The organism is Bacillus sp. 5w2 (assembly GCF_054353775.1).
This window is the reverse complement of sequence record NZ_JBTIWT010000017.1, coordinates 57,672-110,954: the sequence shown is the minus strand read 5'-3', so window position 1 is coordinate 110,954 and position 53,283 is coordinate 57,672. Positions and strand designations below refer to the sequence as shown.

Genomic DNA, 53,283 nt, shown 5'->3' with positions numbered 1-53,283 from the left:
GGTAGTACTGGGCCTTCTGGCACCGCGGGTAGTGCCTCATCAAAAAGTATTGTTTTTCAAGGAACAAATGCTGGTTTTCAACGTATAGCGGGTTCTCCTGGAATTGACTCCAATGTTATTCCATATGTTACTGCTGGATCCGGTAGTATAGTCGGATTTTCTGCGTCTATAAATGTAAATAACTTACCTGCTGCTGTTTATACGATTGATATTAGCAGGAATGTCCCAACAAACCTCAATGCCCCTACCTCTAGTTACATCCTATCCACTATTACCTTAACTACTACTGACAAAATTACTGGAACTATGATATTTTCAATTAAAGCGACAGATACTGGATTGGGACAAATTCAAGTGTTTAATCCTACTCCAGCAGTAGGTCCCGCTACTGTAACTTGGACTAGCATTACAACTGGAAACCTCGTTTCGAGAGGAGATGCTATATCCCTTTATATTACTCCTGGAATTACTGCCAGTGCTGTATATTCTGTTTTTCTAATCACTAATATTTAGTTCCCTCTTAAAAATAATTTATTTAACAAAAAAAGCCCCAATAATTGGGGCCAACAAATAGAAATGCAAATGAATTAAAACAAATAACAGACAAGTCTAGTATATACTAGACTTGTTAATGTATCCATATTTTGGTTTTTAAATTATATATACTGTACAAATAGGGTAAACACTATCGAATTTTTATTCACAAAAAAGGAGATCATTCTCAAATAAGTGATCTCCCTTTTAAAAATATTTTTTCATTACATCGGCAATACAACCTTTACAGTCGTTCCAACCCCAACTTCACTTTCAAAACTCATTTTACCGTTGTGGTCTTTAATAATTTTTTCTGTAACTACTAAACCTAAACCTGTTCCCGTTTCTTTCGTTGTGTAAAAAGCTTCATTTAGCTTCGGAATTTTGTCTTTTGGAATGCCGCAGCCCTCATCCTTAACTTGAACAATGATTGCATCTTCTACAGTCACTTTAATCGTAATCGTTCCGCCAACTGACATTGCTTCGATCGCATTTTTAATTAAATTAAAAAATACTTGTTTTAATCGTTTTTCATCGCATGTAATTGATGGTATGTCTTTACTATATATACCTTGTATGTGCACGCCTTGCTTTAAAGCAGGCTTCCCCATAACTCGAATAACATAAGCGATAATTTCTTCTATATTATGAGTTTCTGATTCTGGTGATTTAGATTTCTCAAATCCACTAAGTTCTGTAGCAATTGTATGAATTCGTTCTACTTCTTGTTTCATAATATCACTATATATTTTATCCTCTGGATATTTATTTGCTTGCTTATTCACAAATTTCTTCAAATTCGCTAGAGGTCTTCTAATTTTGTAGCCAATAACTGTTGCCATTTTCCCAACAGTTGCTAATTTTTCTGTTTGTTGTATTTCTTTATCCATCATCTCAAGCGTACGAACGTAAGACTGAAACCTCAAAAACATAATCCAACATATGATAGTAAATACGCTATATAATGCCATTGGGATTAAGACGAGTGACGATTGAATAATGATTCCTATAAGAGCGTACTTTCCAACAAGTATCCCCGGAACTAACCAAAAATACCTTTTGTTCACAAAGATTGGTGCAAATAAAATGAAAAATCCTTCTACTATATTTCCACCATCAAATTCAGCATCACTACCATAGTAAATCATAAAATTATGAATAAAATCTAATAGATTATATCCAATTAGAATAATATACTTTACTGCAAATGGATTTTTCCATTTCATAAAGTATACTCCAGTACAAAATAAGATCACCATCAGAAAATAAAGCCATAAACCTAAACCATCTTCAAATTCTCCTACGCCGTCTTGCTCTCCTCCTAGGAAAGGTACAATAAATTCGTAGGCAAGATCGTATACAAAAAATATAATAAAAAATAAACTTAAAAATATTTTCAGCGCCTTTATTTCTTCATTTTTAAATATATCGTCTTTATTCATATGGTAACTCCTAGCTTTTCTCCCACTTGAATTTCATTATTTTCACGCTGCTTTGGGAGAATGATATCTATTCTAGTTCCACTATCTCTTTCACTTGAAATATGTAATTCACCTAGGTGCTGCTCGGTAACAAGTCGATTCGCTACCGTAAGTCCCAGGCCAATTTTATCCTGTTTCGTTGTATAAAAGGCCTCTGTAACACGGGCCAAATTTTCCTTCTTAATGCCGTATCCATTATCGATTACACTTAGCATTACATAATCTTGTCCTTTATTTTCTAGTCGTAAATCTAATGTGCCACCTTGCTCCATCGCCTCCAGAGCATTTTTTATGACATATAGCAAGACTCCTCTTATTTTCCGCTCATCACATTCAACTTCTATCGCCTTTTCTTCCACATTAGAAATAAGCTGAACGTTAGATTCATTCATTTTTTCGCGAAGAATTGTTACTGCTTGTAATGCAATTTCTCCTATATTATGTTTCTTATAGATAGAAGGTTTACATGTAGCAACTTCCATCAACTCACTTATCATACTATTCATATTTTCTATTTCAAAAATCATCCGTTTGTAAATAGGGTCCTCTCCATGCTTCTCTCGTTGTAATTGCGTAAACCCTTTTAATGAAGCAAGTGGATTTTTAATTTCATGTCCCACTGTCGCTGCCATTTTTCCGATTACTGCTAATTTTTGTGATTCACTAGCAATCTTAATACTTTCCTTTACAGCTGAAAGGTATTGTATAAATCGATTTAAAATGATGTATACTGCTATTAATACGAGTGTATACATAATGAGGAACATAAACGCTTTTACTTCCCCTAATACAAATAAATAAATTAAATATTTCCCTATAATAGTGACAAGTAAGCACACAAAAAATCTTTTATTTATAAATATAGGTACAAAGAAAATGAATATAATTTCTATTATATTCGTCGCATCAAATGCCACCTTATTATAAAGAATATACGAAAGTATATTCACTATTTCTATCCCTATGTATATAAATATACATGTATATTTAACAAGGTTTGCTTTCTCTTTTTTTACTAAGTATATATTCACGCATAGTATTGCTACTCCACATAAAGCTTGCCACATTCCTTTATGCCAGTTTTCTATTAATGCTTTATTTTCTAATACAATTGCATAAGAAACTTGGTATACACCAACAGTGACATACAACACCCATAAAAAAATTTTCGCATTCCTTTCTTCTTCTTTATATGATAGAAAACTCTCTTTCACTTCAACACCCCTTCAAAATAATATCTCGAAGAATACCATTTATTATAATAAATGATTTTCATAGACAAACAAAGATAAATCGAACAATTGAGGAAAATCATCCCAACATTGCAATCTCCTCAGACTATATGTAAGCATAAAAACTATAAATAATAATACGTATATTATGGGAGGTGCTTTATATGGACGGCAAAAAAAATAAAAAGACAGAACAAATGGAATCCTTCACGCGTGAGAATGAAGGAAAGGAAATGACAACAAATACAGGTGTCAAAATTTCAAATGATGAAAACTCTTTAACCGTCGGCGATCGTGGTCCTACCCTTCTAGAAGATTTTCTTATGCGGGAAAAACTTGCTCATTTTGACCGTGAACGAATTCCTGAAAGAGTCGTTCATGCAAGAGGATACGGCGCACATGGTATTTTCGAGCTATATGAATCTTTAGAAGAGCTAACAATGGCCCACTTTTTACAAGACCCTTCAAAAAAAACACCCCTTTTTGTTCGCTTCTCTGAAGTAGCTGGATCAAAAGGTGCGAATGAAACAAATCGAGATGTACGAGGGTTCGCTGTTAAATTTTATACAGAAGAAGGAAATTTTGATTTAGTAGGAAACAATATTCCCATTTTCTTCATTCAAGATGGTATTAAATTCCCTGATCTTATTCACGCCCTTAAACCTGAGCCGCATAATGAGATTCCACAGGGACAAACAGCACATGATACATTTTGGGACTTCATCGCCAATAACCAAGAATCCGCTGCGATGATGATGTGGATTATGTCTGATCGTGCCATTCCAAGAAGTTTTCGAATGATGCAAGGGTTTGGCGTTCATACATTCCGCTTAGTAAATAAAAACGGAAAGTCGCGATTCGTAAAATTTCACTGGAAGCCAAAGCTCGGCATTCACTCATTAATTTGGGATGAAGCTCAAAAACTAGGGGGTGCCGATCCAGATTACCATCGCCGTGATTTATGGGAAAATATTAATGCTGGAAACTATCCTGAGTACGAACTCGGCATTCAAATTTTAGAAGAAGAGGATGAATTTAAATACGATTTCGATATATTAGATGCGACGAAAATTTGGCCTGAAGAAGATTTCCCCGTTAAAATCATCGGGAAAATGACATTAAATCGCAACGTCGATAATGTATTCGCGGAAACGGAACAAGTCGCACTTCATCCTGGAAGTATCGTCCGTGGTATTGATTTCACCAATGATCCGCTCTTACAAGGGAGGCTCTTTTCTTATACCGACACTCAATTGGCACGCGTCGGTACAAATTATCAAGAATTACCGATTAACCGTCCAATATGCCCATTTCACAACAATCAAAGAGATGGTGCATCTAAATATATAATCGATAAAGGAAAAATTGCTTACCATAATAATTCCTTAGCAAATAACACTCCTTACACTGTCCCCGGTACAAAGGGTGGGTTTGTTACATATCCTTCTACGGTGTCAGGGCATAAAACGAGAGAAACAGCCGCCAGTTTCAAAGACCATTTCTCTCAAGCACGTCTATTTTGGAATAGTATGAGTAACGTCGAAAAGGTTCATATTATGCAAGCCTTCTCCTTTGAATTAGGAAAAGTAAAAAGTACATCCGTCCGCCAACAAGTCGTAAATATGATTGGCCATATTAGTACTGAATTAGCTACGTTAGTCGCTGAAGCGGTCGGAGCAAAAGTCCCAAATATTCAAGAATCCAGCGTTACAAAATCATCGCCAGCACTCAGTATGGCAAATACGACATTTAGTCCTAATACATTACGAGTAGGTGTCATTGTTGCAAATGGATATGACGGACGAAGCGCGCAATATATAATGAATCAATTCAAACAAGTTGGACTACAGCCAGTGATTGTTTCCGAGCGATTAGGTATTGTGCAAGGAACGCAAAATATACGTTGGGACGTGAATGATACTTTCTTAACAGGATCATCACTTCTTTATGACGGTCTACTTCTTATTGGAGGAAATCTTGATGAACAGTTTCTTAATAAAGCGAGTTCATTTGTCGTAGAATCATATAATCACTTTAAGCCAATTGGTGCCTTCCAAAACGGCTCTACTGTTATTCAGTCTTTAAATATCGAAGGAAAGCCTGGTGTCTTAATAGAACAAAACCCTACGCTCCTGGCGAATGAATTTATTAAAGCTATGACGAAACAACGCTTTTGGGATAGAGCTTATGAATAGGATAGGGGGATAATTTATGTTTGTTACCGTCGAAAAAGATGTGCATATTTTTGTGCAAGACGTGAATCCCGGTCCCGGTAGTAAAACTGTGTTCTTCGTCCACGGCTGGCCTTTAAATCATCAAATGTACCAATATCAACTCAATGTGTTACCACAACATGGTTTTCGCTGCATCGCTATGGATATACGCGGAAACGGGCAATCTGATAAACCGTGGACTGGTTACACATACGATCGTTTAGCAGACGATATCGCCATTGTTCTAGAAGCACTTCAAGTAGAAAATGCTACATTAGTCGGTTTTTCAGTAGGTGGCGCTCTTTCTATTCGGTACATGTCTCGCTACAATGGTCATCGCATTTCTAAACTTGTATTAGTCGATGCTGTTTCCCCCTCTTTCGTTAAAAATCAAGAATCTCCCTATGGTGTCCCAAAAGAACAAGCAGATACCCTCATTAATCAAATGTATGCCAATCTGCCTAAATTTTTAAATGATGTATCTTTATCATTTTTTAATAGAAACTTAGGATCTGCTACGTTAGAATGGTTTTCTTATCTCGGTATGCAGTCTGCTTCCTACGCTCTCATCAAAATATTACAAGCAGCTGCAAATGAAGACGTAACGAAAGATTTAAGTAAAATTAACGTCCCAACAAAAATATTCCACGGTATTCACGATCAACTTATCCCTTACAAAAGCGCTGAACTCACACAAAAGCGGATTAAAAACTCTCAGTTACATCCTCTTACAAATAGTGGTCACGGTTCTCCAATCGATCAAGCGGATGAATTAAATGAAGAACTTATAAAATTTTTACGTTCATAAAAGATAGACTGCAAGTTTTTACAAAAAAATTCACATATTTCTCACAAATCAATTAATAAAACGATTACATTTTTATTTATACTAAATGTACAGGTAATACTCCCTAAACCCAGCTTGTCTGGTTACCCCGTTAAATACTATAAAAAAAGAACTTGTATCGTTATACAAGTTCTTTTTGTTTTTCTATTTAAAAAGTATATCTTTACTATACTGCTTTCCAGCAAGTAAATCATATTGGAGCATTTTATATTGCTCTAACATTTCTTTTTGTTCTTTTGTTAAATCTGTTATCTCTTCCCCATCTTTATTAACCTTTAACTCATCTCTCAGAACCGGTATTTCTTTATGCATTTCCGATAGAAATTGATAAAATGGTGATTGATTTAATCCTGCATAATCAAAAACAAGACTAGAAAAATAAATTGGACTTACTAAACCTAAATTGTCATTTGGCAAATCGAAATTCGCATACATTAACAATGGTGTTTCTGACATAATTAATCTTTCTCTTACCGTCTCTTCATTTTCTATATATCCTGCTTCTTTATAAATAGATTTATTAGTACCTAACATAGGTAAATGATCTCCAAAGAAGACTAATAAAGTAGGTCTGTCTAACTCATCAAGCTGCTCGATTAAATATTGTAGCGCTTCATCCGACAGTCTTACCCCTTCTGTATATGCTTCTAATTCCGCTTTCGATTCCTCTTCTGTTAATCCACTAATTTCTATTTTATTTTCACCAAACATATTTGGTGTATATGGAAAATGATTTTGCATCGTCACCGCATGAATAAATGTAGGTTGTTTTCTCTTTTTTAATTCATCTATTATTTCTTTACTCATAGATAAATCACCAATATTATCTCCAACTACTTCTGTATTTTTCATCGTGTCTTCTGCATTAAAATTATCGAATCCTAATGTTTTATATACATCTTCTCGTTTATAAAACGATCGATTAAAGGCATGAATTGCACTTGCATAATACCCTTGCTTTTTCAATTCACTTGCAATAGATGGAACTTCTTTCTGACTTGGAATAGCTTGTTGATACGGTATAGAACCTGGCATTAAGAGACTCATCGAGTAACTCGTTAATGCTTCAAATTCTGTATTCGCTGTATTCCCTCCAAATGTAGGAGCTATCGTTTGTCCACCTGGGAAATTCTCTGTATAACGATGTAAATTCGGCACTGGATCTTCGCTAAATGAAAGATTCGTTAATTTTGTCGGATCCCACAATGCTTCACTCATAATATATATAATGTTCGGCTTCTCTGCCTTTTTTTGCGCTTTTACTTTACCGCCATATTGCTTTTCTATATCCTTTGCAATTTGCTGCATCTTTTCTTTTGAATATTCCTCTGGCTCTTTTATGACTGTCGTATCTAAATTACTTAAAAATCCTATAACAAAACCATTCCCCTTATAATTTGCCGCTTGATTCCATGCACGGATGTCTACCCCAGCTTTTGTAAATATATTATTCATAAAGGTAGTAGGGTAGTTACTATATGCATACAACATAAACGCAGAACCACATATTAAAATTATCCTCATAATAATATGTGATTTTATAACTGGAATGTATTTTCTTATATACATAACTATAAATATAAGTAAAACAATACTAACTATCATCAGAAACATATTCCAAAAACTGAAATAATCCATAACCATCGGTATAACGGAATTCATATGGCCAATCTGTGTAAAATCAGACGGGTAGAATGGCTCTCCTCTAAAAATGAGCTTAAAATGGTTCACCAGCACAAAAATAATCAAAACTAAGCTAGTTATCGTTGTACTTAAGAAAACTTTTCCAATCAAATTATATGCAAAAACGTATACCATATAAATAAATAATAGGCTTAATATATACTGTCCATATTGTAAATACACCCATGTATTTACTACTATAAGATTCATATCCTCCTGCACTATGATATACATCCAATTCATTGTATGAGCAATTAAAAATAATACGACATAAACTCGAATAGCTGGCCTAAGCTTATGACTGATACCCTTATTTAAATGAATGATGTATAGTAGTACACTCCACAAAACAATAATGAGTATACTTAGCTGGATTTTCCCATTAAAAAATTCTTTAGTTTTCTCGAATTCGAAAGACCTTAACATAACAAAAAACAGCGTTTCTAAACAAATCGCCCACATTCCACTAAGAATGATAGAAATTAGTAGGTTCTTCCTCGGCTCCTGAGGAGAAAAACTAAGATAAAATTCATCTCTTCTTCGTTGTTGTGTTAAAACATTAAAAAGCAATTTATTCCCTCTTTCCTTTACCCCTTCGTCTCGCATCAAAAAACATATTGTCTTATACAAAATAACATATTTGTATGCAGCTAGTCTCCCTATACGCTTGTAATATACACATGTATCCTTAATTTCCCCTTAAAAATACAGTGAAACTTTAATCGGCCCGAACCTTTCAGGATTGAACGGGATAAAACTTCTTCTCTATATTCTAGAAACATAAATGAACTATGCTTCATAAAATGATTACCATAAGAAAAGAACCTATCAACACTGACAGGTTCTCCTTCATTTTAATAGAAATGGGCATATGTATTATATAAGAGAATACATCCATACTTTCCATATAATACATACAAGTACGATAACTACAAAATCAAAAAGATCTAATCTCGGGCCTTTTTTCATATGCATGTCTAACCATATATGAACCCATTTTATGTTTGTATATTTTTGAATGTTTTTCTTTGCAAATTGGTAAATGAGCACTTCCATAATAAAAAATCCAACTACGAAAATAAACAATAGAATGAGAAAATCAACCACTACATTCCTCCCTATTTTTGCAGCGATTTTTCTACTATCTGATTTCTCAAAACCCACTCTTCAAATTGTGCACTTCCAAATTCCCAGCTAAGATCACGAGCATGTACAGAAAAAACGTAATGACCAGCATATTCGTCCATAAATCTACCTGTCTCGATCTCATCTTTCTGAAGACCATACGCTCCAAAATTAAAATACACATCCCACACGTCTTCATTCTTCCGCTTATAAGCGATCGATTCCATATCACATTCTGTTCCGAAATAATCAAGATGTAAATGTACGCTATCATCATATTCGCACTTCATTTTATCACCCCTTATATTTGTACTTCTTTATCACCCAAAAAATTCCTGCTATCTACACTCACATATGGGCACTTACCTACATATCATGCTTGTAGAGTGACTTCTAGGAGGTGTTATATAGTGAAAAAATTAATAACTGTTTTTTGCATCATGTTACTAGCTGTTTTCATATTTGCTGCTTGCAGTAGTAAAAAAGAAGGTACGAAAGAACAAACTCAAAACATTCGCGTCGGCGAAGTTACCCATTCTCTCTTCTACGCCCCGTTATATGTCGGGATTGAAAAAGGATTTTTTAAAGATGAAGGATTAAATATTGACCTCCAAACAACAGCTGGCGGAGATAAAACGATGACCACCCTGTTATCTGGCGGAATTGATATTGCTCTCGTCGGTTCTGAAACGTCTATTTACGTTCATCAACAAGGCGCAAAAGACCCTGTCATTAACTTCGCACAGCTTACACAAACAGATGGAACATTTTTAGTTTCACGTAAAAAATTAGACTCTTTTAATTGGAATGATGTAAAAGGTGTTACGTTTTTAGGACAGCGTAAAGGCGGCATGCCGCAAATGGTTGGAGAATACGTTTTAAAGAAAAACGGCATTGATCCTCACAAAGATACAAACTTAATTCAAAACATCGAGTTTGCTAATATTGCAAATGCCTACGCATCTGGTACGGGAGAATTTGTACAGCTCTTTGAACCGACTGCAAGTATATTCGAAAAAGAAGGTAAAGGTTATATCGTCGCTTCATTCGGAAATGAATCTGGTACTGTTCCTTATACATCGTTCATGGCAAAGGAAAGTTTCTTAAAAAAGGATAAAGCTGCTGCTGAAAAGTTCACACGTGCTCTCTATAAAGCGCAGCAATGGGTTGATACCCATAGTCCAGAAGAGATCGCTGATGCCGTTTCTCCGTTATTTAAAGACACTTCAAAGGACATTACAGTAAAAGTAATTGAACGGTATAAAAAGCAACACTCTTATGCGACAAATCCGCTATTAGATGCTGAAGAATGGAAACAACTCCAAACGATTATGAAAGAAGCTGGCGAATTACAAAAAGAAGTTCCACATGAAGCGCTCGTCAATACAAAAATTGCCGAAAGCGTTATTAAGAAATAGAGGCGAAGTGTATGAGTTTTTTACAAATACGTAACGTTTCTCACTGCTTTTTCGCAAAAGAGAATGCCAAATTGATTCTCGAAGATATGAGCTTACAAGTGGAAGAAGGCGAATTTATTTCTATACTCGGTCCAAGTGGTTGCGGCAAAACGACACTCCTCTCCATTATTGCCGGGTTACTTGATCCTATTGAAGGTATCGTCTTTTTAGATGGTGAGCCTATTACAACGAAAACTGCATCTATGGGATATATGTTACAGCAAGATTACTTGTTTCCTTGGAAAACAATCGAAGAAAACATCATGCTTGGGCTTCATACCCGAAAGATTTACGATGAACAGACGAAAGAACACACTTTAAAGCTTTTAAAACAAGTCGGTCTGCATGATGTAGAAGAACAATACCCTCGTGAACTATCCGGCGGTATGCGTCAACGTGCCGCTCTCGTTCGAACATTAGCGACCGATCCGAAAATTTTATTGCTAGATGAACCATTTTCCGCTCTCGATTATCAAACGAAGTTGAAACTAGAAGATCTCGTCTTCACATTATTACGTAACTATAAAAAAACATCACTACTCGTGACACATGATATTGAAGAAGCCATTGCAATGAGTGATCGTATTTATTTACTACAAGCGAACCCTGGAAAAATCGCAAAAATATTTATCGTCCCAGAAAGCATCCGTTCCTTATCACCGTTAGAATCACGCCACCACCATGACTTCCCATCCCTCTTCCAAGAAATATGGAAGGAGCTGGAACGCCTTGGATAATATAAAGCAACTACATGAACAGTTTCGGAAGAAAGAACGCAGGCGCGCATGGTTAGCCAGGTCTTTACAGCTTTTACTGCTCATTCTTTTCTTTGCACTATGGGAAATAGCTAGCAAAAAAGAGTGGATTGACCCTTTACTCTTTAGCTCTCCTTCAAGCATTTGGGATCTTTTCCTTAGTAAATGGCTTGACGGTTCGCTTTGGGTCCACATATGGACGACATTACTTGAAACGGGAGTAGGTTTCATTCTTGGAACAGTACTCGGCGCTATTATCGCTACTTTCCTTTGGTGGATCCCCCTTCTCGCCCGCGTACTTGATCCATATCTTGTCGTCCTAAACGCCATGCCAAAAGTGGCACTTGGTCCTATCATCATTGTAATCTTCGGTCCAAATGTTTCTTCGTCGATTGCAATGGGAGTAATCATTTCCATCATCATTACCATTCTCGTTATTTACAGTGCATTTCAAGAAGTTGATTCTAACTATATAAAAGTGATGGACACATTTGGCGCAAATAAATGGCAATGTTATAAGCAAGTAGTTCTCCCTGCATCCTTCCCAGCCATTATTTCAACGTTAAAAGTGAACGTTGGTTTATCATGGGTCGGTGTTATCTTCGGCGAACTTCTCGTCTCTAAACAAGGTCTTGGCTACTTAATTAGCTATGGATTCCAAGTTTTCAACTTCACGCTCGTCTTACTAAGTGTACTACTCACCTGTGTCCTCGCCACACTTATGTATGTGTTTGTTGAGGCATTTGAAAAACTTCTAATTGGAAAACGAAAAAAAAGCTGACTTAGGACGATAAACTATAGTCAGCTTCTTTCTTTTACTTTTTATCACACATCTTTGTTTCATTTTTAACGTTTCCATCCGCAACTGTAACTGTATGGAAACAATCTTTCACACGTACTGTAACGACATTATCTTTTCGATCTATTACATGATAGTCATTAAACTTTTTATCCAATGCACTACGAATTTGCTCCCCTTCAAAAATCGGAAAACCGTGAGACATTACCCAAATGAGACCAGCAACAGCAAGAATCGTTTTCATACGTTTCATTACCTCCTCGAGAGTAAACTTATAGCCCCTAAAACACGCGCATTATAATTGTGTCTAAATTGTGACATTTTTATACTAATTCTATTTTATAGCGCTAGTTCCTTCTTCTTTTTAAGAAAAAGACAGAATTTTCAATTTTATAAACAAAAAAAACGCAAAGAACTAAAATTCTTTACGTTTTCTTAGTTAAATGATATAACTCGCATTAGTGTCCACTTTGCTGTTCTATCGTTTTCGAAACATCATATAATCCCGCCAACACTTCTGCTCTCATTTTTACAAGCTCAGGGAACTGATAGAAGAACGCAATTTTTTTATACTTTAACTCCGATCCTTCTTTCACCTTTTTTGAATCTTGCAAAATAAACGCTGTAAACGTATCAGCAATATCTTCTGCTACATTTGTCGTTCCATACTGTGATACAAACTCATCATGCTTTTCTTTAAAAAATTCAATTTGAGTTTCTTCACTTTCTTCTACTTTCTTTTCTGTCCACTCCTGCTCAATAGGCTTCCAGAAAGAGTTATAAAATTGATTAATATAAGATTTTTCCTTCGCACATCCCTCTTGTAAGAAAAGATTTCCACATTTATTTCGGTACGTTGAAATATCTTTATCTTCTTCAAAAGCCTTTACATAGTTTTCATCTACTGGTATTTGCTTATGCCCGAGCGTCAACACGTGAGCCGTCTCATGAATTAATGTTTTCATCACTTCATCGATATTTACCGCAGAATCAAGCGTATCTAAGCTAAGAGTCCAGTCTTTTGGATTCTCCATACTAGGCATAACGTGGGCAACAACACCGTCATAACCATCCGTTATTAAATCAAATTCTGTTATATTCCCGCGATATTTAGCTGGAATGAGTGTACGATACATATCCCATAAATCTTCATGATAACCTCTATCTTGACGTTGTTGCAGCACCTCTTCTTTCGCTTCTTTATCTTCAGCGAATACTTTATTTAAACGTTTCCGTTCTATTTTTTCAAAATAAGGATCTACAATTTCATCACCATCAATATAATAAGAAGCTAAAAAGAAATAATTTTCATCCTCTTCTTTTTTCTTCTCTGCTTTTTTCATATCCGCACTTTCATGCTCTTCTATATCATAATCTTCTACTGCTTCAAGCTCAGATAATCCATCTATTTTTTCATATACTTTTTGAAGTTTCTTATCTCCTATTTCCACGCATTCTTCTTCTGTTTTACAAACTTCTTTTTCCTTCACACTCTTCATAGAACTATCGCATCCTGCTAGTAAACCCATTGCGACGATAACCCCTACTAACTTGCCATACAGTCTCTTCATACAATCCTCCATTATTCCATTCTACAAAAATATCATAATCATTTTTTAACGAATATGCGATAATTAATTATACGAACTGTAAGGAGGTTTCTCATGATTCGAGCAGTCTTATTCGACTTAGATGGAACACTATTAGATCGGCGCCAATCTCTAGAACAATTTATTCATGATCAATATAATCGCTTTGCCTCTCACTTAATGAACATAGAAAAATCAGAGTATTGTTCTCGATTTCTTGAGCTCGATAATAATGGCTATACGTGGAAAGATAAAGTATATGCTACTCTCCTTTGCGAATACAACATTACCACTTTAGCACCAGAGCAACTACTGCACGACTACATTACAAACTTTCAACATTATTGTATTCCTTTCCAAAACATGCATGAATTACTTCAACGTTTAACACAACAAAATATTAAAATTGGCATTATTACAAACGGCTTTACTGACTTTCAAATGAACAATCTTCGTGCACTAAACATACATACGTATACAAATACAATTCTCGTTTCAGAAGCGGAAGGGATTAAAAAACCACATCCTGAGATTTTCGAACGAGCTTTACAAAAGCTACATGTGAAGGCAGAAGAATGCATGTACGTTGGAGATCATCCAGAAAACGATGTATTTGGTTCTGAACAAGTAGGGATTCTTGGTGTTTGGAAAAGAGATTTATTTTGGGGTGACTTTAAGCATTCCCATGTGGTGGACGATTTGTTGGAGGTGCTTTCGTTTTTAGAAATAGAAATGAAAACAAAGTAATAGTAAATAAATTACATCGGCAATTATTTTAACATATCAATTTTGCAATAGTAATAGCAGGCTAATAGCGAAAGAATACTGTTTAAAACAGCCTTCTTTCGTTATTTATAAATCAACTATATTTTTCCGAATTGGATTTATTTAACTTTTTATATTAAAATGTTTAAGTAAAAAGTTATAAAGATATCCTCATATACAACAGGAGTGATTTTATGGTTAAAATCGGAAATAGAATAGAAAAAACAAATCCTTCCTCACCTAAAGAAATTATTCAAAAACCAAGTGCATCATTTACTACTGAAAAGCCTAAATATTCTTTCGATGACATTATACTTAATGAAGAAACAAAAGAGGAACTTTTGAATGTATTATCTTATCAAAAGAATAGCGAAGTTGTTTTTGAAGAATGGGGACTTAATAATACCCATAAATTCTCAAAAAAAATCGGGATTAATTTATATGGTGATCCTGGCACAGGAAAAACTATGGCTGCTCACGCAATTGCACATAAGCTTCAACGTGACTTAATGGTAGTAAACTATGCTGATATTGAATCAAAGTATGTTGGAGAAACTGCAAAAAACTTAGTACATATTTTTCAAGTTGCTAAGGAAACAAATAGCATTTTATTTTTCGACGAAGCTGATGCAATGCTAAGTAGACGTGTTACCAATATGTCTAACTCTACTGATGTAAGTGTAAACCAAACTCGTTCTGTTTTACTCATGTTACTAAACGATCATCAAGATATTATTTTATTTGCAACAAACTTTATCTCTAATTTTGACCCTGCATTTATGAGAAGAATTTTAGCCCATATACACTTTTCATTACCTGATGCAGAACAAAGAGAAAATCTATGGCGAAAATTAATCCCTCGCGAACTTCCGCAAAGTCTCGATTTAACTGAAATGGCAACTGAATATCCAGGAGTCACTGGAAGTGATATATCTAACGCTATTTTAAATGCAGCATTTGCTGCAGCTAGAAAAAATGAATCTCATGTCTCTGATAAATACTTTAAAGACTCTATATCAAACATATTAAAAAGTAAAAGGCATAATCATCAACAAAATATTAAAACTACCGATCGGATTGTTGATGAAAAATATGTAAAAACACAATTACAAAAATAACAGGAGGATTTAATATGATTTTAACTTCACTCATAGTCGGCGCCGGAATTTTAATAGGTGGTAGTTTATTAGCTAGATATTGGAATAGTGTAGTTGATTGGTTAAAACGCGCTGTTTCTAAAGTACAAGAAATGATGCAAACGGTCATTTACGGTACAAAAGTTTTCATCAAAAAAATGTATGAAGCTATGCAAGAAATTTCAAAACACTACACTCGTGACCAACAAGGGCAATGGCATGAAACTGTTGTAACTCGTGAAGTATCAGAATACGATGTGCCACCCGAAATTTTAGCAAAAGCTAATAAAACCTCTCAAGAAACTGATATAACTCATGAATTAGAATTACAATTAAATTAACATAATTGAGGAAGGAAAATAAAAATCATGAAAAAAATAGGAGATTTTAAAAAATTCATATCATTTTTAGAAGATACGGAAGAGTTCATAAAAGTATTTAAACAGTTTCTTCCATCGCCAAAAATGCAATATAACTTAAATGAAATCGCTGAACTATACTCAAAAAGTACAGAAGAAATTATAAAAAAAATAGAAGTAAAAGACGAATTAACATTTGCAGGTGGAATTTTCAAAATAACTTACACATCTTCTAAAGAATTTAAAGTATCAATGGAAGGTTACTTTCAAGATTCGGCCAAAAAATGGGTAAAGAAAGAGACAAATAATTTACTTCCAACATCAAATTTAACAGAAAGCGCCTTAAAAGAATTACAAGATGCTAAAGAAGTATCCTATGAAATCTCTAATTCAGCTGAATAAGGGGGGATTACATATGGTCATTATATTATATATATTAGGCGCTCTCTTTTGTTTAGGTATTATACTTGTATTACTGCGCTTTATAGGACAACTATTATTAGTTGCTATAGGAATTGCCCTTATAATAGGGGTAGGATTTTTAATTGTTTCCTTTTTCCCTTGGTCCTTAATTATACTAGCTATACTTTTTACCCTTGGTTACTTTATGGATAAATCTATTGATAAAAAAGTAAAATCATACTTTTATCAATACGAAATGGGAACTTATACAGACATTGTAAACTTCATCGATAGTAAGGATAGTGCAAATCAAGTACAAGACAAATTAAATGATCTTGTTCAAAAAGGGGTAATAGAACGTTTAGAGTTTAATCAAAATCAAATTGCTTATCGCTGTTTAGAAAAAAGAACTTATCCCAAAGGAGTTATTACTCACCATATTTCTTTAGACTAATATATAAACATCCACTTCAAGAAAGGGGCCTAATTCAGGGTCCCTCTCTTGTTTACCTTATTCATTAAATAATTTCATTCTATAACCTTCATCGATAAATGATACAACGAAATCTACTTCAAAAAAACAGCCACATAAGTTCTTTTTTAATAAAAATATAATGTCCCTTAAATATCTTAGAAAATTAATCAAAATCAATCTCAAAAAAAGAAACCGGCCACTTTACTTCGTAAAACAGCCGATTTCTTCTATATGTTTCATCGTGCGCGCCAATACATCGTCGCGCATTATAAAGCTAAATTTTCTATCCGTTTTAATGTTATCAGGAATGTCTGTTAATAAAACAGATCCTTTCGTTTCTTCGTAATGCGTATGTGCTTCTACCGCACTAATTGTTGCAAAATAAATGTTTTTAATGATTATTTTGTCTTTTCCAGATACTTTATATTGTCCTAAGTAAGTTAAATCAGAAACTATGCCGCCAGTTTCTTCATGAACTTCTCGAACTGCCGCTTCTTCCGGTGTTTCCCCTAGTTCTACTTTACCACCTGGAAATTCAAGACCGCGACGTAAATGATGTGTTAATAACCATTGATCCCCGTACCGGCATACAACCCAAACATGCTTTGGCTCAGGAGAAAATGGATAACGTTCAAACGATAATTGTACAGTGTTGTGGTAATAATCTTTAAATTTGTACATGCCATTACTCCCCTATTGATGGTTACAAGTTTTTCCTACCACAAATTGTAGCATATTCTCGCTTTTCTGCATAATATTATCCAATTACAATCCATTGATTATTCCCATTTGCGCGACTAATTCTTTCGTCTCATGATTTCCTAAATCGTAAATCATTTTATATGCTTTTTGTAGTTGTTCATCATATCGGTCATTATTTGAATCGTGATGATACTCAACAAATGGAACGTGGGAGCGTACAAATGAACCTAAATCTTCTACATATGCTTGATCGAAGTACTCTCTTAATTCCGTAATTTCCTCATCATTTGCGGAAATCTCAAAATTATACGTATCCGCCGTCTTCACTTGTGAAATTTGACCGTTTCCTATTGATATATAATATGTTTTTTTCTGCTCCATGTAACACCCTTCTTTCATCCTTTTAATTTCTATTGTTTTCATCAATTACAAAATTATGTAAAATAAAGAAAAGGAGGGATTCCATGTTCAAAATATTAATTATCGGTATTATAATCGTCCTAGTCATCCTCGTACTCTCCGTCATGACGATTAATAAAGGCTACGCTTATAAACATTCTGTTGATAAGCCAGAAGATAACCCTTATACAAAAAACAGCAAGAAGAATTCATAATAAGGTGCATATACTACTTATTTTAGCCCACATCATATCCAGTATTCATTTACTGGCAGGTCAGCATAACTTTCTACCACTTTCACAATTTCTATTAGGAGCTTTACTATTCCTCATTGCCCTTGAACAAATAAAGAAAAAAGATTCAAGAATCGGATTTATTTAGATTTTCCTCATCATTAGCTATATAAAATAACAGGGGGGATATATATGCTAAAAGGATTACAGATTACTTTTGCACTCATTGCATTATGTATAGTAATCTATGGATATTTTACTGGTAATAGAGAAATGATGTCTTATATGTTCATTTTCTTAGGATTAATGGCTTTCACTATAGGACTAGGAGAAATAAAACAAGACAGAAAATCTAGTGGTATATTTGCTTTCATAGCTGGCGCTGGTGCTTTATTTCTTAGCTTCTCAGAACTATTCCGATAAATAGTCTATTTAAAAGGGGGATTTCCATGCTAACTGGATTACGGATTGTTTTAGGACTTATTACTCTTCTCGGACTCTCTCTTTGCACTTATGCCCTTATTACCGATAATTTTTCACTTCTCCCATACGTACACTTTATTCTCAGTTGTTCCTTTATTCTTCTAGGAATTAACGAATTGCAATCCCGACGAAAATCAATGAGTATTCCGTTTTTTTTTTCGTTTCTAGTCTTATATTCTTCTTTTTAATATCAAACTACTTTCGCTACGTATAGAATGGCCAATTTAGCATTTACAAGCACTTAATAAAATAGAGGCTAATTTTGAAAAAAGGGGGAGATTTGTATGCTAAAAACATTACGAATTATATCCGCTCTTATCGTCATCGCTCTCGCTCTATCCGGGATATTTACAAACGCGCTTGTTATTATGCCCTATATGCTTATCGCCTTATCAATTATGGCATTTCTCATAAGCGCAGAAGAAAAACAGAAACAAAAGAAAGTACATAGTACGCTCTCCTTCTTTTCCGGCATATTCACTTTAATCGTTGTTATTGTTATTATTTTCTCTCGGTAACTTTTCTTTCTACTAAGGAGGGCTAAAATGCACATAAGACACTTACAACTCATCATCGTTTTTATTACTTTACTTCTATGTTTATACAGCTTATTTACAATGAACCTTCAAATCTTTTCACCTATCATTTTGTTTCTTTTTAGCTTATATGGCATTTTAGTAGGAATTAAGACCATTCAAAAACAGCAAAAGCAAATTGGAGCTATTAGCACCTGTTTAAGTCTTTTTACGATTGTTTTTGTTAGTCCATTTATTCTGTTCTTCTAAAGGAGGCTTATATGTTAAAAAACATTCGAATTATACTAGCAACGATTGCCCTCATTCTTGCTATACTTAGCTTCTTTGCAAACTTCTCTATACTTTTGTCATTCGTATTCATCCTTTTGAGTATTATGTTTATCTTTTTTGGAATTGATGAAATGAAGAAACAGGAAAAAGCAAAAGCATTTGTTTATTTTCTCGGTTCTGCCTTTGTCTTATATGTTGGGTTGTCTAGTATACTTTCATAAAAAAGAAGAGCATGGTCGCTCTTAACACAATAAAAAAACTGCCCTTTCACAGGCAGTTTTTCTTTATCCCGATTGGTTCAACTAATAATCAGTGGGTGATAGGGGCCCCTCCCCCATCACCCACTGATTAAAGTTTCACTTTATCCAAACACTTTCTCAAGTTCATCTTTATCTTGGCTTAACCAGAAGTTCATTAAGCGTTGTGCTCCTTCTAAGTCATGAAGCTTCGCTTGGCCACATTGTGTTTCATTTGCAGCTGGAATTTCTGTAATTTGAACCGCATCTTTTAATGTTAGTTCTAATAAATCAATGATTTCTCGAACTGTCGGTGTTCCGCTTACTACAAGATAGTATCCTGTTTGGCAGCCCATCGGTGAAATATCGATAATATCAAAATGCGGATAACGATCAATATATTTACGTAAATTAAATGCTAATAAATGTTCTAACGTATGAATAACATCTGGTTTCATTGCTTGTTTATTCGGTTGGCAAAAACGAATATCGAATTTATTTACAATACCGTCACTACCTACATTGTGAACTCCGCAATGTCTTACATAAGGTGCCTTTACAATCGTATGATCTAATTCAAAGCTTTCTACTGATGGCATACAACATCTCTCCCGCTTTTAATTTAATTCCGTTATATCCAATATGATATAACGGAAATCAACATTAGTAAAGTATTATGTACAGTCGTGCTATAATACTTTAAGAATATGCTGAAAAGGAGACCATTATGAAACAGATTTTTATTAGCATTATACGCTTTTATCAAAAATTCATTTCTCCAATGACACCACCAACGTGCCGCTTTTACCCAACTTGTTCTCATTACGGATTAGAGGCGTTTCAAAAGCATGGCGCACTCAAAGGCTTTTTGCTTACTTGTAAGCGTATATTAAAATGTCACCCTTTCCACCCGGGAGGATTTGATCCTGTCCCAGATAAAAAGGATGACAAAGTAAATTCTTAATTGTCGTAACCATTCACAACTAAATCTAATTTTCCTGTGTCAGGATCGATAACAAGACCGTGAACAGGTACTTCTTCTGGAAGTAATGGATGGTTGCGAAGTATTGATACGCTATGTTCTACACTTTCTTCTACACTAGAGAACCCTTGTAGGAATCTTTCTAAATCGATTCCAGAATAACGAAGTGTATCTAATTTCTCTTCTGTTATACCGCGCTCTTTCATCTTCTCAATTGTACTGCTTGCTTGAATTTTTGCCATACCACAATCATGGTGACCAACTACACATACTTCATCAGCACCAAGCTCATATACAGCAACTAAAATACTACGCATAATACTTCCGAATGGATGTGAAATAACAGCGCCTGCTACTTTAATAATTTTCACATCACCGTTACGCATATTCATTGCTTTCGGTAGTAGTTCCACAAGACGAGTATCCATACAAGAGATAATTACCATTTTTTTATTTGGGAATTTTCCTGTTTCATACTCTTCGTATTTTTTTTCTTCAACGAATTTTTCATTGTATTGTAAAATCTCTTCTAATGACTTCATAGTAAAAAACCCTCTTTTCTCTCATTTACATTACTTATATAGTGTACCAAAATTTAAAAAACTCAAAAAGAATATTGTTTTATAGTAAAAATAAGATATTTTCAGATAACCGCCATAATTTTTTCAAAATATACACACAGCTTTGTAACAAGTCTCACATTCTTTAACCACATTTTCACTATAAACTGATTGTAGATAATGTAAAAAAGGAGTGAATATTTATTATGTCCGACGTTCTGTTACTGAGTCGTTTTCAATTTGCAATTACTATTTTTTATCACTTTTTATTTGTACCTTTGACAATCGGACTTGTTATTTTGGTAGCATGTATGGAAACTCAATACGCCCGCACATTGAATCCAACATACCGCAAAATGGCAAATTTCTGGGGGAAATTATTTACAATTAACTTCGTAATGGGGATTATAACCGGGATTACGATGGAATTCCAATTTGGAACAAACTGGTCTGAGTACTCCAAATATATGGGAGATATTTTCGGATCACCTCTCGCAATCGAAGCACTTGTTGCCTTCTTCTTAGAATCTACTTTCATGGGAATATGGTTATTCGGTAAAGACAAAATTTCACCAAAGTTCCGTGCCTTCTGTATGTGGATGGTTGCACTTGGAACAAATATTTCCGCACTTTGGATTATTACAGCAAACGGCTTTATGCAAAACCCTGTTGGCTACGTAGTACGTAATGGCCGCGCTGAATTAAATGATTTCTGGGCACTTGTTACAAATCCATATGCTTGGAACATGTTCTTCCATACTGTAATTGGTTGTTATATTGTTGGTGCTTTCTTCGTTATGGCAATTAGTGCCTATCACTTATTACGTAAAAATGAAGTGGAATTCTTCAAAAAATCATTTAAGTTTGGGTTACTGTTAGGTTTATTCGCCGCAACAGTTACACCATTTATGGGACATCAATCTGGTGTATCCGCCGCTAAATATCAACCAGCTAAAGGTGCTGCGATGGAAGCTGTTTGGGAAACTGGAAAAGGACAAGGCTTCTCGATTATTCAAATTCCTGATGTGAAAAACGAAAAGAACTTTGAATTCCTTACGATTCCGAAACTAGGAAGCTTCTTCTACACAAACTCATTTGATGGTGAAATTGTTGGTTTAAAAGATATTCCAAAAGAAGATCGTCCAAACGTTAACCTCGTGTACTATAGCTTCCGCTTAATGGTTGCACTTGGTATGTTCTTTATGGCATTAACTTGGTTCGGTTTCTATTTAAACCGAAAAGGAAAACTAGAAAACTCAAAACGTTATTTAAAAATTACAATGTGGTCTGTCTTACTACCATATATCGCAATTAACGCTGGATGGATTGTCGCCGAAGTAGGTCGTCAACCATGGACAGTTTATAAACTAATGCGTACAGCAGAATCTGTATCGCCTATATCTGTCCCACAAATTTGGTTCTCATTAATTAGTTTAATCTTATTCTACACTTTACTTTTAATCGCAGACGTATACTTAATGCTGAAGTTCGCGAAAAAAGGACCAGCAGCATTAGAAGAACCTGCTACTGAGGGAGGTGCAGCTCATGTCTCATGATATGCTTGCAATCATCTGGTTTGGTTTATGGGGCGTGATTTGGACAGTTTACTTCATTCTTGATGGGTATGCACTTGGTAACGGAATGATTTTCCCGTTCGTTGCGAAAGACCGACAAGAACGAAATCAATTACAAGAAGCAATTGGCCCGTTCTGGGGTGGTAATGAAGTATGGTTAATTACAGCTGGTGGCGCAACATTTGCTGCCTTCCCAGTCACATATGCAAATATGTTTAGTTACCTATATACACCACTATTTTTAGTATTACTTGCACTATTTGCTCGTGCCGCTGGACTGGAATTCATGCATAAAGATGATTCACCAATTTGGCAAAAAACTTGTAAATGGGCATTTACAATTGGTAGTTTCCTAATCGCTTTCTTATTCGGAGTTACGTTCGCTAACCTTTATTATGGACTACAAATCGGAAAAAATGGCTATGAAGGAAATTTACTTAGCTTACTAAATCATTACGGTATTTTAGGAGGTCTGTTCTTCACTGCTATATTTGTCGTATCTGGTGCCCTTTGGGTTATGATTAAAACAACTGGTGAAGTATCTGATCGTGCTTATAAAATCGCAAGACCATTTTCAATGGCAGCTGCTATCATTTTAGCTATTTTCTATGTAGCAACTGCAAATCGTACAAATTTATTCCAAAACTTCACAGAATATCCGGTACTATTCATTCTTCCGGTACTTGCCATGTTAATGAGTGTACTCGCACTTATTATGGTGTACAAACATAAAATCGGTCTCGCATTCACATTCGTTTGCTTAACAATCGCAATGTTTATGACAACTGGCTTTGCAGGTATGTTCCCAAGAATGTTACCATCTCGTATTAATGATGCTTATAGTACAACGTTATACAACGCAGCTGGCAGTCAATTAAACTTAAAAATTATGTTCTTCGTTGCAATGGTTATGGTACCAATTGTTATTGGATATCAACTTTGGAGCTACAGTATCTTTAAAAATAAAATTCATAAAGACTCTGCTAAAGGGTATCACTAAGGTGAAAAAAGACACTTCGTTAGAAGTGTCTTTTTTATACGTATGATTTTCGATAAGATGTTATATTTCCAATCTAACAACTATAATACAGAAGAATCATTAACAGCTCACAGCTAGATTGTATCACAGGACAAACATGTTACTTTATGCAATTTTGCATATAAAAATTATAACGTAGATTGGATTACTTGATCATACACATCGTTGTCCCCTACATCCGCTGTACTAATACCACTAAATGTTTGTACTTTCATTCCTGTATTCGATGATCCCGATCCATTATAAGCTTTCGTTTTTTCAATTGGTTGCACATTATATTTATCACCTAAATTAATTATTCCGTTACAATTTTCAATAATAACACCTTCCACAACTGACGGCATTTTTTCACCTACTTTCATTTCGTTACTTTTATTTTATGAGAATCGCCTAAAAAAATAGCATGTTTCCATAAGAAAAAGCACTCAGGACGAGTGCTTTTTCTTATTTACCGCTCTTCTCTCTCTCACAAGCAATTCCATCGCCATCACGATCTAAATGCTTACCGTAGTATGGACTATCTCTTGTAATATCATAAAATCCAGCATCATTTGCTTCTTTACAATTAGCAAAGCGCTTTGGCTCTTGATTTGCTCCTGGTCTTTCCTCATATGGTAATGTCGCATTATATAAGAACTGTACATATTGTTCACGAGTCACATTCATCTTAGGTGAAAACATATTATCACCTGTTCCCGCGGCAATTTTATTAGATTGCACAGCGCTAATCGCTTTATTCGACCATGATTTTCTATCTACATCTACAAATGTATGCTCCGATTTTGCCACTAATTTATATGCATTTGTTAACACTTGAGCCATTTCTTCACGAGTCAAAGAAGCTTTTGGTCTAAAGTTTCCTTTTTCATCCCCTGCAAAAATCCCCATTTCTGTTAATGCTAAAATTTCCTTTTTAAAATTTGTTGAATGATCATTAATATCATTATACGGATTATTGTAATTCTCTTTCGATTCCGGCTTTAGCTGGAGATACATAAGTCTAGCAACTTGCTCACGAGTCACATCATCACCAAACCCAAAAATTCCATTTCCGTACCCACTAACAATATTTTTGCTTGTTAAATCTAAAATTGCTTTATAAGACCAATGCCCTGTTGGAACATCTTTGAAGATAATACTTGCTTGTGCCGTTCCAATAGATGTAAAGGCAGTTGTTACGACAATCGCGCCTGTTAAAAATAGTTTCTTTAAATTCATTCTAAGATCCCCTTTTACTTTTCTTAATAACCATTTAACATAATAACAAATTATAAAAATACAATTTGTCATATTATGTCGAACACAAAAAAGAATCCAGTAGGATTCTTTTTTGCTAAGCATGAATGGCAATTTTGGAGACAGTTGACTTCTTCAAAAATTTATTAGGGGTAATATTTTGAAAAAGAAAGCCTTTCATATGTAGGTTAACACCACTGGAATATATAGTAAATTGATAATGTTTATACGGAAGATTGCTAATGTTTAGTATAGATAGTTTCCACTATATTAACAGTGAAAACTATCTATACTAAACAACAAAAAGGTGCCTTCAAAGAAGACACCTTTCATAAACAGACACTATAAAACAGAATTATTTATTGTTATACGATTGTTAGATACAAAAAGTAGAGGAAAATGTTTGTATTAAATTCTGCTTTATAAAGTCTGCCTATAACTTATATTTTAATCTTCTTCATTTAAAAATAAATATAATATGCATAATTACATACCTAAAAGAAAAGACACTCCATAGAGTGCCTCTTCAACCATTTTACTTTTAATATATCGCCTTTCATACATTTTAACATATGTATCCATATATTTTATTGAGAAAATTCAAAATCATTTTTCCTTTCATTTTTAATTATAAAATCATGTAATATAAAAGGTATGTCAAATTCTTATACAAATTGAGGTGTACTATATTTATGTATTTTGGAATCATTCCTCTTATATTGTTTATTATTTTTCTTATCTCATATTTAAAAGATCCACGAAAAATAATAAATGGCTTTTTATTTAATGCCTTTTTCTGTTCATTTCTATTATTTTGCGCTATAGCCTCTTATGAGTCTGGTAGTAATTCTTTACATTTTATTGTTATTATTCCCATGTTAGCGCTAATTGTAATGATACCTTTTGCTATAGTCGCTTTAATGTTTGGACTATTTCTTAATGCAAAAATTTTAATGCAACGTGAAGGAAGACGCTTCACAAACTCTTTAACTTTAATTGCTGCTTTAGGGATTTTATTCTTTATAATGCTCCCTATTATAAATCCAGCAAGTTTATTCTCAGAGCATTTTCAATTTATTTTTGCTGCTATATCTCTTATAACTATGTATTTCTTTGTGCATTTATCTAACTTCTTAAGCGCGTATTTTTTATACCAATTCAATAGACCAAGACGTAATCAAGATTTCATCATCGTTCTTGGTAGTGGCTTAATTAATGATAAAGTACCACCTTTACTTGCAAGTCGCATTAATAAAGCAATCGACTTTTATTGGAAACAAGCCTCTGTAAATACACCACCAACAATCATTTTCTCTGGTGGACAAGGTCCAGATGAAGGTCTTCCTGAAGCAGAAGCAATGCAAAAATATGCTGTTGAAAAAGGAATTCCAATTGAACATACAGTACAGGAAAATCGCTCTGTCAACACATATCAAAACATGTCGTTCTCTAAAGAAATTATGGATTCTTTAAAACCAGAAGGTAAATATAAAAGTATCTTTACAACAAATAATTTCCACCTTTTCCGCGCTGGTATATATGCAAGACAGGCTGGCCTTAATAGCCAAGGAATCGGATCAAAAACAGCCTTTTATTATTGGCCTAACGCAATGATTCGTGAATATGTCGCAATTGTTGTAATGGGACGTAAGCGCCATATGAAAGTGTGCGGGACTATTTTAGGTTTCGCTTTATTCCTAACAGTCCTTAGTTTTATTGTTTCTTAACATTCTCCCATCCTTTCATAAGGATGGGATTTCTTATACTTATTTCAAAAATATTTTAAAGATAATATGGTGATAATATTCCCTGCATACATCCATTAAAGGAGAATTTTTTCAAATTAAATGTTAAAATGGAATTTAGGTGTGAATTACGTAACAAATAAGAAACTAGTTTGAAACGAGGAAATTACATGGAGAAAATTATCAAAAACAAGCCCAATAAGCTAAAAATCGCTTCAAAAGCTTTGATGATTATTATTGGGGCATTTATCACAGCGTACGGATTAGAATCGGTATTAATTCCAAATAACGTATCAGACGGTGGTGTGACTGGTTTAAGTATCGTTAGTTCAAGATTATTTGGATTGCCATTAGGAGCTCTAATCGCAGTTATTAACATTCCTTTCGTTTGGTTAGGATACAAACAAATTGGTAAAAGTTTTGCAATTTATTCTATTATCGGGATTGCTTCATTAGCAATAGGTACCGTTGTCATGCACGGAATACCAATTATTATTGAAGGTGATACATTACTCGTTACAGTTGTTGGTGGTATTATTATCGGTTTCGGTATGGGACTAGCATTACGTAACGGCGGCGCATTAGATGGAATCGATATGCTAGCTGTATTACTTTCTCGTAAGTTACCTTTTGGAACAAGTGACCTTATTTTATTCTTAAACATGTTCGTGTTTATTTTCGTATCAACAGTATTCGGCCTTCAAGGAGCTATCCTTTCGGCAATTGCTTACTTTATCGCTTCGAAAGTGATTCATATCGTTGAAGTTGGTTTAAGTGGTTCGAAAACATTTAAAATCATCACGAAAGAGCCTGAATTAATGGTAGAAACAATTCGCGATCGTTTAGGCCGAAGCGCAACGTATAACGAAGTATACGGTGGTTATTCAAGAGAGAAATTTAAAGAAATTTCTTGCGTAATTAACCGTTTAGAAGAAAGTAAAATGAAAGACTTAATTAATGAAATCGATCCAAATGCCTTCATTACAGTTTATGATGTAGCAGAAGTAAAAGGCGGTAACTTTAAGAAACGTGATATTCATTAATCATTATAAAAAAAGAGGGTGCGCCAGCAATTTGGTGCACCCTCTTTTTATTATGAAATTGCGGTCGATATATTTCAATAATCGCCGATATCATTTCACTTCCCCCATCTTCCTCCGTTCTTAATCCATGCTACGTATTTTTGAAAGGCGGGCACTTTCTGTTGAAAGCGAAGCTTAACATATAGAAAGAGAGTACATGTACATAGTATCCATAGAATACCTACTACAAAGTGAAATTTCATCGTTGTGCTAATAAACAAACTGAGGAATAAGACGAGGAACATAATCAAACTAAACCTTTTATATATAGTCATACTATTCTCCTCCTTATAACTTAATTGTACCAGCTAAAAGGAACTAATTTCCATATTGAAAAGACCGAAAAGCAAATTCCACTTTTCGGTCTCTATAACTATCTTCTCTTCGTAATCTTTCCTGAACCACCAACCCTTGTTTTCGGGGGAGATGTATTCCTTGGCGGCGTTTTAATAGATGATTTCGGCTTCACATCTGATCCGCTCGAGCCACCTGGTGTTTTTGTAATTTTTCCTTTGCTTCCAGTAGAAGGTGGAGGCGTATTACTTCCTTTTTCCGTAATACTTCCTGTATCTCCTACAGAAGATCTCGAATCTACATTATCGCCTCGCTTAATGATAGATCCTTTCCCTTCCTTCGTAATTGGAGGAGGGGTTTTCTTTTCTTCTTTCGTAGGTGGTCTTTCTGGAATAACTGGTTTATGATTTTGTCTGTCATTATACCCTCGGTAATCACCGGATGATGATTTTTTTGAACCGAATATATCGTTTAATATACTTCCCATAATATATCCTTGCAAGAAGGATGGTTGGTAATTTTGACGGACAAATTCTTCATTACTTACTTCAATTAACGTATCAGATGGTTTCTCTTTATCCTTTTGCAAATTATACATTTTATCAGAATAAACGAGGAACATTTGATTTTCGTCTTCTTTAGATGCTTGCTTCGGTTTCCTTTCGGCTATAAGTTCCTTTGCGACTTCAGGAACTGACCGATTGGCGGCCCTATACACGTAAGATTCTTGTTTACCTTCCTTTGCGACAGATTCAAGTGGATAACGGTCTTGAATCGACTTTGTCTGCCCGCCTTGACAACCTGATAAGGCATATCCAGCAACAACAAGTAATATAACGATAGCAAGTATAGGGATTACGAACGATTTAATCATGGTAAACAATCGGTTTGACATGATTACGCCCCCTTACGTTGCTCTTATAATTTGTACATCAGCAGGAATAATTGCTTCTCCCTCATACATCATTGTGCGACCATTTTGCCATTCAATACGCAATAATTTTCGGTTATCTGATTGGAATTCCCATACGTACTGTTCTTCTGAAGCAGAGAATGGTGTTTTCCCCATCACAACAACACGTCCGTTATATTGCTCTTCCATATGGTACTCTGTATCATCCATTTCAATTGTCGTCGGAACTTCATCAATAGAATCTAAACGACCATCAATTGGTGTATATAATTTGTAATACGTATTTTCACGGTCTTCAATTTTTAAATAACGAATATCTTTCCCGTCTTGCAACGTTAAAACAATTTCTTTACGAGAATGCATACTCGTTTTCCCAGTTAATTCATACATGACTAATGAAACTTCAATCATATCGCCAGGAGCTAACGTTAACAAACTTTTCTCTGGTTTCGGCGGCTCTGGGCTCTTCATTATATTTTTAATTCGTTTAAATAAACTCACGATCTACCCCTCCTTCTCTCTTTATAAACAAGCACCTAAAATAAGTGCACCAACGATATGTAATGATCCAGCCAACATCGCATGGGCGACACTGCCTTCTTTCGTACCTTCTTCTAAATCTAAGCCAGACATTTTCTTTAACACAAATTCGATAAACATTTCTACCACTAATAAAATAACGAAAGAAACTGCTGATGCAAGTAGCGCTTGCCATAAGTCATTTGCTTTCGTTATAGATTGAGATAAAATGTACCCTTGCGCGAATAATTTCATAACGAAACGCGTTGTTACAGCTGTATTTCCATTCTTTATTTCTTTTAAATCATTGTATTTAGTAAAAATTGAATCAATCCACATAATTGCAAATAAAAGTACTGCACTTGCTCCAGTCCATACAAGCATGGCTAACACATTTGTCCATGTCATTGCAAAACCTCCTATTAAATGATAATAGAAAACCGACATGAATTTATTTAGACATGTCGGTTCATTTGTCTCTATTCTATATTATTTCTCATACTGCTTCATAATACGAGCTAATTCATCGTCAACAGCAGAATTTTTGTTTAAGCTTGCGAATTCGTCATCTAATGATTTTTCTTTTTTGTACACTTCACCGCTTGCTTCTGCTTCAGCCTCTAATTGAAGAGCTTTCTCTTCCATACGGCTTAAACCAGCTTTTGCTGAATTTGAATCAAATCCAGACATCGCCTGATTAATATTCTTTTGTGCTTTCGCCGCATTTACACGTGCTACAAGTGTTTCACGTTTATTTTTCAGCTCTGTTAATTGCTTACGCATTTCTTCTAGCTTCAGGCGAAGGTTATCAGCAGCAGCTTTGTTTTGCTCATAGCTTGCTTTATACTCATTCATCTTTTGTTCTGCGTTTTGTTTTTCTTCAAGAGCACGACGCGCAAGGTCAAGATTGCTTGCTTGAACAGCCATATGAGCTTGCTCTTCACGTTTTTTCACAAGTGCTTCTTGCTCTTCAAATAATATTTTGAATTTCTTCTCAAGCGCGATTTGAGCTGCTACACTTTTCTCAGCTTCTTGTACATCCGCTTGCATATCGCGTAAATATTGATCCGTCATCTTAACTGGATCTTCCGCTTTTTCAATTAGTGAATATACATTTGACATTGTTAAATCTCTTAATCGTTTAAATACAGACATTCTAATTCCTCCTATGACTTACCTCGTATTTCAAATTCACTACTTGGAAAACTGAAAAATCTCCCTTTACAGTAAAGAATATTCATTTTTACAACCTATGTGTTTATTATAACAAAACTAATATGTCCTTACATGTTATTTCCAAAATACAGCCAATATAATATGACATTCCAGATAAAACATTGTATTCCTAATATATTCTCATTAATCCTCTTCAGAATTGAATTATTTTTATAAACTTTCACTAAATCACATTATTGTAATGTTACTGTAGGCTAACTCGATAGTTACGTTTCAATATTTTTTATACACTAATACCAGAAGCAACAAACAAGCTTCTCATACTGTAAAGACTAATACAAAAGTTGTATTTACTATAAAGTGAAACAAAAAAGGCTTTGCGAATTTCGCAAAGCTTTTTTGTTATTTATGAGCAATTTGCTCCATATCCGGACTACAAGTTTGTGACTGACATGACTTATTTAAAGAACATGCTGCGCATTTTCCTTTTTTACTTCTCTTTACAAAATTCACTAGCGTATATGCTGCATAACCAAAAATGATAGCTCCAATTATAATATTGACCATCATCACAATACATCTCCTTCTAGAATCCGAGTAAGGATCCAACTTGGTATATAATGAACGTTAATACATAAGCAACAACTAATGGATAAGCGACAGAGAAAATTGTCCATTTCACCGATCCCGTTTCACGTCTAATAACAGCTACTGTCGCTAAGCACGGAACATATAATAAAACAAAGAACATAAATGCATACGCTGATAACGCTGTATAATGTGCTCCCATTACATTTCCTAGCACATCTTCTTTAACCGCATAAATAATCGCCATTGTTGAAACGACAACTTCTTTTGCCAAAAATCCTGTTAAAAGGGATGCCCCAGCTTGCCAAGTTCCAAAGCCAAGCGGTGCAAATAGTGGTGCGATAAATCCACCAATCATCGCTAAGAAACTGTCTCCCATGTCAACACCAAATCCTGATGGACCTGCATAATTTAATAACCAAATGACAACCGAGCCACCGAAGATGAATGTACCAGCTTTACGAACAAATCCTTTCCCCTTCTCCCATGTGCTCAGCCATAACGTTTTCGCTTGCGGCACGCGGTAAGGAGGTAGTTCAATGACGAAAATAGACTTCTCCGCTTTTAAAATTGTCAGAGACATAATTTTTGTAACTAATAACGCTAGAACAATACCTGCAACATATAAAGAGAACACAACAGTTGCCTGACTATGAGGGAAGAATACTCCCGCAAATAACGCATATACAGGTAAACGTGCCGAACAAGACATAAATGGTGTTACAAGCACTGTAAGTAATCTTTCTTTTTCTTGTTCAATCGTTCTCGCTGCCATAATACCTGGAACATTACATCCAAAACCGATAATCATCGGAATGAATGCTTTTCCGTTTAAACCGAAGAACTCCATAATTCTATCCATAACAACTGCAATTCGCGCCATATATCCTGAGTCTTCTAATAATGAAATGAAAAAGAATAGTGCAAAGATTTGTGGCACGAATACTAATACCGCACCAACACCAGCAATAATACCTTCTGTAACGAGTGCTTGAATAAAGTCAGAAGCACCAATACTTGTGAGTCCAGCCGTTACCCAATCCGTAAGCTGCCCGCCAAAAAATCCATCTAACATATCAGATAAAGGTGTACCAATCCACGTAAACGTAACCTGAAAAATAAAAAACATAACTGCTAAAAAGATTGGAAGTCCTAAAATTTTATGTGTAATTAACCTATCGATTTTTTCCGAAAAAGGAATTTTTCCTTCTTTCTCATGCTTCATAACATTTGTTTTTAACTTTTCAATATACGCTTCACGAGTTTTGTAAATGTGCTCCTCTAACGTACAATCGAGTTTTCCTTCTAAGCGAGATCGAATGGCTACAAGTTCCTTATAAATTGGTAATGCTTTCATTTCTTTTTCTACTACTTCGTTATTGCTTAAAAATTGAAGGGCTAACCATCTCGGATGCTTATAATTCACTGTCTCTAAAAGAGCGATTACCTCTCCAATTCCTTCATCCATTGGTACACCATATGAAATAATGAATGGTTTTTTCTCATTTTTGTCATTTTCTTTAAGAGTAGTAAGCAGTTCTTCACAGCCTTTTCCGCTTCTTGCAACGACAGGAACGACTGTTACACCTAATAGTTCTGATAACCGTTTTACATCAATTACAATGCCTCGTTGCTTTGCCACATCGACCATATTTAATCCAATTGAAACCGGTTTTCCAAATTCAAGTAATTGCAACGTTAAATGCATATTTCGTTCAAACTGCGAGGAATCCACAATATTTAACATATGATGAAATTCGTCTGTTAGTAGAAAATTCGTAACGACACCTTCGTCACGTGAAACTGGATTCAAATCATACACTCCTGGTAAATCAATTAATGTTCCTTGCTTATCTTTTAATTTACCAACCTTTTTTTCTACTGTTACACCACTCCAGTTTCCTACATATTCATAAGAACCAGTAAGTGCATTAAATAATGATGTCTTCCCTGTATTCGGATTCCCTAGCAAAGCTACCTTATTCACGCTAATTCCACCTTTATCATTTTCGCGTCACAATGACGAATACTAATTAACTGTCCACGACACTCCAATGTACAAGGACCTTTAAACATCGCTTTCTGTTTCAAGCGAAGTTCGCTTCCTTCCGCAAGACCGAAAGTAGCTAGTCTACGCTTTAATAACTGATCTAAAGACTGAATACTTTTTACTAACACTTTCTCGCCAATTTTAATATCTACTAAGCTCATAACCTTCCCCCTCAGAAGAGAATGATAATTATTTTCAAAAAAATTATAGCATATTCTATTTCATTTGGACTATATCTTTTCGCTTCATATTTATTAACATTTCAATACAATTATATTTCAATTATTGTCATACTTGATTCATTTGCCATTCTCATCCATTTCGCTTACAATAAACAATAGCAAATAAAGAATCTCGTTATCACAGGGGGAGCCATGCCGCTGAGAGGGAACACTTCGTTCCGACCCTTCGAACCTGTTAGTTAATGCTAACGCAGGGATTGTGCAAACGTCCGAAATACATACCTCTTTTTTATTTACGTATTTCGTATCCTCCTATGATACCTATTCTTTTTTGTACAACTTGGATTTAGGGGGAGACAACATGCGTAACACCAATTTACAAGCGATGATCGAATCTGCCATTCTTGCAGCCTTCGCCTTGGTCATCGACATTTTACCATTATCAATCAAACTTCCAACAGGCGGTTCCATCTCATTCGCTATGATTCCTATTTTTATTATCGCATACCGCTGGGGCTTCAAAATGGCTTTCTTAGGAGGCTTAATTTGGGGATTATTACAAATTGTCGTTGGCGATGCCATTATCGTCACACCAATTCAAGTACTCATTGAATACTTCGTTGCTTTCGCATTCATTGGATTTGCTGGTTTATTCTATCGTCCAATTCAAAAAGCACTTTTAACATCCAATGAAAATAGCGAAGACCAATCCAATTTAGGTAGCCGTAAAGACAAACCTTCTTCAAAACAAAACGAAGGAAAGAAAGTTATTGGTTACATTATTGTTGCTACATTTGTTGGTAGCTTTGCTCGCTACTTCTGTCACTTCATTGCCGGTATTATTTTTTGGGGACAATATGCACCGAAAGGTCAATCAGCTGTGCTATATTCATTAATCGTAAATGGTAGTACAATGATTGGTTCCTATATTCTATGTACCGTTTTACTTATCTTTTTATTTATCACTTCACCACGTTTATTCAAGAGTATCAATGCTTATCGACTAAACTCAAACAAAAAGAGCGCTTAATGAGCGCTCTTTTTTTCATATCGTAATATCAATTAAAAATACAATAAATGCACAAAAGAAAATAAATACCATTATACTTAGCCAATTGCTATGCACGGTTCATCGACTCCTTACATAACCTCATTTTCTAATCAGATTATATCGCTTAAAAATAAAGATTAGGTAAAGATAATATGAAAATAAATTAAAAAAGCGTAGCATGCATCATCTACGCTTTTTTCAATAAGTAGAAATAAAATAATACACCATCTTCTGTATTCTTTACTCCATATTCAACACCGTGTAGTTCTAAAATATTCTTTGAAATGGCAAGCCCAAGACCTGTTCCACCTTGCGAACGCTGGCGAGCTGCATCCACGCGATAAAAACGATCCCAAATTTTATCTAATTGTTCTTCTTCAATGTGAGTACCTTTATTTTCAATACATACTTTTATACGATCTTTTTCATCTATTGTAGAAATAATAATATCTTCTTTATTTGGTGTATAACGTATGGCATTCGTAATGAAGTTCACGATGACTTGTTCAATCCGGCCTTGATTTGCTATCACTTCAAATGGACCTATATTTTTATGAACACGAAGTTCTTTTTTCTCTATTTTTACAGAAAGGTGTTCACATATATCTTCAATTACTGTATCGATATAAAATGAATCCATTTTCATTTTATATGTACCTGACTCAAATTTAGCTAACTCAAGCATATCCAAAATTAACGTATCCATTTTATCTACTTCTCGTTCCATTGCCTGAAAATAGTACTCTTTTTTATGCTCAGCTACTCCATCTTTTAAAATAGAAATACAGCTTTTCATAATGCTCAGCGGTGTTTTTAATTCGTGCGAAACACCAGAAATAAATTCTTTCCGCGTATTTTCTAGCTTTCTTTCCTTTTCAATATCTTGTTCTAGCTGTCCAATATGCGAATGGAGCTTATTGGATAATACATTAATATTTTTCGACAAATCACCAATTTCATCTTTTGAAGTGATCGGTATTTGTTCTGTGAAATCTAAATGCGCTATTTTCTTCGTTGTATCATTTATTTTTAATAACGGTTTTGCGATTTGTTTAGAGTAATAGAACGAAGCGAGAAAAATAAGAACAACTACAAATGCAATGATGTAGATGTAATAATCTTGTACCATTTGTACAGCCTCATCTACAGGCTGTAAGGAAGCCATCGCATATATATATGTTATGGATCCGTCTTTTTCTTTTATCGGTTGCATTAATAATTTATATTTTATATCATTTTTTTCATAGTCCATTGTCTTTGTTGAATACTCTATTGGATTACCCTCTTTTAGTACTACATCCGTTTGAAATTCTTTTATGCTATCCAAAAATAAAGTGTTTTTATAAATTGGATTTACGGGGCCTTTTACATCTGGAAACTGTACTTTCGTAACACGCCCTCCTATGATAGCATCTGGTTCTTGGGCAGCTGGTTCTTGGGCAACTTGCTCCTGAACGACCGGCTTCTTTTCCTTACCAACTTGTTCACCCGCTGCTTTCTTTTTCTCCTGATCTAATTTACTCATTTTCTCCTTAAATGCTTTTTCTAACGGTTTATTCCATCCGCTTAAAGTCTGCTTAGATAACGAGAAAGTGAATGGAATAAAACTATCTTCTTTTTTCATTCCAGAAAAATAAATTTCTTGGCCTAAAAACTGTTCTGATGATTTATTATCAATCTCCTCAATATTGACGAGATTGTATAAGGGAATTTTGAATATTTGATGTCCAAAACTCTTCTGTTGCCTACGATCTATCGTTACCTCAAAATAAAAATCATCTGCATGTTTTAAATTCCCGTTCTGATCTAATGTCGTAATCCACGTATTATTTTCTCTTAAAAAGTCTTGCTCCAGCTTCTGAATTCCTTCTGCATTTCCGGCATTATTTAAATAATTCTGTTCAAAGGAATTTAAATTCACTTTAATATCTTCCACTTTTCGATTCGCATAATATTGTTTAAAAAATATCGTTTGTCCAATAAATATCGTCGCTAAAATTAACATACATAGTGCCGTTGTGAGAGTAAATAATTTTAGTACAATCCCTTTTCTCATACATTCCCCTCAAATTTATATCCGGTGCGTACTACAGTTGTAATGTATTTTGCTTTCGCTCCTAATTTATTTCTTAGATTACGAATATGACTATTAACCGTTCGATCATCACCGGCAAATTCGTATCCCCAAATTCTTGAAATGAGTTGCTCTCGTGTTAAAACAATCCCTTGATTTTTCATAAAATACGCTAATATTTCAAATTCTGTATGTGTTAAATTAATGTCTGTTTTATCTACCGTAACAGTACGTGACGGAAAATGGACGTGAATACCATGGATTAATAATGTATCATCTTCATTCTCTAAAAGTTGCTTTGTTACTTTTCTACTTTCTAACAACCTTTTCGCTCTTGCTAATAAAATTGGTGGGCTATACGGCTTCGTCACATAGTCATCCGCCCCAAGTTCAAATCCAAGTAACGTATCGTCTTCATCTACACGCGCCGTCAACATAATAATAGGAACCTCAGATGTCTTACGGATTCTTCGGCAAACGGACCACCCATCAAGTTCCGGCAACATAATATCTAAAATAACTAAATCCACCTCTTCTTGCTCAAATACAACTAAAGCTTCTTTCCCATCTCTTGCTTCAAACACTATATATTGCTCACTCAAAAAATAATCTTTTAATATTTCACGCAAAATATCTTCATCTTCCACAATTAAAATGTTTTTTGCCATAACTTATGTATCCCCTTCCCACTTTCAAAAACTACAATCTTATTTTGCATAGCTCGCAGTTAACTTCGCTTCGATAATATATCTATCTGGTGCATCCCCTATATAATCAAATGGATAGCAAGTTGTCAGTGTTAATATCGGTTCTTCTTTTTTTATAATAACAGTACGATCATCCGCATGGGTAATCCATGTCTTTTGAATTTCATATGTGTAAATTTTATTATCATACTCTAAAACAAGGGTATCTTTTTCTTTTAGCTCCCCTAAATCGGTAAATACAGTATCCCGGTGCCCACTTAGTACAGTATGTCCACCTCCAGATGGCGTTGTCGTTACATCACTAACGAACATTCCAACCCCTTTCTTCAAAGTTGCATCATCCGCTCCCCAATATATAGAAAACTTCTTCTTTATTTTGGGTATATTTAATATCGCTACCTTTTCTCCTTCTTTATGTTCTGTTTGAGAAGAAGGCACTTGAGAAGTTACAGATGTTTCGTGAGAAAGTTTATTATCTTGTATATTGTTAAGGCTCTTTATTTCTTCTTTCGTTAATTGTTGAGCAGAGCTTTTTCCTTTATACCATTCCACTGCGTAATATGATCCCATAAATAGCCCGATGGCCATCAATATGATTCCGATATAATTAAGTAACTTCAATTTTCATCCCTCCATGCAAAAAAATGGTAGGAATAACCTACCATTTTTAATATGTGAAATTTTCCCGCTCTTTATAGGACAATATTTTATTTACACCTTAACTTTATTACGACGATTCAAACCAAATAATGTACCTATTGCGACAAGACACGCGCTTAACCCCATCATTACTACATTATTTGATGCAGTGTTTGGTAATTTTTCACCTTGTACAACCGGCTTTGCTACTTCTTTTTTTGCTGCAGCATTTTTTTGCTGTTCCTTAATTGCTGCTTCTTTTTTTGCCATATCATTTTTTAACTGTTCTTGTGCTATTCCCTTTTTCTCTTCTTCACTTTTTTGTCCAGCTTTTATCGCTTCCTCTTTTTTAGCCATATCATTTTTCAACTGCTCTTGCGCCATTCTCTTTTTCTCTTCTTCACTTTTTTGCTGTTCTTTAATCGCTGCTTCTTTTTTCGCTTTATCTTGTTGCAGTTGCGTTGCTTCTTCCTTTGTTACTGTTCCAGTATCCGCACTCGCTACTGAAGAATATCCTACTGTTAAAAGTGCCATCGCACAGATTGGTAATAGTTTCTTTTTCATTTTATTTCTCTCCTTTTATACGTTTTACATCACTTCGCATCGGATGTATCACTAGAATAAACAAGAGATATAAATATAAGATGCAGATAAAATATATTTCATTTAAAGATTTCATTGTAGAAAAATAAAAAACATCGCAATATATACGATGTTTTTTCGGGTGTGTGTCTCAATATTTACATGTTACTTTCGCGTGATTTAGAAGTAGAACGGGCCGGAGCGATAACTAATTGTCTCGGCTCAGTTTTCTTGAAGTGATTTTTGACGTTACACTTACGACGTTGAACGATCCACGCTTTAATAGGGTTTGTCAAAATAATCTTTTGCTCTTCATTAGGGGTCTCTTCTTCAAACCTACAACTCTCGCTCCATTTATTCCATTTCATTGTAAATTTAGAAGAAGAATGATCATCTTCTCGATCAAACAAGTGCAAAAAATCCATTTCGCCAGCTAGCATTACGGTGTTGCTAGTTGCTAAAAAAGAAAAGGTCGTCCAACGTTTCTCCATGCCCTCCTACTCCTTTTTCACATATAGAGTGCCTAAAACTTAATTTACCTAAAATATGCTTGCCTTTTACCTTACACTTATAGTTTATCCAAAACACTACTATGCAACTATCGATTTGTCTTACAACTACCTTACATTTTTGTAAGAAACAAAAAACCTTCACTCTCTATACGTGAAGGTTTCTCATTTCTCATCTATATGATCTTTCATATGATTGACTCCAGCTTCTTGCAGCTGTGACATCATACCGTGGGAAATTGCGCCTAATACTAAAGTCATTCCAATTAGTGAAATCCGAATCGCTGGTACATCAATTATGTAAGCCAAACTACCAAGAACAATTGTTAAAAGTAATGCTTTTATAAATGTTGCACTTGTATACTCTTTCTTTCTCATCATAATCACCCTTTATGGAAGCGTTTTCTTAATATAATCAGTATATCATATCATCTGACTATTTTGTGGGGATTTTTGTAAAAACCTTATGTCTTCTTTGACTTTTTCCTTTCTATCCTTTACAGTCGAAATGTTCGCAAGTTTTACACTGTAGGAGGACTCCAATGAATATTGAAATAAAAGACACTTTAATTTCTGAAGAACAATTGCAAGAAAAAGTAAAAGAACTAGCACTTCAAATCGAACGTGACTTTGAAGGAGAAGAAATCATAGTCATCGCTGTATTAAAAGGATCTTTCGTATTCGCTGCTGATTTAATTCGTCACATTAAAAACGATGTAACAATCGACTTTATTTCTGCATCTAGCTATGGAAATCAAACAGAAACAACTGGAAAAGTAAAACTATTAAAAGATATCGACGTAAACATTACTGGAAAAAACGTAATTGTAGTAGAAGATATTATCGATTCTGGTTTAACACTTCACTTCTTAAAAGATCACTTCTTTATGCATAAACCGAAAGCGTTGAAATTCTGTACGTTACTTGATAAACCTGAGCGTCGTAAAGTAGACTTAAAAGCTGAATATGTTGGCTTCCAAATTCCAGACGAATTTATCGTTGGCTACGGTATCGACTGCGCAGAAAAATATCGTAACTTACCATTTATCGCTTCAGTTGTAACGGAATAATATAATAGAATGAACTTTCATCAATTACTGATGGAAGTTTATTTTCTATCACGATTCGTAAAAGACAAAGGGAGAGAATAAAATGACAAAAACAAAATTTGAAAAAGTACTCCTCATCGTAAATCCAAAAGCAGGGCAAGGCGATTTACATACGAACTTAACGAAAATCGTACCACCTCTTGCGGCAGCTTTTCCTGACTTACATATCCTTCATACGAAAAAGCAAGGTGATGCAACAAAATATTGCCAAGAGTTTGCTAGTAAAGTAGATTTAATTATCGTCTTTGGTGGTGACGGCACTGTATTTGAATGCACAAACGGCTTAGCACCTCTTGAAACTAGACCTACACTTGCAATTATTCCCGGCGGAACTTGCAACGACTTCTCTCGCACACTCGGTGTTCCGCAAAATATTGCAGAAGCAGCAAAGCTTATCACAAAGGAACATGTAAAACCAGTTGACGTCGCAAAAGCAAACGAACAACATTTCTTAAACTTTTGGGGTATTGGACTCGTATCTGAAGTATCAAACAATATCGATGCAGAAGAGAAAGCAAAGCTTGGTAAAATTGGTTACTACCTAAGCACCATTCGAACTGTCAAAAATGCTGAAACATTCCCAGTAAAAATTACGTACGACGGACAAGTATATGAAGACGAAGCTGTCCTTGTTATGGTTGGAAATGGTGAATATCTTGGTGGTATTCCTTCCTTTATCCCAAACGTAAAATGCGACGACGGAACACTTGATATTTTCGTTGTAAAATCAACAGGGATTCAAGCATTTAAAGATTACATCGGAAAGAAATTATTTGAAGACTCAAATGAAAATGATATCTTCCACGTAAAAGCGAAATCCATTCATATTGAAACAGAGGAAGAAAAAGAAGTAGATACAGATGGAGAAAGCTCGCTTCATACACCTTGTCATATTGAATTATTGCAAGGGCACTTTACGATGATTTATAATCCTGCGGTTGTGTAATACAAAAAGACGAGCTAAAGTTTTAACATTTTAGCTCGTCTTTTTTATTAGAAAGGTATTTTAACCTAGTTTTCATAATCAAACTCCACCCAATTTTTCCAATGTGTATTAGCGTTCTTATTCACAATAACACTTGGATCTTTCTTCTCTATTGCAGCGGCTACTGATTGGAAGAATTTATTTTCACTTACTTTTTCGTCCTCAACATGTTGCCATTCTTCCGTTTCATACGCTACTTCCCAATCACCTTCTAAACCGCACTCTTCTAAAATTTCTTCTTTATCCCACCATACTAATTTTCGAGCTTCATCATTAGTAGCAAGCACACGCATGAAATATGTTGGATAAGACTCTGTCGTTTGTACTTCTATTCCATGATTCACATAATCTTCTTCTGTAAATTCATATTCAAAATGATGATCACGAATTTTCACACTACCTTTATGAATATCCAATACAAATTCACCTTCATCATCAAATAATTCATAATCTCCATCATTTAATTGCAAAATGCCATCATCACCAATTAATTGATCCACTCCATCACCATATATTTGAATATCATTACATACACCTAATGATCCTACACCAACAACCTGAAACACCATTAACCAATCCTTATTATCTTTAAAGAAAAGAGAGAATTTCACTTGCGAAATAGCCATATCTTCATTATCAAGGGTAGGAAATTCATACTTACTTTGCTTTTTATCTAATAGTTTCAAAATACCTTTTTGCATATGTATCATCTTCACCTCTATATAAACTTTTCAATTTCACTAGAGTATAACATAGCCATTCTTGCCTGTGACATTCTAATAATGCTACTTAAAAATAGCAGAATGCTCTATTTGCATGCTCTAGTTATTTTTAGGTAAAATGAAGGAAAGAAGCACCTTGATATAAGGGAGAGGACAAACTTTGTTCAACCAACAGTTAGTTAATTTACGCATTGATTTTGCATTTAAACAATTGTTTGGTACAAATGATAGTGAAGATATTCTAATCACTTTTTTAAACGCGATGTTACAAAAATCTTTAGAGTCACCCATCGCTTCTCTACAATTAGAAGATCCACATTTACACCGGGAATATGAAGATGATAAGTTATCAATTCTAGACATTTCAGCTACGTTAAACACGGGAACAAAAATAAATGTAGAAATACAACTTAATAATAATCACGATATGATGAAACGCAGTTTATATTATTGGGGAAAATTATACACATCTCAATTACAAAAAGGCATGCCATATAGTGCACTTCGTAAAACCATCACCATTAATTTATTAAACTTCATAATGTTTTTAGATCACAAAGAATTTCATACAACGGGCACGTTATGGAATACACAACAACAAAAACTCTTGAGTGATGACATAGAGATTCACATTGTAGAAATGCCAAAATTAATAGAACAATGGCATGAAGAAAAAGTAAATCCGTGGAAAGATCCATTTGTTCGTTGGCTTTTATTGCTTTCAGCAAATGAGGATGAGCACTTAACTAAAACATTGGAGGATATTGCTATGAACCAAGATCCTATTTTACAAAAAGCGATAAATAAATGGGAACGTATGAGTCAAGATTCTTCTTTCCGACAAGCTTATGACGCAAGGGAGAAGGTTCTAATGGATGAGGCCGCAAAATTCGCTCACGCAGAGCAAGAAGGAATAAAAAGAGGAATTGAAAAAGGGCTTGAACAAGGGCTTGAACAAGGGCTTGAACAAGGCATTGAACAAGGCATTGAACAAGGTCGAAAAGAAGGTGTCCAACAGGGAAGAATGCAAATGATTAAAAGCATGTATGATCTTGGTATGCCACTTGAAACGATTGCTAAGGCAAGTAAATTAAGTGTGCATGAGGTTGAACATATTTTAGGACATAAATAGTAATAAAAAAAGGGCTTGAATTGTTTCAAGCTCTTTTTTATCAACTTTCCTCAATTCGTTCAATCTTCCAAACTAAATTATCTGGATCGTTTTTCTCTAAAAAAGTTAACATCCACATAGTTTTCTCTTTGTCGTTCATCAACATTACTTTATGGTTTAATTTCCAAGCCACGTCACTAACATGATTAGACATTTTATACATATCTTCTTCTCTAATAAGCTTTTCCTTTTTGATTAGTCGTCTCGTTCTATACTCCCTTATTTCTAAGTACATATCAGCATACATCACTTCATGCTGCCAAATTATACTACATACATATTTTTTATTTGGACTACTCTTCTTTATATAAATAAATTCATTTTTATAATCCAAATCCAGTACCTTATTGTATGCTTTTTCTAACATCTCTATATCCCAATCACATTTCAGTATGAACGATTTTAAGGGCTAATTCTTTTTTCTCTCTATCTGATAAATATGGGAAATCCTTTACACTCCCATATTCTACAAACACATTCATATATTCAGGAAAAATTCGATATTTCTCCTCCCACTTATTTAATAATGAAATATCATCCACACAGTGAATCCAGATACCTTTTTCATAGTCTGTTCTTAACTTTGGTATATGTCGCTCGTATAAAGAAGTAATACAGTTCGTTTTTTTGAAATAGCACTGAAATTTCCCAACGGTTTCTTCAAAAGAACAATCCAGCACCATACAAAGTGATTCGGCGGACTTACTTGAACTAAAATATTAAATTACATTTCGAACAAAAAGGAGCAGCATTCCCTCTTCTAATTTTCGCATCACATTTTGGACAATATACGTATCGCTCTTCTATCTTATCTCGTTCTATCATATGTAAAGATACTATTCTCATACTACACATGATTCCAATTAAAATAAGGCTAACAATGAGTAGCATAACTTACTCCCCCCTCCCCCTATATTTTACCATAAAATAACAAATCTAATTCTCTCATTAAGAATCGGATTCATACTTACAATCCTAACTTTGCTTCGTCCATCAGGAGTCATACCCATCATTACTTGCATTTTATCATGTAAAAACTTTCCCTTTGTAAGCATATTCCAGTACGAACCTTTTGTTAATTTACCTACTTCATTAATAGTTGCTTCTTGTTCCTTACCATCCCTATTGTTTCGATAAATTTACACTATAACAAAAGAGGAGTGGCATTATAAATAAACAAGAATTTATTGAACTCGTTAATTCCAAATTAACACTTATCCGTGTTGAAAATGATTTATCACAAGAAAAAATGTCAGAAGTTATTGGTTTATCGAAAAAAACATTAGTAGAAATTGAAAAAGGTAGAAAAATGAGGAGAAGGTTGACGTCACACACCGTGTCAAATTGAATGATTACCAAAGCTTTCAACGATAATTTATAATCCTTAGCTTATATAATCCTTATTCCTCTATACTTTAACAATTACTAACCTTCGCATTTTTCCAAAAAACAAAGTATAATGAACTAATACAAAGAAGGTTGTTAACAAAATCGTTAACAACCTTTTTTGTTTTTCTGAAAAACTTTTCAATTTAAGGGAGCGATCACATGTATTGGAGAAAAAATGATAAACCTGTAGAAGAACCAGAAGCAATTGCTGTATGGGAGTGCCAAGAAGAAAACTGCCGTGGATGGATGCGTAAAAACTTTTCATTAGAAGCAGAACCGAAATGTCCGTTATGCAAAAGCGATATGGAAAGCGGCGAACGCTTATTACAAAAGATATAATAAATTCTCTTCTTCACCTTTTATAAACTGAAACATAGAGGATTCTCTTTCTCCTTATTTACAATGTGAATCGAAAGAAAATAAACTATACAAAAAGCTTTGCGTATCCTCGCAAAGCTTTTTCAATATCTCAAACTCATTCCAACTATCATTCTTTACTAAAAAACAAATTACATTTTGAATAAAAAGGAGCAGAATTCCCCTTTCTAATCCTCCCATTCCACTTAGGACAATACATATACAAACCTTTTTCTCTCTACTATCCCAAAAACTACTACTTTCATCCCGGTCATAATTCCTATCGAAATGATGTTAAGAAATCAATAACATAGTGTATCCTCTCTTATAACAAAAGTAATATATCAGGAAATCTTCCGTCATATTTTATACCCCTATATTCATTAAATCAATTCGCTACAATCATTTCTATATGTTTTCAAAACACTCTAATATAAACTTTTACTAGATTTATATCTAGGCTTATATACTACACTTCTTTCGGAAGGACAATTTTTTTATACAATTGAACTGTAATGAAATAATAAAACACGTAAATGACTAAGAAAATAATAATCGGCAGCCAAATACGGAAATATGGATTATCTATTAAGAACGAGAACATGTTCATTCCGACTAATACGTGCATTATACCTACGATCGCTGGGAACAAGAAAACGAAAAGTAACTCTTTATAAATTGATTTCGTTAATAGTTCATAACGCACACCAATTTTACGAAGCATTTGATAACGCGTAATATCTTTTGAAGCACCAGAAAGAATTTTAAACATTAAACAACTTGCCAACATCGCTAAGAAAGCTATGCCTAAGAAAAACCCCATAAATACTGTGCCACTGTAAGTACTGTAATATCCTTCATACAGCATATATTTACTCAAAAGATGTACTTCTTTCATATCTTTATATTTATCTAATTCTAATTCATCGATTTTTTTCCATTCTTCTTTATACGTTATAAAATGGTCCGTTTTCCCCAGTATTATAATTTCTTCTTTACCTTGTATCCCGTCATACATCTTTTGATCTACAATTTGTATCTTTTGACTAGGATTCATATATGTCTTTTGAAGAGACCGTAAAACATTTCCCCACTCTTCTGGAATTACATTGGTATTATTCTCATTTTTTTCTTGGCTATGACTTAAAACGGATCCCGCAACTAGTTCCCTCGAAACAGGAATGAATCGGCTACTATTCTCGTCCTTTCCAGTACGTGTTAGCGGACGATTTCTTTCCAAATCTTCTTTCAATTGATAAATAAACTGCTCATCTACTTTGTATCGATATTCATTCTTTTCTTTAAATGTAATACTATCTAATATTTTCTTTTCTTCTGCTGTGGGATTTTTAATTTCGACATCATAGTATTCTGCACTCTCCACCATATTTGTGACATTATTTTTTAACGCCATACCACTGGAGATTGCACCCGCACCGAGAGCCACTAACATAGCAACTGTCGCTAATACTTTCGTTAAACTATTAATAGAAAAACTTAACTGTGCAAACGTAAACGCATTGATTCCTTTTTCACTACGATTTTTATTCGCTTTTAATTTGTTAATAATAATGGGAAGGAATGATGCAAATAGCATATAAGTTCCTAATGTTACTGTAATTGTTGCAATGATAAATCCTGATTCCTTTAGCTCCTTCATACAAATCATCGAAACATAGCCAACTGCTAATAAAATAATCGATAAAAGTGCTACTATACTTGTTAGTTTTCCTTTAGTAGGCGTACGCTCTGTTTGACTATCGGAGTGAACAAGTTGTAATAGAGAATTACGCACTAGTTTCATACCATTCATAATTGCTGATAACATAAATAAGGAAATGAAAAAGATGAAAGTAACAAGGATTGATGGTACATAAAATGCATGATAACCACCTCCAGTAAATTCCATCTCCTTCATCAGTAAATGTCCAACACCTTGTGCCAAGATTATACCGACTATCACACCTACTATAAGAGATACTATTCCTAATACAATTGTTTCAATAAACATGAGCAATGTAATTTTATGCTTTTTTGCCCCTAATACCATATACATACCAAATTCTTTTTGCCGAAGTGATAATAAAAATGAATTGGCGTACAAAATGTAAAATAATGTAATAAAACCTAATAAAAATGAGCCCGTTTGAAAGACGGAAAAAATCCCGTCCATTGAATTCCCTTCAATAAACGTTTTATTTAACGCTAACGTTTGAAACATATAAAAAATTGAAATAGACATAATAAGCCCAACTAATAAAACCATATAGTCTTTTCGTTTACTTTTTAGTCCCGACATGGAAAGTTTGAATAACATGTTGAACCTTCTTTCTTATGCTTTTTGTGTACCTAAATCCGCAAGCACATCTAAAATTTCTTTATAGAACTCATCACGCGTACCTCTGCGATGAATTTCTTTATACAGTTCTCCGTCTTGGATGAATAAAATACGTCGGCAGTAACTCGCACTAAATGGATCATGTGTAACCATCATAATCGAAACATCCTGTTCTTCATTTAAGTTGGTCATCGACTCTAATAAACTTTTCGCATTTTTAGAATCAAGCGCTCCTGTTGGCTCATCTCCTAAAATAATGGCTGGCTCATGTACAAGTGCACGGGCCGCTGCCGAGCGTTGTTTTTGTCCACCAGATACTTCGGACGGATATTTTTGAAGAATCTCTGAAATCCCTAACATTTCTGCTACCTTTTTCACCTTTGATTCAATTCTTTTCGAATGAACACCTTGCAGAGAAAGCGGTAATGCAATGTTTTCATAGATTAATAAATTTTCAAGTAAGTTAAAATCTTGAAAGATAAACCCTAGTTTCTCTGAGCGAAAATCTGATAATTCTCCCTGCTTCATTTTCGTAATATCTATTCCAGCAATTTCAACAATTCCACCTGTTGCCTTATCTAATGTAGAAATTACATTCAATAACGTTGTTTTTCCTGAACCAGATGGTCCCATAATTCCAACGAATTCACCCTCTTGAATTGAGAACGATACATCCTTTAGTGCATGTGATTGACTCTCATCTTTTTTACCGTATACCTTTTGTACATTCTTTACCTCTACAACCGATGCTTTCATATATATCCTCCTACACTTCTTTTTCCTATTTTTATTTTCCTTACATATTTTCCGAGCATTTCTTAACCCATTTTTAAGTATAGATAGCATTTCTTAATAAATAGCAGCGGATATTCTTAACATTTCTTTAAGAATATGAAAAAGCCCCAAAGCTAATAGATTGGGACTTTTGATTTCTATATTCTATTTTTGAGTAAGAAATAAAGACTTTTTTCCCTCTTAATCTTACTCTACCTAAAAAAAGAAATGATATTCATCTATACTTTACTAATCTTTAGGTTCTACCAAAATAACATCTTCTAAATCATATAAATTCGCCTTTGGTTTTGCATAAATAATATGTGCAAGACCATATTGATCTGGTTCTTGCTCTATCACCTCTGCTACCTCAAGACCGGGTGGTATTTTCTGACTTAATTTAGAGGTAATAATGCTATCACCTATTTTTATTTCTTTCGCTTCATCTGATGGAATATTATCAATTCGAAGAGCTTGTTTTTCCTTATCATACCCTGTAACAAATCCTAAAATGGATGAGTTACTTTGGAAAGTGATTGCTAAACGATTTGTTCGTTCATCTTTCGTAATTAATTTCACAACAGATGTATATTGATCTACACTCTCTATCTTTCCAATAAGACCACTCACCGTCATAACAGCCATATCAACCTTTACACCATGTTGTACCCCTCTATCAAGAGCGATTTTCCCATACCAATCTTTTGCTACACGCCTTACTACTGTAGCTTGAATTAAATTATATTTCCCTTGTTCCTTTAATTCTCTCGTCTTGTTGATAAGCTTAGTAAGGTTTTCTTTCTCCTCACTTAATATTTGCACTTTACTCTTTAACGATTCTTGGTTCTCGATTTTTTCTTTCAATAATTGATTCTCTTTATATACTTTATAAATGTCTTCTATATTGTGAATAATATTTTGTACATGCCTATTATTCGTACATACATACATCATCAATAAAACAAAAAGAATAATTGAAAGAAATAATAATATTTTCCTCTTAGAAACCTGCATAATCACCCTGTTACTCCTTACCATTTTTTATCTACACAATATAGAATACTAGTAGTTGTATACAGAAGAAATGCAGTTTCGATAAAGTTCAGATAATCTTTATCTTCTTTATAAAAATTTTAGAAATTATCATATACTGCCATTACATTTGTAAGCTTGATCGTTACTTTATCTATTAAATACAACTTATCATTTCTATAACTAGACATGCTTTATTGTTATTTTTTCTTTTGCTTTAGCGGGCATTTCGTCACCTTGTATTTCTTCCCATTTTATACCACAAGTCCCTTTAGACTTAATCTTTACATATGCTCCTATTCGTAAATGTTTTGAAGAAGTCATCATAATTTTTTGTTCTTTACCAGATTCATCATATCCTTTAAGTTTATAGTTCCATCTACCAAAACCATTACTTTTGGCTTCATATTCCCCATCACTGTCGACAACAGCATAATAAATATCTTCTTTAATAAACGGATTGAGTTGATCTACAATCGGTCCACCTTTCACTACAAGTAATGTAGCTCCAACTATAATCAATACGATAAACGCACTTAATTTTTTCATATAACCTTCGATTCTCCACTTCTCTGTTTTATTAGTCAACGTCCACCTGAATGATGAAATAAGCCTCTCTCTAAATCAATAGCAATACTATCACTCATTCTTCCCTAATTAGAAGGTAACCGATATTTCTAATGCCCTTCTAATTAAATTGGCAATAAGATAATAAATTGAATAACCCCATTTCCATATTCCGCTCGAATTTCTCCTTTGTGCAATTCAACAATGCTTTTTGCAATTGCAAGCCCCAAGCCTGAACCTTCTACAGCTCTACTTCTAGATTGATCTTTTTTATAAAAACGCTCAAACACATTCTCCAATTCTGTTTTTGTAAATTCTTCACTATGATTCGCTATAGAAATTTTGATATGCTGTTCTTCTCTTTGAAGCGAAACTTGAATTTCTGCTTTATCTATACTGTATTTGATTGCATTTATTAAGAGGTTTTCAAACACACGCACCATTTTTTCCGAGTCCACAACGGCATACATACGATCTTCCTCAAATTCTTTCACAAACGAAAGATTATGTTCCTCTGCTTGTGGTACTAGCTCTTCTATTAACTGATCAAGTAATTCATTCATACACACTTCTTGCGAATCTAACACCATATTTTCATCCGTTAGTTTTGTATAATCAAACAAATCCTCTATTAACATCTTCAACTGCTCTGATTTTGAAAAAGCAATTTTTATATACTCATCATGCTGTTCTTTATTTTCATATTTCGCATCGCCTAGTAAGCGTAAATACCCCATAATAGAAGTAAGTGGTGTTCTTAAATCATGTGATACATTTGTAATCAATTCACTTTTTTGTTTCTCTATTTGTTTTTCTTTTTCTATATTAGCCAAAAGCTTTTCTGCCATTTGATTAATATTTGAAGTTAATACCCCTATTTCATCTTGACCTGCCTGTTTGATTTTATATTGTAAGTTCCCTTTCGAAAACTCTCTTACTCCTTCTGCCATTGCTTCAATCTGATTCATCTTTCTTTTCGTTATATAAAAGAAAGAAAGTAGAAAGGTAATAAAACCTAGTAAAGATGGGAATGGACTACTACCGTTCACTACATACTTTACATTTCCTTGTGGTATACCACTTGCAATGACATACATATTTTTCATATTAACAGTAACCGGATAAAAAGTTGTAAACTCCTTACGCCTTTGTTCAGCTCTATCTTGATTTAAATTTTGTGCCTCTACATATCGTACTTGATCCATTTTAAAATCCATTACATTACGCATCGTCTCATGAAGATTAATCTGTTCTTCTGATGCTCCCTTTGTTTTATAAACCACTTTCCCATTCTCATCTATTATTAAAACCTTCAATTGATTTTGATGATTTAATTGATCCAGCAGTTCTTGTATATTAATTTCCTGACCTTCTTCTGTCATACTTTCAACAAGCCTTTGTGTCTGTCCATCAATGGCTTCCATACCTGATGCATAATCAATGATAGAAATTTTATTCGCATCCTCGAAAAAGGAAGATGAAACCCCTCCTACTAATACACCAAGTAATGTACAGAAAGTAAATGTAGTAATTAGCTGTACCCGTATGCTCTTTTGCAAATAACTCACTGTTTTACCTATCATTTTTTTTAAAACTTGATTCATCCATATTATCGGTTTAAATATCTTTTTCAATCTTGTAGCCAACTCCCCATACTGTTTTAATGTAACGAGGCTTCCTTGGAATTTCCTCTATCTTTTCACGTATTTTCCGAATATGTACCATCACAGTATTATCGGATTGGAAAGCTTGCTCTTTCCATACCCTTTCATAAATTTGCTCTGCATTTAATACCATTCCTTGATTTCGTACAAGCAATTCTAATACCTCAAACTCTCTCGGTGTCAATTTCACCTCTTCATTTGCAATAATGACCTGCCGCGTTGCTATATTTATCTTTATATCTCCAACTTCAAACACATTTTCATCTTTTACACTTGCCCCGCTCATTTTCATATATCTCCGAAGTTGTGATTTAATACGAGCAATGAGTTCAAGTGGATTAAATGGTTTTGCTACGTAATCGTCTGCTCCAGTTGTTAACCCTAAAACCTTGTCCATATCTTGCGTTTTTGCCGAAAGCATAATAATGGGCATTTCCGCTATTTCTCTCACTTTCATACACATATGAATACCATCTATTTTCGGCATCATAATATCAAGTACAATTAGATGCACTTCTCTTTTCCTTACTATTTCTAAACCCTCTTCACCATCTCCAGCTTGTAATACTTCATACCCTTCATTCTTCAAATAGATGGTGATAAGTTTTCTAATTTCCTTCTCATCGTCCACGATAAGTATCGTTCCTTTATTCACAAAATCTCCTCCAGCATCATTTACCAAACTATGAATGTTACTTTATTTCACTCACCACTGTATTCTTCTTATGCATATACACATAAGAAATAATAGAAACTATGATAACGATGCCACCAAAATATATACCATACTCGGTCACAAGGGTTGCTATCATTTCTATATGCTTTCCAAATATAGAGCCTAGTACAAAGTAAACTAACGTCCAAACAAATCCTATTACATATGAATAAATCGCATACGTTTTAAATGACATGTTATTCATTCCAACTAAATACGGTACGATATGTCTTACAACCGGTATGAAGTAACTTATGACTAACGCATAATGACCATACTTCTCTACTATTTGTTGAGATTTTAAAAGATATTTCGCCTTTTTCTTTTTCATTAGCTTATCAAGTACTTTCGTACCAAATATTTTCCCTAATATATACCCTAAAGAAAGCCCTGAGACAACGCCTAAATATGTTAACAAAAATGCAGGAATAACACTTAATATACCGAGTGAAGATACAAAACCACCACTCATTACAATCATTTCGTCTGGAATTGGCATACCAATAATACCTAACCATAAACAGAAAAATAACGCCCAATAACCGTATTGTTCAATATAAGATAATAATTCATGTAATTCCATTATGCATATGCTCTCCTCAGTTCTTTTTTACAGCTAAAGACGTACGCTGGTGGGAAATTGAGCCACACTTTCTCTAGCGTAATTTCGGGAAAGAAATGCTGTATAAATCCTTTTTTCACAAGCGAATATTGAAATGTTATGAATTCCCCATTCTCATGTATTGCTTCCATTGCATTGTTTAAAATGCGTTTTGAAACTTCTTCTGGCAAAGAAGTAAAAGGCAATCCTGATAAGACGTAATCAATGCATTCTATATTGAACGCTTCCATATACTTCTTTATATTTTCAGCTGAACCGTGTACAACAATAACATTCTGTTCATTTTTAAACTTTCTCTTTAACTCTTTGAAAAACACTTCATTAATTTCAATAAGAAGAAATATTGTCTCCTTCTTCTTTCTCTTCATAATTTCTTTCGTGAAAGCCCCTGTACCAGGCCCTAGCTCTACAATGCATTTCGCTCTATTAAAATCAATTACATCTACCATTTTCTTTGCTAATATTTTTGAACTTGGCGCAATTGCACCAGTATGTTTCGGATGTTTAATAAATTCGTGTAAGAATGTTATGAGCTGCATGTAACCCTCTCCCCATTCGTTCAATAGTTTTAACTTGTTTCTAAGTATAACTATCGTTTCTTAATAAAAATTGAGGAGATTTCTTA

General features: G+C 34.2%; 62 protein-coding genes, 3 pseudogenes and 1 riboswitch. Of the genes and pseudogenes, 27 read left to right on the top strand and 38 right to left on the bottom strand.

Translation table 11 applies throughout. From position 1 onward, the window contains the following. A pseudogene (locus tag ACXY7N_RS23465) lies at positions 1–513 on the top strand (collagen-like protein); the annotation flags it as partial. Positions 514–758: 245 nt separating this feature from the next. Here ACXY7N_RS23465 and ACXY7N_RS23460 read toward each other — a convergent pair. Continuing rightward, complete coding sequence (locus ACXY7N_RS23460) at positions 759–1,976, bottom strand: ATP-binding protein (RefSeq protein WP_016085847.1); 1,218 nt, start codon at positions 1,974–1,976, stop codon at positions 759–761. Then, entirely contained in the window at positions 1,973–3,229 is a 1,257-nt protein-coding gene (locus tag ACXY7N_RS23455) for an ATP-binding protein (protein ID WP_016135513.1), read from the bottom strand. Before ACXY7N_RS23455 ends, ACXY7N_RS23460 begins: the two co-directional genes overlap by 4 nt. A 182-nt stretch (positions 3,230–3,411) precedes the next feature. Here ACXY7N_RS23455 and ACXY7N_RS23450 point away from each other — a divergent pair, with 182 nt between their 5' ends. Both ACXY7N_RS23450 and ACXY7N_RS23445 read left to right on the top strand, forming a co-directional pair. After that, positions 3,412–5,442: a catalase gene (locus tag ACXY7N_RS23450; protein WP_016135514.1), complete on the top strand. Its 2,031-nt coding sequence runs from the start codon at positions 3,412–3,414 to the stop codon at positions 5,440–5,442. 16 nt (positions 5,443–5,458) lie between these two features. Next, on the top strand, positions 5,459–6,268 hold the full coding sequence (locus tag ACXY7N_RS23445) for an alpha/beta fold hydrolase (protein ID WP_016085844.1): 810 nt from the start codon (positions 5,459–5,461) through the stop codon (positions 6,266–6,268). 183 nt (positions 6,269–6,451) lie between these two features. Here ACXY7N_RS23445 and ACXY7N_RS23440 read toward each other — a convergent pair whose 3' ends face one another. The 3 genes from ACXY7N_RS23440 to ACXY7N_RS23430 form a co-directional block, all read right to left on the bottom strand. Further along, on the bottom strand, positions 6,452–8,596 hold the full coding sequence (locus ACXY7N_RS23440) for an LTA synthase family protein (protein ID WP_048894646.1): 2,145 nt from the start codon (positions 8,594–8,596) through the stop codon (positions 6,452–6,454). 270 nt (positions 8,597–8,866) lie between these two features. Then, positions 8,867–9,097: a hypothetical protein gene (locus ACXY7N_RS23435; RefSeq protein WP_016085842.1), complete on the bottom strand. Its 231-nt coding sequence runs from the start codon at positions 9,095–9,097 to the stop codon at positions 8,867–8,869. A gap of 11 nt (positions 9,098–9,108) precedes the next feature. After that, complete coding sequence (locus ACXY7N_RS23430) at positions 9,109–9,405, bottom strand: DUF3986 family protein (RefSeq protein ID WP_016085841.1); 297 nt, start codon at positions 9,403–9,405, stop codon at positions 9,109–9,111. 120 nt (positions 9,406–9,525) lie between these two features. Here ACXY7N_RS23430 and ACXY7N_RS23425 point away from each other — a divergent pair, with 120 nt between their 5' ends. The 3 genes from ACXY7N_RS23425 to ACXY7N_RS23415 are packed head-to-tail and all read left to right on the top strand — an operon-like array spanning position 9,526 to position 12,108. Then, entirely contained in the window at positions 9,526–10,533 is a 1,008-nt protein-coding gene (locus tag ACXY7N_RS23425; protein ID WP_488592631.1) for an ABC transporter substrate-binding protein, read from the top strand. 11 nt (positions 10,534–10,544) lie between these two features. Continuing rightward, entirely contained in the window at positions 10,545–11,309 is a 765-nt protein-coding gene (locus ACXY7N_RS23420) for an ABC transporter ATP-binding protein (RefSeq protein WP_016085839.1), read from the top strand. After that, on the top strand, positions 11,302–12,108 hold the full coding sequence (locus tag ACXY7N_RS23415; RefSeq protein ID WP_488592630.1) for an ABC transporter permease: 807 nt from the start codon (positions 11,302–11,304) through the stop codon (positions 12,106–12,108). Before ACXY7N_RS23420 ends, ACXY7N_RS23415 begins: the two co-directional genes overlap by 8 nt. 34 nt (positions 12,109–12,142) lie before the next feature. On the opposite strand, the gene ACXY7N_RS23410 is transcribed toward ACXY7N_RS23415, so the two are convergent. Together ACXY7N_RS23410 and ACXY7N_RS23405 are read right to left on the bottom strand one after the other, a co-directional pair. Beyond that, on the bottom strand, positions 12,143–12,370 hold the full coding sequence (locus ACXY7N_RS23410) for a hypothetical protein (RefSeq protein WP_000849109.1): 228 nt from the start codon (positions 12,368–12,370) through the stop codon (positions 12,143–12,145). A gap of 214 nt (positions 12,371–12,584) precedes the next feature. After that, positions 12,585–13,697 carry a hypothetical protein gene (locus tag ACXY7N_RS23405; RefSeq protein WP_016085837.1) on the bottom strand — a complete coding sequence of 371 codons (1,113 nt, stop codon included), beginning with the start codon at positions 13,695–13,697 and terminating at the stop codon, positions 12,585–12,587. Positions 13,698–13,790: 93 nt separating this feature from the next. Between ACXY7N_RS23405 and ACXY7N_RS23400 the strand changes: the two genes are divergently transcribed. The 5 genes from ACXY7N_RS23400 (at position 13,791) to ACXY7N_RS23380 (ending at position 16,831) form a co-directional block, all read left to right on the top strand. Continuing rightward, the gene (locus ACXY7N_RS23400; RefSeq protein ID WP_488592628.1) at positions 13,791–14,462 is read left to right on the top strand and encodes an HAD family hydrolase; all 672 of its coding nucleotides are present in this window, start codon (positions 13,791–13,793) and stop codon (positions 14,460–14,462) included. A 212-nt stretch (positions 14,463–14,674) separates the two neighbouring features. Beyond that, positions 14,675–15,598: an ATP-binding protein gene (locus ACXY7N_RS23395; RefSeq protein ID WP_116329199.1), complete on the top strand. Its 924-nt coding sequence runs from the start codon at positions 14,675–14,677 to the stop codon at positions 15,596–15,598. Positions 15,599–15,612: 14 nt separating this feature from the next. Continuing rightward, positions 15,613–15,957, top strand: coding sequence for a hypothetical protein (locus tag ACXY7N_RS23390; protein ID WP_116329200.1), 345 nt, complete (start codon positions 15,613–15,615; stop codon positions 15,955–15,957). Between the two features lie 27 nt (positions 15,958–15,984). Further along, positions 15,985–16,377, top strand: coding sequence for a hypothetical protein (locus ACXY7N_RS23385; RefSeq protein ID WP_116329201.1), 393 nt, complete (start codon positions 15,985–15,987; stop codon positions 16,375–16,377). Positions 16,378–16,390: 13 nt separating this feature from the next. After that, positions 16,391–16,831: a hypothetical protein gene (locus ACXY7N_RS23380; protein WP_088028138.1), complete on the top strand. Its 441-nt coding sequence runs from the start codon at positions 16,391–16,393 to the stop codon at positions 16,829–16,831. Between the two features lie 222 nt (positions 16,832–17,053). Here ACXY7N_RS23380 and mutTA read toward each other — a convergent pair whose 3' ends face one another. Then, complete coding sequence (mutTA, locus tag ACXY7N_RS23375; RefSeq protein WP_000276383.1) at positions 17,054–17,533, bottom strand: antimutator 8-oxo-(dGTP/GTP)ase; 480 nt, start codon at positions 17,531–17,533, stop codon at positions 17,054–17,056. Positions 17,534–17,617: 84 nt separating this feature from the next. Next, on the bottom strand, positions 17,618–17,935 hold the full coding sequence (locus tag ACXY7N_RS23370; protein WP_000435820.1) for a hypothetical protein: 318 nt from the start codon (positions 17,933–17,935) through the stop codon (positions 17,618–17,620). 83 nt (positions 17,936–18,018) lie between these two features. Here ACXY7N_RS23370 and ytzI point away from each other — a divergent pair, with 83 nt between their 5' ends. The 5 genes from ytzI (at position 18,019) to ACXY7N_RS23345 (ending at position 19,696) form a co-directional block, all read left to right on the top strand. Further along, positions 18,019–18,168, top strand: a complete 150-nt coding sequence (gene ytzI / locus ACXY7N_RS23365; protein ID WP_000472802.1) for a YtzI protein — start codon at positions 18,019–18,021, stop codon at positions 18,166–18,168. Positions 18,169–18,378: 210 nt separating this feature from the next. After that, positions 18,379–18,609 (top strand): YczI family protein, encoded by a 231-nt coding sequence (locus ACXY7N_RS23360; RefSeq protein ID WP_116329202.1) that lies wholly within the window; start codon positions 18,379–18,381, stop codon positions 18,607–18,609. 344 nt (positions 18,610–18,953) lie between these two features. After that, positions 18,954–19,187 (top strand): DUF3953 domain-containing protein, encoded by a 234-nt coding sequence (locus ACXY7N_RS23355; RefSeq protein WP_016135523.1) that lies wholly within the window; start codon positions 18,954–18,956, stop codon positions 19,185–19,187. Positions 19,188–19,214: 27 nt separating this feature from the next. Further along, a complete protein-coding gene (locus ACXY7N_RS23350; RefSeq protein WP_016135524.1) occupies positions 19,215–19,454 on the top strand; it encodes a hypothetical protein in 240 nt (79 codons plus the stop codon). An 11-nt stretch (positions 19,455–19,465) separates the two neighbouring features. Then, entirely contained in the window at positions 19,466–19,696 is a 231-nt protein-coding gene (locus tag ACXY7N_RS23345) for a YczI family protein (protein ID WP_016135525.1), read from the top strand. Between the two features lie 140 nt (positions 19,697–19,836). Here the strand turns inward: ACXY7N_RS23345 and luxS are convergent, their stop codons facing one another. Then, positions 19,837–20,310, bottom strand: a complete 474-nt coding sequence (gene luxS / locus ACXY7N_RS23340; protein ID WP_001141371.1) for an S-ribosylhomocysteine lyase LuxS — start codon at positions 20,308–20,310, stop codon at positions 19,837–19,839. A gap of 128 nt (positions 20,311–20,438) precedes the next feature. Here luxS and yidD point away from each other — a divergent pair, with 128 nt between their 5' ends. Next, complete coding sequence (yidD, locus tag ACXY7N_RS23335; RefSeq protein ID WP_016135526.1) at positions 20,439–20,675, top strand: membrane protein insertion efficiency factor YidD; 237 nt, start codon at positions 20,439–20,441, stop codon at positions 20,673–20,675. Here yidD and ACXY7N_RS23330 read toward each other — a convergent pair. Beyond that, positions 20,672–21,235, bottom strand: a complete 564-nt coding sequence (locus tag ACXY7N_RS23330; protein WP_000838167.1) for a beta-class carbonic anhydrase — start codon at positions 21,233–21,235, stop codon at positions 20,672–20,674. The genes yidD and ACXY7N_RS23330 overlap by 4 nt on opposite strands. Before the next feature lie 224 nt (positions 21,236–21,459). Here ACXY7N_RS23330 and cydA point away from each other — a divergent pair, with 224 nt between their 5' ends. Next, the gene (gene cydA, locus ACXY7N_RS23325; protein ID WP_016085828.1) at positions 21,460–22,809 is read left to right on the top strand and encodes a cytochrome ubiquinol oxidase subunit I; all 1,350 of its coding nucleotides are present in this window, start codon (positions 21,460–21,462) and stop codon (positions 22,807–22,809) included. Beyond that, positions 22,799–23,827, top strand: a complete 1,029-nt coding sequence (gene cydB / locus ACXY7N_RS23320; protein WP_000017650.1) for a cytochrome d ubiquinol oxidase subunit II — start codon at positions 22,799–22,801, stop codon at positions 23,825–23,827. The genes cydA and cydB overlap by 11 nt, the downstream gene beginning before the upstream one ends. Before the next feature lie 167 nt (positions 23,828–23,994). Here the strand turns inward: cydB and ACXY7N_RS23315 are convergent, their stop codons facing one another. Together ACXY7N_RS23315 and ACXY7N_RS23310 are read right to left on the bottom strand one after the other, a co-directional pair. Then, positions 23,995–24,228 carry a spore germination protein gene (locus tag ACXY7N_RS23315; RefSeq protein ID WP_033659789.1) on the bottom strand — a complete coding sequence of 78 codons (234 nt, stop codon included), beginning with the start codon at positions 24,226–24,228 and terminating at the stop codon, positions 23,995–23,997. 82 nt (positions 24,229–24,310) lie between these two features. Further along, positions 24,311–25,084, bottom strand: coding sequence for an S-layer homology domain-containing protein (locus tag ACXY7N_RS23310; RefSeq protein ID WP_016135527.1), 774 nt, complete (start codon positions 25,082–25,084; stop codon positions 24,311–24,313). Between the two features lie 710 nt (positions 25,085–25,794). On the opposite strand from ACXY7N_RS23310, the gene ACXY7N_RS23305 reads away from it, so the two are divergent. Both ACXY7N_RS23305 and ACXY7N_RS23300 read left to right on the top strand, forming a co-directional pair. Then, positions 25,795–26,829: a YdcF family protein gene (locus tag ACXY7N_RS23305; RefSeq protein WP_016085825.1), complete on the top strand. Its 1,035-nt coding sequence runs from the start codon at positions 25,795–25,797 to the stop codon at positions 26,827–26,829. 188 nt (positions 26,830–27,017) lie between these two features. Continuing rightward, on the top strand, positions 27,018–27,890 hold the full coding sequence (locus ACXY7N_RS23300; RefSeq protein WP_016135528.1) for a YitT family protein: 873 nt from the start codon (positions 27,018–27,020) through the stop codon (positions 27,888–27,890). Positions 27,891–27,985: 95 nt separating this feature from the next. Here the strand turns inward: ACXY7N_RS23300 and ACXY7N_RS23295 are convergent, their stop codons facing one another. The 8 genes from ACXY7N_RS23295 to ACXY7N_RS23260 form a co-directional block, all read right to left on the bottom strand. Then, positions 27,986–28,204 carry a hypothetical protein gene (locus ACXY7N_RS23295; RefSeq protein ID WP_088084454.1) on the bottom strand — a complete coding sequence of 73 codons (219 nt, stop codon included), beginning with the start codon at positions 28,202–28,204 and terminating at the stop codon, positions 27,986–27,988. 98 nt (positions 28,205–28,302) lie between these two features. After that, entirely contained in the window at positions 28,303–29,118 is an 816-nt protein-coding gene (locus tag ACXY7N_RS23290) for a DUF4247 domain-containing protein (RefSeq protein WP_088084455.1), read from the bottom strand. 12 nt (positions 29,119–29,130) lie between these two features. Next, the gene (locus ACXY7N_RS23285; RefSeq protein ID WP_000051753.1) at positions 29,131–29,637 is read right to left on the bottom strand and encodes a DUF4178 domain-containing protein; all 507 of its coding nucleotides are present in this window, start codon (positions 29,635–29,637) and stop codon (positions 29,131–29,133) included. A gap of 21 nt (positions 29,638–29,658) precedes the next feature. Beyond that, positions 29,659–30,063 carry a DUF350 domain-containing protein gene (locus ACXY7N_RS23280; protein ID WP_016085820.1) on the bottom strand — a complete coding sequence of 135 codons (405 nt, stop codon included), beginning with the start codon at positions 30,061–30,063 and terminating at the stop codon, positions 29,659–29,661. A gap of 81 nt (positions 30,064–30,144) precedes the next feature. After that, positions 30,145–30,810, bottom strand: coding sequence for a PspA/IM30 family protein (locus tag ACXY7N_RS23275; protein WP_000110287.1), 666 nt, complete (start codon positions 30,808–30,810; stop codon positions 30,145–30,147). A gap of 423 nt (positions 30,811–31,233) precedes the next feature. Continuing rightward, positions 31,234–31,401, bottom strand: coding sequence for a FeoB-associated Cys-rich membrane protein (locus ACXY7N_RS23270; protein WP_000989597.1), 168 nt, complete (start codon positions 31,399–31,401; stop codon positions 31,234–31,236). A 16-nt stretch (positions 31,402–31,417) separates the two neighbouring features. Then, positions 31,418–33,406 carry a ferrous iron transport protein B gene (gene feoB / locus ACXY7N_RS23265; RefSeq protein WP_088084456.1) on the bottom strand — a complete coding sequence of 663 codons (1,989 nt, stop codon included), beginning with the start codon at positions 33,404–33,406 and terminating at the stop codon, positions 31,418–31,420. Further along, a complete protein-coding gene (locus ACXY7N_RS23260) occupies positions 33,403–33,630 on the bottom strand; it encodes a FeoA family protein (protein ID WP_488592626.1) in 228 nt (75 codons plus the stop codon). The genes feoB and ACXY7N_RS23260 overlap by 4 nt, the downstream gene beginning before the upstream one ends. A gap of 194 nt (positions 33,631–33,824) precedes the next feature. Then, a riboswitch (TPP riboswitch) is annotated at positions 33,825–33,926 on the top strand. 86 nt (positions 33,927–34,012) lie between these two features. On the opposite strand from ACXY7N_RS23260, the gene thiT reads away from it, so the two are divergent. Next, positions 34,013–34,681 carry an energy-coupled thiamine transporter ThiT gene (gene thiT, locus ACXY7N_RS23255; RefSeq protein WP_016085815.1) on the top strand — a complete coding sequence of 223 codons (669 nt, stop codon included), beginning with the start codon at positions 34,013–34,015 and terminating at the stop codon, positions 34,679–34,681. A 208-nt stretch (positions 34,682–34,889) separates the two neighbouring features. Here the strand turns inward: thiT and ACXY7N_RS23250 are convergent, their stop codons facing one another. The 6 genes from ACXY7N_RS23250 to ACXY7N_RS23225 form a co-directional block, all read right to left on the bottom strand. Continuing rightward, positions 34,890–36,758, bottom strand: coding sequence for a sensor histidine kinase (locus ACXY7N_RS23250; protein WP_016135530.1), 1,869 nt, complete (start codon positions 36,756–36,758; stop codon positions 34,890–34,892). After that, the gene (locus tag ACXY7N_RS23245; RefSeq protein ID WP_098506182.1) at positions 36,755–37,444 is read right to left on the bottom strand and encodes a response regulator transcription factor; all 690 of its coding nucleotides are present in this window, start codon (positions 37,442–37,444) and stop codon (positions 36,755–36,757) included. The genes ACXY7N_RS23250 and ACXY7N_RS23245 overlap by 4 nt, the downstream gene beginning before the upstream one ends. A 39-nt stretch (positions 37,445–37,483) precedes the next feature. Continuing rightward, positions 37,484–38,104, bottom strand: a complete 621-nt coding sequence (locus tag ACXY7N_RS23240; protein ID WP_016136886.1) for a class D sortase — start codon at positions 38,102–38,104, stop codon at positions 37,484–37,486. Positions 38,105–38,194: 90 nt separating this feature from the next. Next, the gene (locus tag ACXY7N_RS23235; RefSeq protein WP_016085811.1) at positions 38,195–38,686 is read right to left on the bottom strand and encodes an LPXTG cell wall anchor domain-containing protein; all 492 of its coding nucleotides are present in this window, start codon (positions 38,684–38,686) and stop codon (positions 38,195–38,197) included. A gap of 176 nt (positions 38,687–38,862) precedes the next feature. After that, positions 38,863–39,195 carry a hypothetical protein gene (locus tag ACXY7N_RS23230; RefSeq protein WP_016135532.1) on the bottom strand — a complete coding sequence of 111 codons (333 nt, stop codon included), beginning with the start codon at positions 39,193–39,195 and terminating at the stop codon, positions 38,863–38,865. Positions 39,196–39,378: 183 nt separating this feature from the next. After that, a complete protein-coding gene (locus tag ACXY7N_RS23225) occupies positions 39,379–39,594 on the bottom strand; it encodes a hypothetical protein (RefSeq protein ID WP_016085809.1) in 216 nt (71 codons plus the stop codon). Positions 39,595–39,755: 161 nt separating this feature from the next. Between ACXY7N_RS23225 and hpt the strand changes: the two genes are divergently transcribed. Further along, positions 39,756–40,283 (top strand): hypoxanthine phosphoribosyltransferase, encoded by a 528-nt coding sequence (gene hpt, locus ACXY7N_RS23220; protein WP_016135533.1) that lies wholly within the window; start codon positions 39,756–39,758, stop codon positions 40,281–40,283. Between the two features lie 82 nt (positions 40,284–40,365). Next, positions 40,366–41,268: a diacylglycerol/lipid kinase family protein gene (locus tag ACXY7N_RS23215; RefSeq protein WP_016085807.1), complete on the top strand. Its 903-nt coding sequence runs from the start codon at positions 40,366–40,368 to the stop codon at positions 41,266–41,268. A 65-nt stretch (positions 41,269–41,333) separates the two neighbouring features. On the opposite strand, the gene ACXY7N_RS23210 is transcribed toward ACXY7N_RS23215, so the two are convergent. After that, positions 41,334–42,017, bottom strand: a complete 684-nt coding sequence (locus tag ACXY7N_RS23210) for a DUF7003 family protein (RefSeq protein ID WP_098506179.1) — start codon at positions 42,015–42,017, stop codon at positions 41,334–41,336. 172 nt (positions 42,018–42,189) lie between these two features. Between ACXY7N_RS23210 and ACXY7N_RS23205 the strand changes: the two genes are divergently transcribed. Beyond that, positions 42,190–43,161 (top strand): Rpn family recombination-promoting nuclease/putative transposase, encoded by a 972-nt coding sequence (locus ACXY7N_RS23205; RefSeq protein WP_098506178.1) that lies wholly within the window; start codon positions 42,190–42,192, stop codon positions 43,159–43,161. Positions 43,162–43,201: 40 nt separating this feature from the next. Here ACXY7N_RS23205 and ACXY7N_RS23200 read toward each other — a convergent pair. Both ACXY7N_RS23200 and ACXY7N_RS23195 read right to left on the bottom strand, forming a co-directional pair. Further along, a pseudogene (locus ACXY7N_RS23200) lies at positions 43,202–43,823 on the bottom strand (hypothetical protein); the annotation flags it as partial. A gap of 88 nt (positions 43,824–43,911) precedes the next feature. Then, a complete protein-coding gene (locus ACXY7N_RS23195; protein WP_000924670.1) occupies positions 43,912–44,091 on the bottom strand; it encodes a hypothetical protein in 180 nt (59 codons plus the stop codon). A gap of 277 nt (positions 44,092–44,368) precedes the next feature. Here ACXY7N_RS23195 and ACXY7N_RS23190 point away from each other — a divergent pair. Together ACXY7N_RS23190 and ACXY7N_RS23185 are read left to right on the top strand one after the other, a co-directional pair. Beyond that, a pseudogene (locus ACXY7N_RS23190) lies at positions 44,369–44,509 on the top strand (helix-turn-helix domain-containing protein); the annotation flags it as partial. A 239-nt stretch (positions 44,510–44,748) separates the two neighbouring features. Beyond that, positions 44,749–44,928, top strand: a complete 180-nt coding sequence (locus tag ACXY7N_RS23185) for a cold-inducible protein YdjO-related protein (protein WP_000289926.1) — start codon at positions 44,749–44,751, stop codon at positions 44,926–44,928. 487 nt (positions 44,929–45,415) lie between these two features. On the opposite strand, the gene ACXY7N_RS23180 is transcribed toward ACXY7N_RS23185, so the two are convergent. The 8 genes from ACXY7N_RS23180 to ACXY7N_RS23145 form a co-directional block, all read right to left on the bottom strand. Next, positions 45,416–47,263, bottom strand: a complete 1,848-nt coding sequence (locus tag ACXY7N_RS23180) for an FtsX-like permease family protein (protein ID WP_098413114.1) — start codon at positions 47,261–47,263, stop codon at positions 45,416–45,418. A gap of 15 nt (positions 47,264–47,278) precedes the next feature. Continuing rightward, positions 47,279–48,040 carry an ABC transporter ATP-binding protein gene (locus ACXY7N_RS23175; RefSeq protein WP_016085801.1) on the bottom strand — a complete coding sequence of 254 codons (762 nt, stop codon included), beginning with the start codon at positions 48,038–48,040 and terminating at the stop codon, positions 47,279–47,281. 267 nt (positions 48,041–48,307) lie between these two features. Further along, the gene (gene mreC, locus ACXY7N_RS23170; RefSeq protein ID WP_098560629.1) at positions 48,308–49,072 is read right to left on the bottom strand and encodes a rod shape-determining protein MreC; all 765 of its coding nucleotides are present in this window, start codon (positions 49,070–49,072) and stop codon (positions 48,308–48,310) included. Between the two features lie 201 nt (positions 49,073–49,273). After that, a complete protein-coding gene (locus ACXY7N_RS23165) occupies positions 49,274–49,639 on the bottom strand; it encodes a YxeA family protein (protein WP_098506184.1) in 366 nt (121 codons plus the stop codon). A gap of 143 nt (positions 49,640–49,782) precedes the next feature. Then, complete coding sequence (locus ACXY7N_RS23160; RefSeq protein WP_016085798.1) at positions 49,783–51,291, bottom strand: sensor histidine kinase; 1,509 nt, start codon at positions 51,289–51,291, stop codon at positions 49,783–49,785. Further along, positions 51,275–51,976: a response regulator transcription factor gene (locus ACXY7N_RS23155; RefSeq protein ID WP_016135538.1), complete on the bottom strand. Its 702-nt coding sequence runs from the start codon at positions 51,974–51,976 to the stop codon at positions 51,275–51,277. Before ACXY7N_RS23155 ends, ACXY7N_RS23160 begins: the two co-directional genes overlap by 17 nt. 37 nt (positions 51,977–52,013) lie before the next feature. After that, positions 52,014–52,619 carry a DedA family protein gene (locus ACXY7N_RS23150; RefSeq protein ID WP_016085796.1) on the bottom strand — a complete coding sequence of 202 codons (606 nt, stop codon included), beginning with the start codon at positions 52,617–52,619 and terminating at the stop codon, positions 52,014–52,016. Next, positions 52,619–53,197 (bottom strand): class I SAM-dependent methyltransferase, encoded by a 579-nt coding sequence (locus tag ACXY7N_RS23145; RefSeq protein ID WP_016085795.1) that lies wholly within the window; start codon positions 53,195–53,197, stop codon positions 52,619–52,621. The genes ACXY7N_RS23150 and ACXY7N_RS23145 overlap by 1 nt, the downstream gene beginning before the upstream one ends. Between the last annotated feature and the right edge of the window lie 86 nt (positions 53,198–53,283).

Bases quoted from the DNA above. Each gene is read 5' to 3' on its own strand.
- cydA (WP_016085828.1), top strand. From the start codon at position 21,460: ATGTCCGACGTTCTGTTACTGAGTCGTTTTCAATTTGCAATTACTATT.
- ACXY7N_RS23150 (WP_016085796.1), bottom strand. From the start codon at position 52,619: ATGGAATTACATGAATTATTATCTTATATTGAACAATACGGTTATTGG.
- ACXY7N_RS23310 (WP_016135527.1), bottom strand. From the start codon at position 25,084: ATGAATTTAAAGAAACTATTTTTAACAGGCGCGATTGTCGTAACAACT.
- ACXY7N_RS23390 (WP_116329200.1), top strand. From the start codon at position 15,613: ATGATTTTAACTTCACTCATAGTCGGCGCCGGAATTTTAATAGGTGGT.
- ACXY7N_RS23235 (WP_016085811.1), bottom strand. From the start codon at position 38,686: ATGAAAAAGAAACTATTACCAATCTGTGCGATGGCACTTTTAACAGTA.
- ACXY7N_RS23420 (WP_016085839.1), top strand. From the start codon at position 10,545: ATGAGTTTTTTACAAATACGTAACGTTTCTCACTGCTTTTTCGCAAAA.
- ACXY7N_RS23185 (WP_000289926.1), top strand. From the start codon at position 44,749: ATGTATTGGAGAAAAAATGATAAACCTGTAGAAGAACCAGAAGCAATT.
- ACXY7N_RS23280 (WP_016085820.1), bottom strand. From the start codon at position 30,063: ATGACATGGACAAATGTGTTAGCCATGCTTGTATGGACTGGAGCAAGT.
- ACXY7N_RS23385 (WP_116329201.1), top strand. From the start codon at position 15,985: ATGAAAAAAATAGGAGATTTTAAAAAATTCATATCATTTTTAGAAGAT.
- ACXY7N_RS23195 (WP_000924670.1), bottom strand. From the start codon at position 44,091: ATGCTACTCATTGTTAGCCTTATTTTAATTGGAATCATGTGTAGTATG.
- yidD (WP_016135526.1), top strand. From the start codon at position 20,439: ATGAAACAGATTTTTATTAGCATTATACGCTTTTATCAAAAATTCATT.
- ACXY7N_RS23400 (WP_488592628.1), top strand. From the start codon at position 13,791: ATGATTCGAGCAGTCTTATTCGACTTAGATGGAACACTATTAGATCGG.
- ACXY7N_RS23290 (WP_088084455.1), bottom strand. From the start codon at position 29,118: ATGTCAAACCGATTGTTTACCATGATTAAATCGTTCGTAATCCCTATA.
- ACXY7N_RS23305 (WP_016085825.1), top strand. From the start codon at position 25,795: ATGTATTTTGGAATCATTCCTCTTATATTGTTTATTATTTTTCTTATC.
- ACXY7N_RS23450 (WP_016135514.1), top strand. From the start codon at position 3,412: ATGGACGGCAAAAAAAATAAAAAGACAGAACAAATGGAATCCTTCACG.
- ACXY7N_RS23350 (WP_016135524.1), top strand. From the start codon at position 19,215: ATGCACATAAGACACTTACAACTCATCATCGTTTTTATTACTTTACTT.
- hpt (WP_016135533.1), top strand. From the start codon at position 39,756: ATGAATATTGAAATAAAAGACACTTTAATTTCTGAAGAACAATTGCAA.
- ACXY7N_RS23250 (WP_016135530.1), bottom strand. From the start codon at position 36,758: ATGAGAAAAGGGATTGTACTAAAATTATTTACTCTCACAACGGCACTA.
- ACXY7N_RS23165 (WP_098506184.1), bottom strand. From the start codon at position 49,639: ATGAAAAAATTAAGTGCGTTTATCGTATTGATTATAGTTGGAGCTACA.
- ACXY7N_RS23410 (WP_000849109.1), bottom strand. From the start codon at position 12,370: ATGAAAACGATTCTTGCTGTTGCTGGTCTCATTTGGGTAATGTCTCAC.
- ACXY7N_RS23230 (WP_016135532.1), bottom strand. From the start codon at position 39,195: ATGGAGAAACGTTGGACGACCTTTTCTTTTTTAGCAACTAGCAACACC.
- ytzI (WP_000472802.1), top strand. From the start codon at position 18,019: ATGTTCAAAATATTAATTATCGGTATTATAATCGTCCTAGTCATCCTC.
- ACXY7N_RS23345 (WP_016135525.1), top strand. From the start codon at position 19,466: ATGTTAAAAAACATTCGAATTATACTAGCAACGATTGCCCTCATTCTT.
- ACXY7N_RS23275 (WP_000110287.1), bottom strand. From the start codon at position 30,810: ATGTCTGTATTTAAACGATTAAGAGATTTAACAATGTCAAATGTATAT.
- ACXY7N_RS23210 (WP_098506179.1), bottom strand. From the start codon at position 42,017: ATGATACATATGCAAAAAGGTATTTTGAAACTATTAGATAAAAAGCAA.
- ACXY7N_RS23175 (WP_016085801.1), bottom strand. From the start codon at position 48,040: ATGAAAGCATCGGTTGTAGAGGTAAAGAATGTACAAAAGGTATACGGT.
- ACXY7N_RS23295 (WP_088084454.1), bottom strand. From the start codon at position 28,204: ATGACTATATATAAAAGGTTTAGTTTGATTATGTTCCTCGTCTTATTC.
- ACXY7N_RS23215 (WP_016085807.1), top strand. From the start codon at position 40,366: ATGACAAAAACAAAATTTGAAAAAGTACTCCTCATCGTAAATCCAAAA.
- ACXY7N_RS23270 (WP_000989597.1), bottom strand. From the start codon at position 31,401: ATGATGGTCAATATTATAATTGGAGCTATCATTTTTGGTTATGCAGCA.
- ACXY7N_RS23370 (WP_000435820.1), bottom strand. From the start codon at position 17,935: ATGGAGCAGAAAAAAACATATTATATATCAATAGGAAACGGTCAAATT.
- cydB (WP_000017650.1), top strand. From the start codon at position 22,799: ATGTCTCATGATATGCTTGCAATCATCTGGTTTGGTTTATGGGGCGTG.
- ACXY7N_RS23315 (WP_033659789.1), bottom strand. From the start codon at position 24,228: ATGAAAGTAGGTGAAAAAATGCCGTCAGTTGTGGAAGGTGTTATTATT.
- ACXY7N_RS23445 (WP_016085844.1), top strand. From the start codon at position 5,459: ATGTTTGTTACCGTCGAAAAAGATGTGCATATTTTTGTGCAAGACGTG.
- ACXY7N_RS23180 (WP_098413114.1), bottom strand. From the start codon at position 47,263: ATGTTATTCAAACTTTCCATGTCGGGACTAAAAAGTAAACGAAAAGAC.
- ACXY7N_RS23245 (WP_098506182.1), bottom strand. From the start codon at position 37,444: ATGGCAAAAAACATTTTAATTGTGGAAGATGAAGATATTTTGCGTGAA.
- mreC (WP_098560629.1), bottom strand. From the start codon at position 49,072: ATGCAGGTTTCTAAGAGGAAAATATTATTATTTCTTTCAATTATTCTT.
- ACXY7N_RS23260 (WP_488592626.1), bottom strand. From the start codon at position 33,630: ATGAGCTTAGTAGATATTAAAATTGGCGAGAAAGTGTTAGTAAAAAGT.
- ACXY7N_RS23145 (WP_016085795.1), bottom strand. From the start codon at position 53,197: ATGCAGCTCATAACATTCTTACACGAATTTATTAAACATCCGAAACAT.
- ACXY7N_RS23360 (WP_116329202.1), top strand. From the start codon at position 18,379: ATGCTAAAAGGATTACAGATTACTTTTGCACTCATTGCATTATGTATA.
- ACXY7N_RS23330 (WP_000838167.1), bottom strand. From the start codon at position 21,235: ATGAAGTCATTAGAAGAGATTTTACAATACAATGAAAAATTCGTTGAA.
- ACXY7N_RS23430 (WP_016085841.1), bottom strand. From the start codon at position 9,405: ATGAAGTGCGAATATGATGATAGCGTACATTTACATCTTGATTATTTC.
- ACXY7N_RS23440 (WP_048894646.1), bottom strand. From the start codon at position 8,596: ATGCGAGACGAAGGGGTAAAGGAAAGAGGGAATAAATTGCTTTTTAAT.
- ACXY7N_RS23460 (WP_016085847.1), bottom strand. From the start codon at position 1,976: ATGAATAAAGACGATATATTTAAAAATGAAGAAATAAAGGCGCTGAAA.
- mutTA (WP_000276383.1), bottom strand. From the start codon at position 17,533: ATGTACAAATTTAAAGATTATTACCACAACACTGTACAATTATCGTTT.
- ACXY7N_RS23395 (WP_116329199.1), top strand. From the start codon at position 14,675: ATGGTTAAAATCGGAAATAGAATAGAAAAAACAAATCCTTCCTCACCT.
- ACXY7N_RS23380 (WP_088028138.1), top strand. From the start codon at position 16,391: ATGGTCATTATATTATATATATTAGGCGCTCTCTTTTGTTTAGGTATT.
- ACXY7N_RS23225 (WP_016085809.1), bottom strand. From the start codon at position 39,594: ATGATGAGAAAGAAAGAGTATACAAGTGCAACATTTATAAAAGCATTA.
- thiT (WP_016085815.1), top strand. From the start codon at position 34,013: ATGCGTAACACCAATTTACAAGCGATGATCGAATCTGCCATTCTTGCA.
- luxS (WP_001141371.1), bottom strand. From the start codon at position 20,310: ATGCCATCAGTAGAAAGCTTTGAATTAGATCATACGATTGTAAAGGCA.
- ACXY7N_RS23405 (WP_016085837.1), bottom strand. From the start codon at position 13,697: ATGAAGAGACTGTATGGCAAGTTAGTAGGGGTTATCGTCGCAATGGGT.
- ACXY7N_RS23355 (WP_016135523.1), top strand. From the start codon at position 18,954: ATGCTAAAAACATTACGAATTATATCCGCTCTTATCGTCATCGCTCTC.
- ACXY7N_RS23300 (WP_016135528.1), top strand. From the start codon at position 27,018: ATGGAGAAAATTATCAAAAACAAGCCCAATAAGCTAAAAATCGCTTCA.